Consider the following 49,983-nt stretch of genomic DNA (forward strand, 5'->3'; position numbering starts at 1 on the left):
TCTATGTATATATAGTAACTCCTCCAGTTATTTTTTTAAATTTGTGGGCGATATGGATTGCTATCAATCCTCGGAAACGACAATTACAATACACTCTATTTCGTGGGGTATTTTTACCATATAAAGTGAACGATTATGTAACTACTGAAGCATTACATATAGGTAATCATAGTCCAGAGTATATAAGAGAAGTATACAGAGTATTAAGCGAAGTTAAACGCTTTGGGGGTAATCAAGCAGATGCAGTTGCAGCTTTGCAGAATATAAGAGAAAGGTTATTGGACGGTAGTTTAAAACTAAATCAACCTAAATAATCTTAATTGTTTTACTAATTGAATTATAAAGGAGTAAAAGGTATGAAAATTTGGCAATTAAAAAGTTTATTTGATAACTATAAATCTTTTCAACTATTAAATTTGAAAGAAGACCGTAAAAAATATTTCGATGAAAAAATTGATTTGGCAATAAAGCTATCTGATTCATGGGGAGAAATTCTTGTTGAATGTGTAGAAGGAGATGACCATAGTAATTGTCCTATGTTCTGGGGGGAACTTGGCACGCCAATGGTTAGTAGAAAAGCAAAAGAGGTATTAGAACCTCTAATTTGTAATAATGTTGAGTTCCTTCCGCTAACCCATGATGTTACAGGTGAAGTTTATTACCTAATAAACGTTTTAAATACAATTGATGCAATTGACTACAATAAAGCAGTTTTTGAAAAACTAAGTACAGGATTAATAATAGGTTTCGAAAAATACGCATTTTTGCCTAATATAGTTGAAGGGCAGATAATATTTAAAACCTATTTAAATCAAAGATTACACTCCTCTACTGTTTTAGTGTCTGACGAATTTAGAAATGCAGTTTTAGAGAGTGATTTAAAAGGCTTTGAATTTGTAGAGGTATGGGATTCAAAAGCGGACATGTAAAAGAAAGTCCTAAAATAATTGATAGGAGTTAGTGACATGGATGCAAAGGTTTTAGGAATTCTAAGAATGTTAAACAATTATGAGGGAAATGAAAAAGAAATTTTTGAACTGATTCAAGCTGAAGCAATGGTGAAATTTATATGTGGAAAAATCTGATTTTAGAAATTGAAAAAATAGAGAAAAGTTTTAATGATAAACTGAATACACCAGTAACAGATAGTGAAGTTCAGAAATTAAGAGAACGCATGAAAGAGAGTTTTAATGTTGACCTACCGAGTGAATATGAGGAGTTTCTTAAAACTGTAAATGGATTAGATTTTAACGGGCTAGTACTTTATGGAGTTGACTCTTATTTGTTAGATACAGAAAGGGACGAATCAATTTGCGGGCTTATAGAAACCAATGAGATTTGGTATGAAAATGAATTTCAAAAAGAGTATCTTTTCCTTGGAGATTCCAATATATTTAAGGGTAATTTGTGAAGTGCTATGATTGAGTATTTCTTGCAACATAGCGACATCTTTTGTTTATAGAACCAATAGCCAAAGGTTTTGCGCATGGTGTGGATTCCAATAGGTTCTGTTGTAATGTTTAAAGATTGGGAACATCCATTAATGATTTATGGAAGAAAACAGATGGATTCTGAAACAAAAAGAACATGGGATTATGTATGTTGTTATTTTCCCCATGGTAATATTTCTTCGGAGTATAATTTCTTTTTGAATCATGAAGATATTTCTAGTGTTTTACATCTTGGTTTTATTAATGAAACAGAATTAGAGTTTCAAAAATTATTTAAAAAAGAAGTTGAAGAAAAACGGTGATTCTTTTAAACTGTTAGTGTTTTTGAAATAGTTAATGGATGAATGTTAATACATATATTTAAAGGAAGGGGACTCTCTATGAAATTGCTTCGTTCATTTCTCATTTTCACTCTTGTTGTATTGTTAAGCGCATGTAATACAGCAACAAAAGTCACAAAGGTTCAAAAAAATGGCGAAACGACTTTAACAATTGGTTCTTTGCAGGGGTATTATGATGTACAAACTCTTAAAGCTGAAAAAGGAAATGTGGAAATTCCTTATGAGGCAGCAGTTGAAGAAGGTACGATTTTATTGCAAGTCACAAAAAATGATAAGGTCATTTATGAAGAAGAAGTCACTTCTCAAAAAGAAGGTTTGCTTTCTTTTGAAGCGCCAAAACCCGGATCATATGATTTAATTGTACGTGTGAAGGGTGAAGAAGAGAAAGCAAAAGGAATTCAAATACATACAAAGCTATAAAAAATGGCAATTGGGCTTTACCCGTTTGCCAATTCTATTTCTAGTTGGTTTTGGTAATACATGCTTATTAATTTTAAGAAGTAAACGTAAAGTAGCTCCAAAATATACAATAAAAATTGATTTTGGAGCTACTTTCACTTTTGGTGATTCGATTCTTAATAAAACATTTAATAAATTTTATAATAATTTAATTCTAATCATTAAAAATTCTACTTTTTCTTACTTTAATAGTTTCTAAAATATAAATAAGAATACCTAAACCAAATATCTTTTCAGCATTAGAAATATTATTACCTAATTTAATAATAGGTACATTTAATCCGAATCTTTCACTCCATTCTAAAGGCATATATCCCCTCTTGCAGTTTATTAATATACGATCATCCATTGTATGAAAAGATGTTTCGAAAAAATCAAATTCCACTTCTATCTCAGAAATTTTTATCGCTTTTTCATTCATCAAAGAACCACGTACCATTCCAAATCCTTGTATCATATTTTCTTTAAACATACCTATACAATTATAATTGGAATCATAAATAGCCCAATCATAATTTTCAACTTCACTTTGAAAATATGCAAGAATTTCTCCATCACTTGCTTCCAATCCAAAAACTTCTTTATTTTTTAAAATAGGTAATGTTGAAGAAATCATCTTTGTTCCTGCTACATATCTTCCATCAGGAGTATATAAACCTAAATGTTTATTATTGCCGGGTAATTCTAACAAAACATAAGTATCAATATCCCAAAATGTTAAATCATTTTTAACTATATTTTTTTCTAGTAAATTTCCTTTTCTTAATTGCCAAAATCCAATACTAAAAAATACAAGAGAAGCTATAATAATTAAGATTACTGGTCCCCAATTAATATTACCCCAAGTATTATACATACCAATTAATCCATAAAGAAAAAGACCAGTTCCAATTAAACACTTAAACTTCCCCTTTTTTTTATAATACTCAAATAATTCCACACAAACACCTCTATCAGTTGATTTTAATACTCCAATTATTCTTTAAATATAACAAAGAAAAAATGTATAATCTAACGTTCTTTCGAAAATATAATTTAAAAAATAGTAATTCTAAATAAATTAAATTTGAAATGTATCAAGAATATTATCTTTTTCTTCTTTGTTGATACCAATGTATTTTAGTGTGATTTGTGGTGTGCTGTGATTTAATATTTCCTGTAACATAGCCACGTCTTTTGTTTGTTTATAGAACCAATAACCGAAGGTTTTTCGCATAGTGTGGGTCCCAATAGATTCTACATTGGCAAAATCTCCGGCTTTTTAAATTTTTGATAAGTCTAGATCTTATTAATGGGTTGATCTCCTTTTCGAGAAGGGAATAATATTTCACAGAAGGTGTAAAATGAGATGTTGATTTAGATGGTGAGGGTGAAGATAATAGTATTAAGGATATGGTGAAAACGGGTTCGAAAAAAGCTTGGTCAACAGTAGCGGGGTGGTTTAATTAACATGAAAAAAAACACAGATTTTAATAAAAAAGTTTTTGAATATTATATGGCTCTTTATGCTGTAAATGATATAAGATCGACTATAATTACTCTTGTGATTGGGATAGCAGATATATTTGTGCTTTTACCTGCTTTTGCGAATCCTGTTCAACCGATATATATGTACATAATAGTTCCACCAGTTGCTTTTTTAAATGTATGGGCAATATGGATTGTTATAAATCCTAGGAAGCGGCAATTACAATACACTCTATTTCGTGGGGTATTTGGCATCGTATGTTCAGTAGGATTATTAGTTATAACCCAAAAGTTTGCATATGGAATGTTAGGATTACAAACTCCCATCTATTTTATTTTTTCGGTTGGTTTGTATATTTTTGCTTTGAATTATTATTATAAAAATCATATAAAAAAACTTCAGGAACCAATCAAAAAATCAAAGTCATCGAAAAAAAACTCTGGTTTTGGAGTAGTGGCTTTTGTAGGATTGGGTCAACTCATTGCTAATATCAGTCTTGGTTTTGCAACACAAAAGATGGTAGCAATTGTATTAATGTGTGTATACTCCATGCTTTCGTTTATTTTGTTTCATTTCATTATGGAACTCCATAGGTATTATTATTTAAGGAAGCATATAGAAGATGGGGGTAGAACACAGGAAACCTTTTAAAGAGGTTTATTGAATGTTAAGTATTGTGATTTATGGAAGGAAACAAAAACTTATGGTTAAAGAACCTGGGATGTATGACTATATTGGCTGTTTTTATCCAGAAGGAGGAAAGCTGATATGCAAGCATTTAAAGTTGGAAAATTAGTCACATTCGTTGCAATTATAATACTTCTTGTAGTTGCTATTTTATCTCCTTACAACTTATTTAAAAAGATTTATTTTATTATTGGTGTTCTTATTATTGGCGCAATTTCACTTGGTGCAAATAAATTCTTTGAACTGATACACAGTAAATTTAATAAGAAATGATATTACTTATGTGATAGGGGAATTCAAAATATGAATAAATCATTAAGGATTTAGAGGGGAATTTCCACAATATGATTTTATTAGTAGAAGATTCTTCCAAATAGAAGGAAGAAACGGTGGTAAAAAAGGTGTCTTTGAGTGGATTGTTGAACCAAATGGAAATGTAAGTCATAGAAGATTTATTGAAAATGGTACTGTTACAGGGAAACCAAATCAAGTTCCAAAAAGTAAAAGGAGAATTATATGGATTTAATAGATTTTAAGAACAAAGGTCTTAAGTATGATTGGAAAACTATTTACACCGGTGTAAATAAAAAATATTTCGAACCGAATGTCATTTCTGATTATGCGGTGGAACTAATGGAAGCCGGTGATGATGAAGCTTTTGTTAATGAACTAGCTTGGGGAATAGATTCTAGTGATTTAGATAAAATTTTGTTTGAAATTAAAGATTTCCACTTTCCTAATCTAGAAGAAAATAGTGAAGAATTACAGAATGAGATAAGTAAACTCAGATTCGTTTACTTATCTAAGTTAAAAGAAAAGATTACTGATGAGGATGAACTATTAAATAGAATTGCAGAGTTTTATGATAGACATGATTATCCTGAAGATATGACAAGTTTTATTACTTATATGCCCCAAGATACCCCAACTACGAAAGAAGATTTATTAAATAGGTTTTATAAATTTTTGGATTCAGAGAAAAAATTTATTGAATAGCTACTTTGCTAGATTCTGAGGGCAAGAAATGAATTTTTTGAAGAACAAGCCTTCTTTAAGATTGAATATTTCAATGAACCATGTTATCTAGCTTGGAGTAAGTGAAGAGAAAGTTACATATGGAGAATGATCAACAAAAGAGACCTAACATTTGCGGTCTCTTTTGTTGATTTAAATTAAAAAGTATCATTTAAGTGGATGCCCTTTTGTACCTCTTACTTTACATACAAATAGGCTTCAATTGCTGATACATAGTATCTTTTACCCTTGCTGTTATGTACTTTGTATTGTGGCGCTCCATTCACAGTTACCTTTACATCAATGGTAAATCCTAATCTTACCTCTAAAGCACCAACAACATCTTTACTCTGCCAAGAAAGAGATTTATCGAGTTCAGGTAAACGAAGAACATAGAATACGTAATTTTAACTAGATTTATTATTAACTAAACTATCCCCACCACCAAGCTCCGCCTCAATCTGCGAAGTCTTCGATGACTCATCCATACGCCAATACGTAATAAAGCTGATCGCGATACATCCAGCTACGTAGAAGTAGAATAGTGATTCCATTCCGATACTCTTTAGCCATAATGCGATGAACTCAGCTGTTCCGCCGAATATCGCAACTGTTAGTGCATATGGTAAACCTACGCCAAGTGCGCGGATTTCAGTTGGGAAGAGTTCTGCTTTTACAATTGCGTTAATCGATGTGTAGCACCGATCATCATGAGTAAGAATACACCGATTGAATTTGCATAATTTGGAGTGACCCAATAAAGTGAGACAAGGATAGAACACCCAGTCTGTAGTATGTAGATGTAAACGACAAATTGAAGGTGTTTCTTTCTTTTGTAGGGAGCGTGGGTGCCGGTGTGGGATTTTTTGAAGATAATGTATCACCAATTAAAAATCATCGTGATGAAGTGTATCGTATTGATGTATGTATTGTAGAAAATCCGATGGAAAGAGGAATTTACGAAACATATATGATTAACGAATTTCAAGCGAAGTATAATGTGAATAAAGTGTTTTATAAATAACATCAACGTAAAACATGATCTTGGTACTACATCAAGATCATGTTTTTTATATGCAATAAAAACAATTGATTATTCTTAATCATTCGACAAGGTGCAACAATTTAAGAGTGTATTTTTTGCTATGATAAGTAAGGAATTTATATATCGTGTTATTGGGGGATAAAAAGAGATGTTGAAAAAATTTACTACATGTATTTTAGGTGGCGCTTTAGTATTCAATTTATCTGGTTGCGGCAATACATCCGACAAAACAATGCCTTTCCAAGTCAATTTCAATCAAAGGTAGCTTCAACGGATGTCATTGAACAAGAAATAAGAGAACAAATTCAAGAAATTAATAAATCGATTGCAAGTATAGAAATGATGAATGCCGTTACACCAATGCCTGGAATAGATGCACTTGTGGCTGTTTTAGTTGCGATGAGAAAAAAGCTTGAAGAAAAACTAGAGCATTTACATGAATTTGAATATACATCCAGTAATAACTATAGTACGGCTCTTCAACTAGCAGCGAGTATTGCTAATGGTCTTATGGAAGTTCAAAGTGGAAAAGGATTTAGTTCTGTAAGTGGTACATTTAGTACACAAGGGTTAAATATGGATTGGACGGGCGCTATTAACAAAATTACAGAGGATAAAAATCGTAAAGTTGATAATATGATTCAAGAAAGGTCAAAAGATGGGATTTTGAGTGGAAATCCAGGGAAATCAGATGATAATTATATTTCTTCTAAAATAAATAGTATGTTTAATACGAAAGTTGATTCAAATAATCATTTCATTTTTAAGGAATCTGGTGTAGTGGTTGGGGATCCAGATAAAAAAAGTAATGTTTTTGCTAAAGTGTTGAATTATGAAACTGACATACAACTACCCAAAAATGTAAATACTTTTTTGAGGGATTTAACATCCTTTGATAAAATTGGTGGAGAAGCAAAAGGTGCATTGATAGATGCTGGTTTTAAAGCAGGAGATTTTACAATTCATGAACAGTTGTTAAGGGATGAAGTTAAAGCTCAATTTGGTGGAGGTATAGGTGGAGAGGCCAAATTTGGATTGAAAAATGAATTCAGTGTTGGTCTTGGTATTGGTTTAGGAATAAAACTTGGAGTAGAAAAGTAGAGAAAAGGGTTAGGATGTTATAATTTATAAGGGGGGAAGTTTTTTGCTTTCATTGCAGGTGTTTAAAAAGCTTTTAATTATTTTCGGTCTTATTGCTGTTCCTTCTAGTTTATTAGCTCTTTGGTTTGGAGCAGATGCTACTTTTAAAGAGAAACTGATATTATCTCTAATTTTTGGAATAGTGATGCCATTAGCCTTTTTTATTTTTTATAAAATTACATCTTTATTTTTAAAATAATGATTAGTTTATTTAGGAGGAGTTTTGTATAGGAAATATACATATACCAAAATTACCAATTGGTTCTGTAGTTCTTATAGAAGAAATTAATCAACCTCTTATGATTTATGGAAGAAAGCAACAACAAGCTGATAATAAATTATGGGATTATGTTTCTTGTCCATATCCTCATGGTAATTTATCAAAAGAATATAATGTGTTTTTTAATCATAATCAAATAATTCATTTATTATTTAAGGGTTTCGAAACAGAGGATGAATTAGAATTAAGAAGTAAATTATCTGAGTTTTAGTGGAAATGGAGAAAATATAATATGGTTTTAGGAATTTCATATTCTGATATTTTTCGTATCATAATTATTGTTTTGGTTTTTTTCATTTTTTGGAGATTGAATACTTGGTATAATAAAAAATATAATGTTCCTAAGGTTTTTCAATGGTTTCCTAGAAGATGGGGAAAAAGAAAAGTTTCAGAGCATTTGTCTCAACTAGATAAAAAGTTAGAAGCTGAAGGTAAAGGTATCTGGGTTACAATCTATGCTATAGATTTGTACATTGTAACTATTCCTTGTACAGTAAAAAAATATAAATCTTAATACATATATGTTTATAAAAAAGACCTTTTATTTTAAAATAAAAGGTCTTTTTTATGATGATTGAAATAGTAATTTTAAGTAAATTAAATTTGAAATGTATCAAGAATATTATCTTTTTCTTCTTTATTAATTCCAATATATTTCAGGGTGATGTGTGGTGTGCTATGGTTAAGAATTTCTTGTAACATAGCAACATCTTTTGTTTGTTTATAGAACCAATAGCCGAAGGTTTTTCGCATGGTGTGAGTACCAATGGATTCTACATCGGCAAAATCTCCGGCTTTTTGCAATTGTCGATAATACGTGTTTTTTTCGTCATACAAAAACCTCTACATATAAGTAGAGGTTTTTAAATTATATATGAATGAATTATGCTTTCTTAGATAAAGTAAATCGAGTTCAGATAAACGAAGAACATAGAATACATAATTTTAACTAGACTTATTATTAGCTAGTTTATCTCCACCACCAAGCTCCGCCTCAATCTGCGAAGTCTTCGATGACTCATCCATACGCCAATACGTAATAAAGCTGATCGCGATACATCCAGCTACGTAGAAGTAGAAGAGTGATTCCATTCCGATACTCTTTAGCCATAATGCGATGAACTCAGCTGTTCCGCCGAATATCGCAACGGTTAGTGCATATGGTAAACCTACGCCGAGTGCGCGAATTTCAGTTGGGAAGAGTTCAGCTTTTACAATTGCGTTAATCGATGTGTAGCCAGTAACGATAATGAGACCGACCATCATGAGTAAAAATGCTACGATTGGTTCTGTCGTTTTTTCCATGAAGAAGAAGATCGGTGCTGTTAGTAACGTTCCGAGAATACCGAAAGCCATTAATAGTGGGCGGCGTCCAATTTTATCGGATAATAGCCCCGCAATCGGTTGAAGTACGACGAATATAAGTAGTGCGACAAAGTTAATCCAGCTTACAACTTCTTTCGGAAGACCGACTGTGTTTACCATGAATTTTTGTAAATATGTTGTGTACGTATAAAATGCAACAGTGCCTCCGAGTGTTAGGCCGACTACTGTTAATACTGCTTTCGGATGTTTCATAAGAGCGCTAATGGTTCCTGCGCTTTCGCGTTTTTGCGATTTTATGTTTGAGAATTGCTCTGATTCATCCATCGTGCGGCGAAGCCATAATACAGCTACTGCGCCCATCGCCCCAATAATGAATGGAATACGCCATCCCCAAGCTTTCATATCTGGTTCGCTTAGTAATTGCTGAAGAACAATTTGAACACCTAACGCAACCATTTGCCCAGCAACGAGCGTTACATATTGGAAGCTTGAATAAAAACCACGGCGACCACTACTAGCCATTTCAGATAAATACGTTGCGGAAGTTCCGTACTCTCCGCCAAGTGATAATCCTTGAAGTAAACGAGCAAGAACTAAAATAATTGGTGCCATAATACCGATACTTTCGTAACTAGGTGTACAGGCGATAATTAAAGAACCACCGGCCATAACCGTAATCGAAAGCGTTAATGCTGCCCGGCGTCCGTGCCGATCCGCATAACGTCCCATTAATAAACTTCCGATAGGGCGCATTAAAAATCCAACTGCGAAAATAGCTGCTGTGTTCAGTAATTGACTCGTTGGATCTCCTTTAGGAAAGAACTCTGCTGAAAAATAAACAGCGAAAGCAGAGTAAACGTACCAGTCGTACCATTCAATTAAATTGCCGACAGAACCTTTGAAAATATTGCCGGCGACTCGGTTAGATTTTGCTTGAGCCATAATCATTCCTCCTCGTGCTTAGTAATAAAAGTTATATATGAAAGCGTGTTCATTGTATTTGAATTGTACTGTTCTTTATTTGAAATCTCAATATTATGACAATTTTATTCTTTTTGTACTTTATGTACATGGATATTTTTAATAGTTGCTTCATTTTCAGTTTTGTCATAATAATAGAAAAAGGAGATTGATAGTTTTGAATATTTTATCAAAGGATATGAAATATGAAGAAATCACGCAAAGTATCATTGCAAACGAAAATAGTAAGCTTAATTATTACGTTAATTTTATTTGTCGTTCTCCTATTAGCAGGAATATTTGTTTACATTCAGTCCGTTGATACGAAGCGCCAAGTGGAGCAGCTAGCACTGCAAACGGCTAAATCTCTTTCTTTTATGCCAGCTATAAAAGATGCTTTTCAATATAACGAGCATAAAAGTACCATTCAATCCATTGCGGAACAAGTTCGTGAGCAAGCTGGTGCGGATTATGTAATTGTGGAAGATCGTTATGGAGTTATGTATTCGCATTCTAATTCGGAGCTAATTGGTACAAAGAGTAACAATCCATATAACTATGAAGCACTCACTTTTGGTGGTTATTATACGCTCGAAGGAAATGGTGTAAATGGCCCGGCTTTAATGGCGAAAGCACCGATTATTGTTCAGAACGGAGACTACGATCAAGTAGTAGGTGTTGTGACAGTAGAGTTTTTAATAAAAGGTATTGAATCTAACATACTGAGCAGAACGAAAGAAATTATCCTCTTTTCCGTAGCGGTATTATTAGCCGGAATTGTTGGTGGCATTCTTTTAGCGCGTAGTATTCGTAAAGATACACTCGGTTTAGAGCCGAATGAAATCGCAGCGTTATACCGGGAGCGAAGCGCGATACTACTCTCTATAAAAGAGGGGATTATCGCCATTGATCAAAACGGTTTTATTACGATGATGAATACGTCGGCAGAAGAAATGCTTCATATAAATGGCGATTATATGCAGCGGCACATTTCAAAAGTTTTACCGGAATTTCATATGGAGAGAGTACTAAAAAATGATCAAGAAATCGCATTTCAAGATAAGGTGTTTATTTTAAACATGACACCGATACTTGAAAATAACAGTACGGTAGGAGTTGTATGTAGTTTTAGAGATAAAACAGAACTGCAAAACCTTGTGAATACAATATCTGAGGTAAGAAAGTATTCAGAGGATTTGCGTGCTCAAACGCATGAATTTACAAATAAGCTTTTCGTCTTATCGGGTTTATTACAGTTAGGGCATTACAAAGAAGCGATTGAATTTATCCAACAAGAATCTAACATTCATCAAAGCCAAAACCATATTTTATTCCATCAAATTCACGATGCGAAAGTACAAGCTATTTTATTAGGAAAACTCGCAACAGCGTCTGAGAAGAAAATTGATTTTCATATTGAAGGAGATAGTGCGCTTCATCCGTTACCAGAACATATAAAAGTTTCGCACCTTATTACGATACTTGGAAACATAATCGACAATGCATTTGATGCGGTGAGTACACAAGAGGAGAAGAGAGTTTCTTTCTTTGTTACGGATATTGGGCACGATATTGTGTTTGAAGTGATAGATAGCGGGATAGGAGTACCGGCAGAAAAAATCACGACCATTTTTCAAAAAGGATTTTCAACGAAAGGAAATGATCGTGGTTACGGACTAGCAAACGTGAAAGAAATGGTAGATCTACTAGAAGGAACAATTGAAATTCAAAACGAGAAAAATGGGGGAGCTATTTTTACAATTTACCTTCCGAAAACATTGAGAGAAAGTACATAACAAACAGGGGGATGGGCATATGTTGAAAGTTGCAATTGCAGAAGATGATTTCCGCGTCGCGCAAATACAAGAGGAGTTTTTATCAAAAATAAAGGACGTAAAAGTGATCGGAAAAGCATTAAACGCAAAAGAAACGATGGAACTACTACAAAAGGAAGAAATCGATTTACTTCTATTAGATAACTATTTACCAGACGGAATCGGAACAGACTTATTGCCGAAAATTCATGCTGACTTTCCAAACGTTGATGTCATTATGGTAACAGCAGCGAATGAAAACCATATGTTAGAAAAAGCGATTCGAAATGGCGTAAGTAACTACCTTATAAAACCGGTCACATTAGAAAAATTCGTTCGCACAATTGAAGACTATAAAAGAAAGAAGCAACTATTACATAGTAACAATGAAGTGAATCAAACACTCATCGATAACTTCTTCGGTACTTCACAAACACAAGACATAAAAAATTTACCGACAGGTGTTGATCCGTTAACACTGCAAAAGGTAAAAGGAATAATAAAAGGGTTTGAAGAGGGCATTACAATAGAAGAAATGGGAGAACAAATGGGTGCTTCCAGAACAACCGCAAGGAGATATTTAGAATACTTAGTAGCGACAAATGAATGCACAGTAGAGTACACATACGGCATTATCGGACGACCAGAACGAAAATACCGAATAGGACGAGGACTATGAAAAAACGATTATTACTATGTGTATGGATCATGACAGGAGTAATAGCTGGTTGTTCCTCTGAAAAATCCCAAACGAATACAGTAAACATAGACAAAGTAGAAATCGTTGCGCCAAACGTTCAAGGAGCAGGATGGGACTTAACAGCACGAGCGATGCAAAAAACACTAACAGAAGAAAAAATCTTCACAAAACCAATCAAGGTCACAAACAAAGTAGGTGGCAGCGGTGACGTCGGATGGAAATATACGAAACAAAAAGGCGGTCACGTACTGGCGATTAACTCAAGCTTACTCATAACGAATAACCTACTAGGCCACAGTAAACTAACATATAAAGACTTCACACCGCTCGCGCTACTTGCATCGGACTGGGAAGTCGTTGTCGTCTCAAAAGACTCTAGCGTAGATAACGCAAACGAACTAATGGAACAACTAAAACAAGACAAGCAAAACTTCAAAATCGGCGTTGCCCCAGGCCTAGGAAACGACGATCACCTATCCTTCGTACAAGTAAGCAAAGCATTCGGCATAAACCCTGCCGAACTACAACTCTTCGTCTACGAAAACAAAGAAAAAATCATAAATGCCCTAACGAACAAACAAATAGACGCCGCAACCATGACCCTATCCGAAGCCGAAAAACAATACAAAGCCGACAAAATAAAAATACTAGCCGTATCCGCACCAAAACGACTAGACCGACTACCAGAAATCCCAACATGGAAAGAACAAGGAATCGACGTCATCTTCCAGCACTGGAAAGGAATCATGGGCCCGAAAGATATGACAGAGGAAGAGGTTGCTTATTGGGATGGTGTGATTAAGAAGATGGTTGAGAGTGATAGTTGGAAGGGGATTTTGAGGGAGCGGGGTTGGGAGGGTTTTTATAAGGGGAGTGGGGAGACGAGGGTGTTTTTGGAGGAGAGTAGTGGGTGGTATGGGGGGATGGTTAAATTTAGTGATTAATGAATGTTCGGTTTGAAGAGATAGTATATGTGACATAAATAATGCCACATTATGAGTTATGATTAATTTATAACGACTTATTAAAATGCTTATTAAAGAGCATTGATTCACAAATTTATAAACGGCGGGTGTGGGGAATGGATTATAATTTTGAGATTTTATCACTTTTAGATAATTCGATGGAGTTTGAGAAGTTACATAGTAAGTTTAATCGTTTTAATCCTTTTAAAATATTGAAGGTAGATAAATTTGAGATTAGGCATTCTAATATGATTGCTTGGTTACTTGATCCTACGGAGAATCATCATTTAAGTTCTATGTTTGTAAATAAAATACTTTCTAAAACGTTTGTAAAAGCAGAGAATGAGGAGTTAATCGGTCAATATAATTTTATTAAATTACATAAGCAGTCTCTTCAAGATTTGGAAGTGTTCCGCGAAGTACAGACGAAAAATAATAAACGAATTGATATTTTAGCAATATCAGAGGCGCAGAAAGTTGCAATTCTTATTGAAAATAAATATAAGTCATTAGAATCAGATGGACAATTGGAGAATTACTTAAAGTTTGTTAACAAGAAATATGAAGGGTATACTATCATTCCAATATTTTTAAGTTTAGATGGTAGTGCGCCAAGTCATGAGGCGTATCTTACTTTAGATTATGGGGATGTATTAAATATCCTGAAAGGGCAATTAGAAATTTATAGTGAGTATACTTCTAGTACGATTAAAGATTTTATTTCCTACTATATTGATATATTAGAAGGAGAACTTGTTCGTGATGAGGAAGATATTGAGCTAGCGTTAGCAGTATATAAAAACCATAAAGCTGCTGTGGATCTTTTATACCTAAATGGTGATGGGAAAGTGGCTGGAAAGTTTGTTAATAGAGAACTGCTAGATGCTGTGAATAGATTAAACGCTGAAGAAAAAGAAGATCTTCGCCAAATTTATATGACTTATGCTGAAACTCTCACTTTTATTCATGAAGCAGGAAATAGTGTAATGAGAGAGGCATTCTTACAATTTGTAGATCAAAATCAAATACCGGAAGACTGCTATCATGAACATATTCGAATCCCGTCTTTCATTTTTGAAGAATGGAAACAATTCGATGAAATTGTTGGTGTTCCAAACCATGAGTGGTGGTTAAATAATGCTCTTATAACTTGGTTTGAAAGAAAAGCAGATGGACGTATGAAACTTATCATTGAAGTTGGACCGCTGGAATACAAACAGAGATTAAAGTTATTATGCAAGTTAGAAGAGAATGGAATTAATATTAAAGCGAAATCTAAAGAATCTGGATCCATGTACACAAGAATTTATGCAGGATATGAAAAAATAAGTGATTGGGCAGATCAAGATGAAATTCTTCGTGTGATGAATGATATGTATAACAATGCTGATTTTAATCAAGTGGTGGCAGCTATAGGCGATACTATAAAAGGGCTTGTATACGGGCAAGAAGATTCTTCTGAAATTGTTGCGGTAGAGAGTAGCAAAACAGACGCGGATATTTTAGCTAATGCTTTTCAATTATTCGTCCATGAACAAAAGTTTCAAGAAGGCTTTTATAATATTCATCACCGGCTACCATCATTTATTATGCCGGAGTTCCGCCTACTTGAAGAACAATTTGGTACACCAAAATGGAATTGGTGGTTAAATAACTGTGCAATTATGTGGTTTGAGCGTTTGAAAGATAATAGATTGAAGTTGACGCTAGAAATTGGACCATTAGAATCACAAAAGAGATTAGCACTATTAACAAGACTTGAAGGTAAGGGAAAAAAAGTAAGCGCAGTAGCAAAAAGACCAGGGGCATCTTACACAAGAATTTACACAAATACAAGCAATATAAGTAATTGGTCGGATGAAGACATTGTTATACAGGCTATGAGCGAGCTATTCAATGGTATAGAATGTCAAAATATTATTCAAATGCTAATAGACATTGCTGAAGAGGGCGTTCATATTTAACAAGAAAGATGACGAAATTTTGTAACTAAGGTGCTTAGGGAGATGGAAATATGAAGGTAGAAACATATTCTTATAGATATGCAGAAGAGATATTGCAACACCCTCGTTTTGAGTCTGTATATAACGAATTAATACAGGTTTGTCTGGGTTGTCCTGTTCCAATATACAAAGGGAAATCGGAAAGTCAACCTCAACTGGAAGTTATACAACAGATAATGAATACTTATTTTCTTTTGAGATTCAAAAAGCTTGGCTGGGAAAAAGAGCCTCTAGTTACACCAAATACAGCTGAGGATGAATTACGCTCTGATTTTCGAAAATGCTATATTGATTCTGAGACAGGGGAAATTATTTTAAAAATACAAATTGAAGTTGAGTTTGGTAACGTTGCTTCAAGCTATCGTAATTATTTCAAGTTTCAACTTAGCTTTTCTTATGATTTAGCGGATATATGTGTGTTAATCGTTCCTTCTAATGAACTTTGCAAAAGAATTGATAGTGGGGTTTCAAATTATGAGAAAACAATAAGGGAAATACCGTCTGCAAAACTATCTGTTACCGTTCCAACTTTAGTTATTGGACTTTTTGATGATGGTTCCACGACATGGAATGTAAAAGATATTACAGAAGATTTAAAAGTTCTTAAAGGGGGAACAAAAGGTACTAATGCTAAGCATTGTGAGATAGTGGAAGGATACATAAATGATTTAATAAATATAAAAGGTTAGGTATAGTACTTATTCTTAGTGCTGATGTTGTTTTGGTATACAGGTCGATTGTTTATGTTATTAGAGATTTTAAATTATAAATTCCTATTTATTCTTTTTAGATGCACGATTTGTTGAAATTTAACAAATTGATAAAAGAGCAGATATCTTTAGGAGGAAAAGTGATATTTGCTCTTTTTTGATACATATAGTGAATTCTTCAAACGGAAAACTGAATCTTTTATTATTTTTTGTCAGTAATAATATCAGCTATGTAAGAATTGTTCAACCAATAACACTGCTTTGTAATTTGCTGACCATCAGGTAAAGCTACTTTATCAGCACCATTACGAGCTTTTGGTCTAATATGCGCAACACCGTTGAAATTAATTTTTGGTAGGCTATTAGCTTCGATGACTTTATCACCACGTTTTTTATATTCAATTTGAATGCCTTCATTTATTACTTTATTAACTTCTTCCCATAGTTCACGTACTTCTTTTTCTATTGTAGGGGCAGGCATGTTCCAAAGCTTTATACCTTTAAAGTAGAGTTTACGGTTTGGATTTTCTTTTTTTGTTTGGTTAAATTCAAAAATCACGAATAAAAACTTGGTTTGATAGAATCGTTCACGTATTTCGCTTTCTTCCCATGATTCATTTGCCCATTGATGAAAATCAATCGTTTCAAATGACATGCTTTGTTCTGGCTTTCCATTTGGTTCTAAACGAATTGTTTTGAACTCTATATTGGCTTTTGCAAATTCTTCAATTTTATCGAGTCGAGTTCCTTTAATACCAAGTAAAGAGCTTACTAATAACGGAACAAAGTTTTTGGTTGTAGGTTTGTAATCGATAGATAATTCTTGAGCGATTTCTTGATCAGTTAGGCCTATGTAATTCTCAAATTTTGAATAAAGGATTTCTTCTAAAGATTTTCCTTTTAGTTCATTCTTTGTTGTAAAACTTACTAGTTCTTCGTTTAGGAGATACCTGCGAACTAGTGCTGTCATATAAGATGGCTTTAATGAAAAAGCTCTTTGCATTGCTGTAATTTCAGAATGCGGTTGTGAGCGAAGTGAATTTTTATTGGAACCTTTTGTACAAGCTCCTAAATAGTTTGTATCACCTTCGGATAATTCATGTGCTTTGCCGGCACGAATTTTATTTAAGATGGTTTCCCAATCTTGTTTAATTATTTCTAAATCAGATTCTGGATAGGTGAATAGAAGACTTTTTGTAATGTGAAAATCTTTACGGTCTACGCCAGGTACCCATTCATAGAACATTAGTAGTAGCTTTTCGTTTTTCTTCCAAAAGCTTGATGTCTCAAAGTGTGTATGAACTTCTTCCATATAGTTGATAATATTTAAGACTAGCCGTTCTTTGGCCGATAATGAACCGTTTTTATTTTGTTTAAATGGAGTTACTTTTAGTTCAATACCAAGGTGTTTGAAGTCAGCTTCTGCGTTTGAATTTACTTCATATCCAAAAAAGCTTTCCTCAATTACTTGTCCTAGCCCACCTTTTGACTTTGCATTTGCGAGTCTGTCAGTTGTATCGATTTCACCAAATGTTTTTCCTTCAGCTTCATGTGCTTTTTGCATTAGTTCTTCTATTGTAGTGTAGTCCATAATAATCTCCTTTCTGTATCTATTGCTGCGTTATATCTTTATAAAACATTGCATATAAAGTTATGCTATAATTAAAAGCTGTTTCAATTTTATATAAGTAAAATTTATAAGGAGGAAAAGGCAGTTTGTTCTATTAAATAACTGTTATATTGGATCTGTTCAAGAGAAGCTGTTTCCTTTTATAATATTGATATTGCGGCGAACTGTTTTCTTAATTGCCACAAGCCAGAAAAAGGAATTGTAAAAAAGTACGGTTCTTGAAATGTTATAGTTGATCTTTTCCTCACTTTTTATTATAATGAAGCATAGATAAATAAAATACCGAAAGGATGTTCGTGTATTTATGGTGAAAGTAGTAGAACTTTTCGCGGGAGTAGGAGGTTTTAGATTAGGACTAGAAGCAAACGAAAACTTTGAAGTTCTTTGGGGCAACCAGTGGGAGCCCTCAACTAAAGCACAACATGCATTTAATTGTTATGCAACTCGCTTTGAAAATAAAGGAATACATGTAAATAGAGATATAGCTGAAGCTTGGCCGGAAATACCTGAGCATGATTTATTAGTAGGAGGCTTTCCTTGCCAAGATTATTCTGTAGCACGTACTTTATCAAATGAAAAAGGAATACAAGGGAAAAAAGGTGTTCTTTTTTGGGAGATAATGAACATAGTTAATTCTCGCAAGCCAAGATTTGTTTTGTTAGAGAATGTAGATAGATTATTGAAGTCACCAGCAAAACAAAGAGGTCGCGATTTTTCTATTATGCTGGCTAGTTTTAGAGATGCAGGTTATGTAGTGGAATGGAGAGTCATTAACGCTGCGGATTATGGGAATTCACAAAGAAGACGAAGAGTATTTATTTTTGCGTACTTAAAAGAATCTCATTTTGCATCTGTTCAAAATGGAATGAAGTCGTTAGAAATACTATGTGAAAATGGATTCTTTGCTCCAATTTTCAATGTGCATGAAGCACCTAAGGAAAACAAAAAAAGAGGGCAATTTGAGTTGCCGGTCGATATTATTGAGGTTTCTGATACATTTAAAGCTGAATACTATAATTCAGGTGTGATGATAGATGGACAAGTATATACAGAAGAATTAGTTCCAGTAACTGAAAACCCAGAGACTTTAGGTGAGGTTGTTCAGAGAGTGTATGCTGAATTTGGTCCTGCGGATGAATCATATTATTTGAAAATGGATAAGGTTAACAAAAAGGGAAGAACGGAATTTGAGGAACTGAAGTATCTTAAAGGTCCTAAAAAAGAAGAAAGAGTATCAAAGGCAACAGGACATAAATATTTCTACTCTGAGGGAGGAATGGCATTCCCTGATGATTTAGATAAGCCTGGACGTACAATGTTAACAAGTGAAGGAACATGTAATAGGAGTTCACATGTAATCGAAGATCCTTATACAAAAAGACTAAGATATTTAACACCAGTTGAATGTGAATTGTTAAATGGCTTCCCGATGGACTGGACGAATACAGGAATGCCACAAAGAAACAGATACTTTTGTATGGGAAATGCTTTAGTGGTTGATTTGGTGAAGCAAATGGGTCAAAGGATTTTAGAGATTAACGAAGAAGAAGAGAAGATGGATAGTATTGTGCAGTTGAGTTTGTTTTAGGGGATAAACAGATGCATGCTCATTAAAGATTTGAAATAATAAAGAGTTGGGGTAATCTGGGTTATATAGCTAGCTATATAACCCAGATTATTTTTTTGCAAATTTTTAATTGAGAATGGATAATCCACTAATTCCCTTTTTTCTTAATGCCAACAATTCCTCTATAGATATTGTATAATATGGAATATATTCGAAACGTATTTTTATATTAAGAGGTGTTACATCATTGGAGAAATATACATTTGATTTTCTACAAGAGATATTCCCTGAGTTAGCGGAAATGGGGAGGGATATTGAAAATGTTTTTTACCAAGACCCCCAATCGGTTTTAATTAAAGGAAGAATATTTTCAGAGTTATTATCAAAACGCATTGCTGAAAAAGATAAATTATATAATATTCAATATTTAAAGCAAGTAGATCGTATTCAAGAATTGGAAAAAGAAGGTGTTTTGTCGAAAGAAATTGCACGTGCATTTGATACAGTTCGCTATTTAGGAAATAAAGCGGCACATGAACATATTGAAAGTGGGGTAGAGAGTGCTTTTAAAATGCATAAAAATCTATTCCAAATTGCAGTGTGGTTTATGGAGGTATACGGGAGTTATGAGTTTGTTGCCCCGAAATACAAACATCCACAGCCGAAGAGTAGTGTACATATTGTGGAGAAATTAGAAGAAAAGATATCTGCTAGTTTAGAAGAAAAGTTAAAAATGCTAATTGAGATTGCAAGTAAACAAAATACATCAAATCAAACTGAGGAATTAACAGAAATAAATAACGCTGAGATTGCGGTAGGGTTAGAAATCGAAGATAAACAGTCTGTGGATAATGAAGAAGAAGCAGATAACAATTTTGTGTATGATGATTTTATTTTAGGAGAAGGAGAGAGTTATTTACTAGCAGAACTCTCGAAGCTGAAAGAATCATCTCAAGAGGCTATCGAAAATCCTAATGAATTTAGTTCGTTTAAGGATTATTTACATGTAGAAAGAACGATACAGAACGATATGATGTCTGCTCTAACAGCGGCAGCTGGGAAAAATACAAGTCAATTAATTTTCTTGTGTGGTAGCGTTGGAGATGGGAAATCACATTTATTATCGTATGTGAAAAATAAATATCCTGAATTGATGGAAGAATTTTCGGTTCATAATGATGCTACGGAAAGTTTTGATCCACAAAAGAGTTCTCTTGATACATTAGCGGAAGTATTAAGGCCATATAGTGATAGTGAGATTGACGGTTCTAGATGTAAGTTGATTTTAGCTATTAACCTAGGAGTTCTGCATAACTTTATTGAATCAGAGTATGCAAAAGAGCACTATCAAACTTTGACAAAATTTATTGAGGAATCAGGAATATTCGAGGCAAATGAAGTTGCTACTAATCAACAAAGCGGTAGTTTCCACTTGATTAGCTTTAGTGATTATCAACCTTTTGAATTAACTAGTGAAGGGCCAAAATCAGATTACTTTTCATCTATTTTAGAGCGAATTGTGGTTGAGTCGGAAAGAAATCCATTCTATCAAGCTTATTTGAAGGATAAGCAACGTGGTATAAATGGATTCTTTATGGTGAATTATGAGTTATTGCAACAGCAACCGATACGAGATGGTGTTTTAAGCATATTAATTGAAGCAATAGTTAAGCATAAGATGATTATTTCGACACGCTCCATGCTTAATTTTATTTATGATATTTTAGTACCTTCTCATGGGAATGAAGATTTCCTTGGGGCAGGTATGATGGAAAAAACAGAAGCTTTATTGCCGAATTTATTATTTGATGGTCAAGAAAAATCAAATTTACTAGCAGTCATTTCTAAAATGGATCCTATTCATCTTCGTTCAAATAGTGTAGACCAAATGCTAATTGAGCTAAACAACTCAGTAAATATGAAAAATACTTTCCAAAAACATTTAGATTTACATGGACTTGATGGATGGATAGAAGGGCTAGAAGAGATGGGGCCTTTCTTTGAGTTAAGTGATTCATCTAGACAGGTATTCAATAAAACATTAATACGTATGTCATTCTTTTTATCTCCAGTTTTAAATGAAATGTTCGCGGATGAAAATTATAAAAAATATATGGAATATTTATATGCTTTTAATAAAGGAGATCGATCTGATTTAAAAGATATGTATAATTTAGCGAGAAAATCAATTTTCTTATGGAACGGAAGTCCGAAATCAGATTATGTATTTATGGACTATTCAAATGATACTACTCAGGTGGCACAGTCTCTTAAAATCAAGCCATTTGTAGGACATTTGAAAGGGGTAGAACCAGAGATTTTAAATCGATTTAAATTAAATGTATTACTTGCTTTTTCTAATGAAGATAAAGTAGCTCCTGTATATTTAGAAATTGATTATCCGTTATATGAAATGATGGTTAAACTTTCAAAAGGTTATCGTCCGAATAAAAAGGATAAAGAAGATTGTATTCAGTTCGTTGAATTTGTGGATAAGATAATGAAATTAGGAAATAGAGAAAAAGAATTATTGTTTGTTCAATCTAATGAAAATGGAATGTTTAAACTAACATACGACGAAGATTTTGAAGAATTTACGTTTAGAAGGGATTAAAAAATGATTGTAAGAGAGAATTTAGAGGATTTAAAAAGCTCGCTGAGTATTAAACCAGAAAAATTAGGATTAAAACATACAATAAATAAAAAAGTTCCTCTGTTACCTTTCTCTACCCGAGGAACAGAGCGGGCAAAATTCGCAAAAGGGTTTCAGGGAGTATTAGGAGAGTTTACGCGTCTAGTCAGCGGAAATAAGTTGAAAATGGAAGTTAACCTAGAAGAACTTATTGGAGAGATTAGTAAATCTGTTGATGTATCAAAGCAAGATAAGTCGCAATTTGAACAAATACTACGTACCTTTCTGCAGGATAGTGATAATACAATTAAAATTTTTCATTTGCATTTGTTTCAATATTTACCATTAAGTGATAAGGCTGATAAAAAAGGAGAACAAGATATTGCTAGATTCCTTTTAGACGTCTTATTAGGTGAAAAAGAAACAGTAGAAGAGATTTTTGGAAAAAGCGATTCAACAGATTTAATGTCACGTCTTGTGTTAAAACAATTAAATCATTTGGAGAGCGCCGAAAAAGAACGCCGTCCTTATATTAATCAAATTCCATTTATCTCGAAGCTATTCAAAGAAGATTTTCAATTTTTAGCGGAACATAAAGATTATTTTAGAACTCATTATCACTTGTTTCTTAGTTATTATTACTTTTTATATATTACTCAATTGACTTTAAAGCTTTCACAAGTTGGGAAAGCGAACTTTAGTGAGAACAATGAAGTTTATTTTACACTTGACTGGGAGTCTACGAGTAAGAATAGAAAAGGTTATACTCATGGTTATCAAATGATTAAAGATACAGGTAGACATTTACTACTACATATTAATTGCTTAGAACATTTAAATTTCCTAATGGGAGTAGAAAAAGCAGGTGGCTATCCTGAATTAAAGGAAACATATCAGCAATTATCAGATGAGGATAAAAAATTATTTTTAGAGATGCTTTGTGATTGGGTTATGGAATATAGAGGACATTTAGGTCTTGGGGCTTATGAAGGAAATTTAGAATTAGAATATGATACGCTTGTACAATCCTTATTCCGTAGTATAGAAGAAGCCTATGAAAAAAATACGATGCAAGGACCTCGACATAGATACTCTTTATCAATAGAAGAGGTTGGAAAAAAATATTTCTTAAAAACTCGAGGTTCACTTGGTTATATGCTTAATATTAGTCAAGATATGTTGTTGCTACTAACAGCACTGAGTTTAAAAAAGGAAAGAAAACCTTTGAAGCAAGTATTCATGGATTTAGAGGCTAGAGGCTTATTCTTTGATCGGTACTCAAAAGAAGAAATTGTACAGTTATTTGATAAGCTAAATTTAATAGACAAAAAAAGTGATAGCGGTGATGCACAGTATGTTAAACCAATTTTATAATTATCTTTCAGATAAACTAATAAATTATTTAGAAGCGGAAAATCTTAGAGGTGGAGAGCGATTTTACCTTCAATTTGATAATCATGAACAAGTGCAAGCATTTTATGACACATTAAAAGAACAAGATTTATCGCAGGCGTTTTATTACCAGCATAAGCAAGGAACTCCATACGAAACGATTGCTATTAAGGTTTCAGAGGAAATGAAAGTAGTTGTTGCGACTACCTCGGCAAATGTTACTCCTGACTTTTTAGTAACACTTCGTAATGAAGTCGGTGAACAAAAGGATGTTTGGGAGAAAACAGCTTTACTTAGTATATGTCATGAGACACTGGACAGTATTAAGGGTGGTAGCAGTGATTTGCAAAAAGAAGGTATGCCATTTAATGTGAAATCAATTTTAAAAACATTAAAAGAAGAGATTGAAACTTCTTCTCTAAATAAAGAGGAGAAGGAAGTACTTTCATTTTATTTACGTAAAAAATTAGATGATACAATTGTGCGACCATCTCTTTGGGATTATGAAGAAATTCTTGGATTTTTATCAAAACAAGAGATTGCGAGAGAAGATTATTCTAATCTAGGTATTTTTTATGATGAAAATTTAAATCAATTTACTTCAGCTCAAATGAAAAAAAGGCTAGAAGAAAATGCTTCATTTTTTGAGAAAGTACAACATATGCACGAGTATGAGCATTTAGAGAGTCAATTAGAAAAATTATTCGATGAAAAAGGTGTGTCTCGTCTAAAGAAGGAAGATTGGCAGCAAGCGGATTATGTTCTTATTAAAGATTCTTACGACAAAATGACTGAAATAGATCGCCCTTTAGAATATATTGAATCAGCAAAGAAATATTCAAAAGAAGGTTTGCTATATTGGGAAAAAGCACAAGCTGAGACAAAGGCTGGGAGACGTAAACGTCATATTATTGTTTTTAATCCTACACAGATAGAAAATATCAACCTAAACTTTGAATTTGAAGAAAAGTTAAAGAAGGAATACATTCATAAAAATTCACAGGGTTTTTGTGGAGTATCTGGGAAAAAGCTAACTGTTAGTTTAGCGCATAAGCAAAATGTGACTTCATTCCATAAAGTTGTATATACGCATAAAATGCAATCTAAGTCGAAATATGAGTTTCATATTGCTGTTGTAGAATGTGAAGTCGCGGTTTTACAATCACTTCAAACAATTTATGAAGTGAATGTGAATAAGAAAAATGTAGTTATAAATAAAGCTGAAGAATGTATTATTTTTGGAGATATTTCTAATGACCCAGAAGAAGTATTTATTGAGGAAGATGCGCAGATTATAAATTGGCAAGGTGGAAGTTTTGAAGTCTCTGAATCTTCCCCTGCATGGAATGATGATAGTTTATCGTTTTCTGTTCAAATTGAAACATCTTTAATTCCTATTCTTATTAGAGAGCAAGTTGCAAAGACTGTTCCAGTATCAGGAGAAAGGATATGGAAATTAAAAAGAGAACATCAAGAAAGCTTTGAATATAACCTTGATACAAATAAATTAAAACAAGGTGCGAGGGAATTTTCAGCACGAGAAGGATTCCGAAATTATTTACAAGACGAGAGAGTATGGATTGAAAATGAAATCGCTTTTGCAGTTAGAGGTGTATCAGGCCTAAATAAGGTTGAATTATCAATGAACCCATCATTGAGAGATGCGTATCAAGAATTATTAAATTACTATAAGTTTAATAATACGGTTCCTAGTCTTTGCTTTGTGGATGATCAATTAAGAGAGCTATCTATAAGATACTTGAAAGCTTTTAACGAAAGCGTTGCTCATATACAAGAAAATGTAATGTTAAAAGAAGAAGAAAAGAATCTGTTTAAATTGGGAGTTATTGAAGAGGAACAAAGGGTTATACTAACACCGTTGCATCCTCTTAATGTTGCCTATCAGTTAAGTATTAATGATGAAATTAAAAATGAAGTAGTTGAAATGCATATTTTAAATCGTTTGCATCCTAACAATCTATTACCATACATATATGGGAAGAATGATGAATTGTATCGACCAGTTTCTCAAAATGAAGCGCCTGAATGGACTGTTTATGAACCACTTCATAAGGTTGCAATTGGAGAATCTAATGCATTTTTAGCTAATGTAGTTGAAGAAAAGCTTCAACAATTTGTGGAACATTTCCAATACTTATTTTTACAAGAATCTAAGTCTCCGATACGAATCAATGTGATTAATATAAATAATGATAAAGAAGTTGTAAGAGGTTTAGTACAGTTTATTAAGAAGCAGATAGATAAAAAAGGGCCATCAAAAATTATACCAGTAGAGGTTGCTTTATATCATGAGAGTAATATACTAAGCGCCTTTGAAAAATTTTCTATATATGATGATGTTCAAAAATTCGAGGAGTTCTTTGAATTATCGTTAACATCAAAGAATCTTGATGCTGTAGACGTATTAAGGCTGATTCGAGAGAATGTTTTCTATTATAAACTTATTGGTACGAAAGAATATGGTTACGCTCATATTTCATTCTATAAAATGATTTCAAATGAGAAGCATGCGAAAAGTACAATGGAAGATATTGAAACAGGATTATCTTTAAATGGAATGTTATCATCTCTATCATCTATTAGTACAGAAGTAGATTATCGTACAGGGTTTGGATTGAAAAATGTATTAAATAATGAACATTTGTTAATTCGAACTGCTATAGGAATGAATGAATTAGGAAGTAATTTAAATAACGATGGTACAAACCCTTACCGTAAGAATGAAACAATTGTTACGAGAACATCTACTTATGATGAGCAAGTTCTAGAACATTTATATGAATCTTCTTATTGGGTAACATTTATTGAACCTAATGTAGGTTTAGATTTCTTCCAAGATTCATCACGTAATTTATTGGTCATTCACTATAGTGATCAATATTCTTCATCAAGCCAGTATGATGCAATTACAGTGACGGATAAAGCAAGACAATACCGAGCGGTTATTGAACAGTATTTAGCGGAAAAAGAAATTGTATCGACACCTGACAAAATTAATACAGCTATTAGAGCTTTCAACAGTCTAAATGGTGAGTGGTTGCTAAGAATTATAGGAAGTAAGGGACAATTCTCAAGAGAAAAGTTAAGTATTATTTCAGCTGTGAAGTATATATTAAGTGCTTTAGATCATGAGAATATTTTATGGGTTCCTATCTCATTGGAAGAAATATTGCGTGTTGCTGGAGCGGTAAAATTAACGAAAAGTGAAGGGGTATTCTCTGCAAAAAATCTAGGCGGAAAAGGTGCACATAGTGACGATTTACTGTTAATCGGAGTAGAAATGCAAGATGATAAATTATCAGTGCATTACTATCCAGTGGAAGTGAAAATCGGCTTAAATCAAGACAGTGCTATTGCAAAAGCAAAAGAGCAGATTAATGCTACTAAGCAACTATTTGATACGCAACTTTCTAAAACAAGTGAAGATGGTTTACATGTATTTAAACATAAGTTTTTCCGAAACTTCTTTGTACAGTTACTGCTAGCGAATGCAGAGAAATTTATTGCAAATAATATTTGGCCAGAAAAATCTTATGAGAAAATTGAAGAACTAAAGAAAAGATTATTAAATGATGAGTATGAAATGAGCGGGCATTTGGATGATAAAATCGGAAAAGGAGCAATTTTATCATTCAAAAAGGAACAAGCATGGAGATCTGTTAAAATTGAAGAAGATATTTTATTAGTGGAATTAACCGAAGAGGATGGATATGAAGGAGTAGTCGAAGAAATTGAAGCGCTCAAAACGAAAATCCATTCTGGTGGAACTGATATTAATCCAAAAAGATTATTGAATCAGAATCATGAATCCAATCAAGAGTTAAAAGACTCTAGCAATGAAGTAGTTCCAACTGTACCTCATTCTCAAAAATTAATAGAAGAAAAAGAAACAAAAGAATTAAAGGACATCCGCGTTTTGTTAGGAACAGTAGAGGGATCGACTCAAGAAATATATTGGGAATTCGGAAACCCAGAGTTAGCAAATAGACATATTTTAATCTCGGGTAAATCAGGGCAAGGTAAGAGTTATTTCATTCAATGTCTGCTTCTTGAACTAGCGCAAAATGGAATTTCTAGTATGATATTTGACTATACAGATGGATTTAAGAATTCTAAGTTAGAACCGGAATTTAAAGAGAAACTGCAAGATAATGTTGAACAATTCCTAGTAGCAAAAGATAAATTCCCAATAAATCCATTTAGAAGAAATCAAAAAGAATTGGATGAAGGAATTTATATCGATGAAGATAATACAGATGTTGCTGAAAGAATTAAAAGTGTATTTTCTGCTGTATATAAAGATCTAGGTATCCAGCAACAAAACGCTATATATGAAGCGGTAATGCGTGGTTTAGATAAATATGGCGAGGATATGAATTTAAATTATTTATTAGCAGAGTTAGAAGAAGATACTTCAGGACCGGCTAAAACTGCAAGGTCACAAATTAAGCCGTTTATTGATAAGAATCCATTTAATCATAATGCTGTATATGATTGGGGAGATATACTGAACCAAAAAGGTAAAGTGTTTATTGTACAATTAACAGGATTTAATAGAGATGTACAACTCATGATCACAGAGTTTATTTTGTGGGATATTTGGAACTATCAATTACATCATGGAGATAAAAATAAACCATTCCCGGTTATATTAGATGAAGCGCAAAATCTGGATCATAGAGAGAAATCACCAAGTGCCAAAATTCTAACTGAAGGAAGGAAATTTGGCTGGTCAGGTTGGTATGCAACACAATCATTAAAAGGCCAATTTACAACAGATGAAATTTCACGACTACAGAATTCAAGTCAAAAAGTGTATTTCATGCCACCAGAAAATGAAATTAGTGCTATTGCATCAAACCTTGCTCAAGATTCAGCTGTACGAAAAGAGTGGGAAAAACGACTTGCAACATTGAAGAAAGGTCAATGTATCACTTCGGGACCAATGTTACAGAAAGATGGTACGTTGAAGTCGGGTAGTCCTGTAATTATTAATATTAGTGCGTTGCAGGATAGATTGAAGTAATAATTTAATAGTAATATGAAAGTTTTAGAAAACCACCTTGGACGGTATGTTTGTTTGAGGTGGTTTTTGTATTACTGAGTGTGTTGAGCCTTTGAAATAGTAGGGGACCTCCCTTGTCAAGTTCTTTTAATTTTTAAGTGATTTTCATAGAGATTAATATGAGGAAATTCGTGACTAGATAAACTCTTAGTATTTAAAGAGGAGACATACAGTTGATCTTTTAATTTAGTGGAGATATAATAGGTGAATCATAAAAATGAAAGGAGGAAGAAGGATGAGTTTTATGATTCCTTTGACTGGTATTTCAATTTTGTTTCTCTTCTATTGGTGTGTTGTGAATCAATATATTGTAGTTAAATGGAATGCTGTTTTTAAGAAAGTTAATGAAAATATAGTGTTTGGGATATTTATCACATGTATGTTATTTTGGTTGGAGTATTTATTTCAAATGTTTTTTGATAGATAATCAATTTTTAATAAGATAAATAGACGTAATGGAGTATGTGGGATGTTCCATTATGTCTATTTTTTATAACAAATTATAGTTTATTCTTGCACCTCCCCCAACGTCACCCCCTAACCTAAAGAAGACAAATCAAAAGGGGGGATCAAACCACTAATGAAAACCACCACAAAAGAAAAAAGAAACACCATCATCATGCTACTACTCTCAGCCGCAATAGGAATCTTTTCGCCACTACTCATGTACATCACACTGGCACGGAAAAATGAAGTGTACAAATACCATTGCCGAAAGGCGTTCAATTTTCATTTGTTGATCTTTCTTCTATTTAATATTAGTTCGCGTATTAGTGATGTTTTGTTTTGGATCGTGTTTGCCTTTGAGGTCGTTCAAGTGATCATTGTTGCGTGGAACGTAATACGCGATGAGCCGTATCGTTATTTCATTCGAATTTCGTTATTTAAAGAAGATAAGTATGCATTGGAAGGAGAATAGGTGATGAAACAAGAAGTGGAGATAAAGGGAAAGCGATTTTTCGTTATGATTGCAGTGTTGTTTAGTGCGGTTTATATTGTGTTACGAAAAAGAAAGTATGAGTACTTTTATGATGGTATTAGTGAGTATGAAAATCGTTATAGAGGGAATGTTCCTTTTTTATTGCTTGTTGTAGGTTTGTTTCAATATTGTCGGCAGAATGAGATGAGTTTTTCTCATATGCTTCAGTATGTGAAAGAGAAGTTAGCGGAGTAGGTGATGGTATGGCGTGGATGATTAGTGAGTTTGCAAGTGTTGGGGATGTTACGGTGCGGACGCTTCGTTATTATGACAAGATTAATTTATTAAAGCCAAGTGATTATACTGAGGGAGGTCATCGGTTATATACAAAAGATGATTTGTATGTGCTGCAGCAAATTCAATCGTTTAAGCACCTTGGTTTTTCGCTTGGGGAGATTCAGAATATTATATTACAGCGTGATATAGAGACGGAAGAATTTTTAAGACAAATACATTTTCAAAGAGAATTACTTTTGGCAGAGCAAGAAAGAATTGCGAAGGTGCTTTCGCATATGGATGAGATGACGAAGAAGTTTCAAAAGGAAGAACGCGTGGATATCGCTTTGTTTTCTTCGTTCCTGCAAACTTTCATATGGGAGAAAGAAAATAAGGAATGGTTAGAGGAACATTTTTCAAAAGAGAGTGTTCAAACGTTTTATAATAATAAGGAACTAAAAGAAAAGTTTGATAGGCGCTTTATGGATGTAATAGGGAAGTTAAAAAAGTGTAAGGAAGAAGAGAAGGGTCCGAGTCATCATGACGTTCAAGTTACCTTGAAGGAATTTTTCAATGTAATAGAAGAAGTAACGAGCTATCTTGATACACCTCAAAGTGATATAGAGGATATAATCCAAAAATCAAACCTTCCACTATCCGAATTCCCAACCCTCTTCACAACCGAAGAAGAAAACTATATAAAAGAAGCAATGAAGCAGTTTAACACCTAGTTAAACTGCTTTTCCATTATAATAGAAGAAAAACCAAACGGAGGAAAATCCCATGCCAACCTACAACAAACTAATCAGAAACAAAATCCCACAAATAATAAAAACCAACGGAAAAACACCTACAACAAGAATCCTACCCGAAGACGAATACATAAAAGAAATCTGCAAAAAAACACAAGAGGAACTAACAGAATACATCGAAGCAAAAACAAAACCCGATAAACTAGAAGAACTATCCGACCTACTAGAACTAATCAACGCCCTAGCCGAACACGAAGGCACAACACTAGAAGAAATCAATAACATCCGCAAAAAGAAATCAGAAGAACGAGGCGGCTTCTCAGATCGAATCTTCCTAATCGAAGTAACCGATAACTAGCCCCTCCTAAGCCACTTACAAGCCCCTACCAAGTAATAAATCACTAAGAAAAAACACAACAAAACAAAAACAACTACAAACACCGTAGTAGTAGTCAAAAAAATTTTGAAATAACACGCCCAAAACCCGAACCTCCCGCCTATATATATTACAAAGGGGCTTTTACATTTTGAATGGGGACGGGAGGAATTTGGATGGCGGTGTATCGTAATGTGCAGGTGAATTTTTGGCAGGATGATTTTGTTTTGGATTTGACGCCGGAGGAGCGGTATTTTTATGTGTACTTATTGACTTGTTCGAAGACGACGCAGTGCGGGATTTTTCCTTTTCCGAAGCGGTTAGCTGAGATGGAGACTGGTTATAATCGGGAGACTGTTGATAAGCTTGTGCAGCGTTTTGTTGATTATGGGAAGGTTCTTTATGATGCGGATACTCGGGAGTTGTTTGTTTTAAATTGGCTTCGTTATAATCCGGTGACGAATACGAATGTGGAGAAGTGTGTGCTTCGTGAGCTTAAGGGTGTGAAGAATAAGGAGTTTGTACATATGTTTCTTCAGAAGTGCGTAGAGGAGGAGATGAATGTTCCGATGCTTTTAGCACATTTCGGTATGCCTGGTGATTTGGCTATGGATGATGTTGATCCGGTTTGTGAGGAGACTGAAGAGGAAGAAGAGGTTGTTCAGGAAGAGGCGGGAAGTAAGGTGTTCACGTTTTATGAGCAACATTTTGGTAGTTTGTCTCCTTTTACGGTGGAGGAATTGAATGCATGGATGAATGATTTGTCAGAGGAGCTGGTGCTGAAGGCTCTTCAAATTTCGTATGAGAATAAGAATCGGAAGATGGCTTATGTGAAGGGGATTTTGCGTGGTTGGCACGGGAAAGGGTTTACGAAAGTGTCTGAGGTTGAGGCGGATGCTGCGAATTTCCGGAAGAAGGGTTCGTCTGTTAGTACGGGGGAGACGGAGCATTTTTTGGCGAAGTGTGAGGAGTGGGAGAAGAGTGTGCCGTCAGAGGAAGAGTTGCAGCGCTTTTTAGCGGAGCGCGGGTGGCGGCCATGAGTATTCAAAATGTGGAGGCGGAGAAGACGGTGTTAGGTTCTCTATTAATTGATGGAGAGCTTATTAAGGAGTGCCGTTTGACGGAGCAGTATTTTTCTATGCCGGTGCATAAGTCTATATTTCAGTTAATGCGAAAGATGGAAGATGAGGGGCAACCGATTGATCTTGTGACGTTCACTTCTAGAGTGGACCCGAAGTTTTTGAAGGAGATCGGGGGACTGGCGTATTTTATAGGGTTAATAGATGGTGTGCCTACTACTAGCAACTTCTCGTATTATGAGGGGCTTGTTCGAGGTGCCTGGAAAATGTATCAGGCGGGTGTTCTCGGGCACAAGATGGGAGAGCGTCTTATTGCGGAGAAGAATGAGAAAATTATTGGTGAGACGATTACGGCACTTTGTGAGTTAGAGGAAAAGGACTGTGTATGTGAGTTTGATTTGAAGGATGCGTTAGTTGGTTTGTATGAAGAGCTGCATCAAGATGTGAAAGAGATTACGGGGATTGAGACTGGTTATACATCGTTAAATAAAATGACGTGCGGATTGCAGGAAGGTGATTTTGTCGTTCTTGGTGCGCGTCCTTCTATGGGGAAGACTGCGTTTGCGCTGAATGTTGGCATGCATGCGGCGAAGTCTGGAGCGGCGGTTGGGTTGTTTTCGTTAGAGATGAGTAGTAAGCAATTGTTAAAACGGATGGCGTCTTGTGTAGGGGAAGTGTCAGGAGGTAGGCTGAAAAATCCGAAGCACCGTTTTGCGATGGAAGATTGGGAAAAGGTGAGTAAGGCGTTTGCGGAGATTGGTGAACTGCCGCTTGAGATTTACGACAATGCAGGTGTTACGGTGCAAGATATTTGGATGCAAACGCGTAAGTTAAAGAGGAAGCATGGGGATAAGAAGCTTTTAGTCATTGTAGATTATTTGCAGCTTATTACAGGTGATCAAAAGCATAAGGGCAATCGATTTCAGGAGATTAGTGAGATTTCTCGTAAGCTTAAGTTATTGGCGCGTGATTTGAATGTTTGTGTAGTGGCGTTGTCGCAATTGTCTCGTTCAGTAGAGTCGCGTCAAGATAAGCGCCCTCTTTTATCTGATTTAAGAGAGACGGGACAAATTGAGCAAGATGCGGATGTCATTATGCTTATGTATCGTGAGGATTATTACGATAAGGAAACGATGCAGAAAGAGATGACGGAGATTCATGTGGCGAAGCATCGGAATGGGCCTGTGGGGAGTTTTAAACTGCGATTTTTGACGGAGTTTGGGCGATTTGTGGAGAAGGGGAATTAGTTGGAGGGGAAGTTTGTGTCTAGAAAAAAGTTATGGATTATTATACTACTCGTTTTCATTATTGCGTTAGGCGTGATTGGTTATAGATTGCTAGGTCCTTTTATAGAAGGAAGAAGTTATTATTATAGCCATACTGCTTTTACAGATCTTTCAAATGAATCGATTGGAAAGATGAGGCTTCATGACAATATTGATAAAGAAGCATTTAGAAAAGAATATGGTGAGCCTATTAAGAAGATAGATAATGTTTATTACGATTATTATGATTGGAAGAACGGAGTAGAAACAGCTTCAATTATAAAAGGAAAAGAGAGAGGGAAGATTGTCCGTTTAATGATTGGAGAAAATAGAGAGCTTAAGACGGTAAAAGGGATAGGACTTGGTAGTACGAAGCAGGATGTTATCGATTCTTATGGTTCGAATTATTATGAACGGACAGAGCAGGGTACTACGATTATTGGCTATGTTGATCATAAACGCTATGTAACACTTGAGTTTTGGTTAGGAGAAGGGAAGGTAGCGCATATTCGTTTGGATGATGCGGATGTGGAATAGCATATGTAAAAGTTGTAATTAAAATAAAGAAGGGTAGTTGTGTAAGGTGCTTACATAACTACCCTTCTTTTGTGTATGTTTAAAAACAATATTTGTTATTTATTGTAATTTATTGGTATGATATTAATGTATCAAAAAATGGAAGAAGGAGAATAGGGATGCTTAGTCATGTGAAATTCAAATTGATTGCTGTAGTCTTTTTTTTCTTTGCACTTGTATTTTTACTTGATGGTTACATAGCAATTGCTTTTTTGTTGGTTCTAATTGGTATCGGAATGTGGGCTTGGGGAAATGTTAGACTTAAAGCAGCTAGAGAAGAAGGCGAGATTAAAAAAGATGCTAGAAGACAAGCAAAATACGATAAAGTCTTTAATAAAGAGTATTACAAAGAAAGACGTAAATAATAGCGAAAATTAAAAAGACTAGTTTCCTAGTCTTTTTGATTTAAAAGGTCTCTAATATATATGTTTGTTAAAGGAGTATCTTTCGCCTTTTGTTCAAGGAAATCATATTCATAGACATAACCATTTTTATCTAGTACATAACGGCTCATTACGACTACAGCTCCAGCGTGATTATCTTGTCTTAAAGCAAGTAGTGTATTACCATCATCAGTTGTACCTTCTACATCTACTTGATAGTCCCCAGGGTTGCTTTTATTAGAAATCAAATAATCTTCCACTGCAGCCATAACTTCCTTGGCTTTGTATCCGGATTCTTCTGGTGAAGGAGCAACAAATGTCTTATCAGTCAACTGCTTCTTCAATGTCTCCTTATCAACCTTTGAAGATGATTTTTTAGCTTCTTCTTTCTTATTTTCTTTACTATCATTAGCGTTCTGATCTGGATATTCATTCATTACTTTTTCAGTATTCAAATCAATGACTTTAAGGTTACTTATCGTTGGTGCATCTAAACCGCCAACTTCGAACATAATCGCGTAATTTGAAAGGATTTGTATGACTTGCCCGCCGCCGCGATTTGAGCTAATTGTACCTTTTGTATTGGAGTTTTTCTTAAATTCCCAACCAGTATCTTCAAGGCTATTATCCCAAGGAGAGCCTGTGTAAATGCTGTAGATTTTTTGTGCTAATTTTTTATCTAATTCATACGTCTTTTGTTCTTTATCTGTTTTAGCTTCTAAATCAGCAATCTTTTTCGTTAGTTCTTTATTTGTTTTTTCTAGGGATTCATTTTCTTTTTTCATAGTTTGCACTTCAGTGTTAGAATTCGTAGTTTCATTGGCTTTACTCGGAGTGTTATTGCAGCCTTGCAAAAGTAGTAGTGATGTGGCGAGTGTGAATATGACTTTTATTTTTTTCATAAATACCCCTCTTTTTCTCTTTTATTTCCTTTTATACCATATAACGTATATTTATATTCGTCAAATTACCTTATATAAATTATAAAAATAAAAGGGTGTATTGATTTTGGATAATTTTAACATAAAAACATTAAGATAATTAGTGTATTGGAGAAAAATGAGGTTCATGTTTATGAAAGACAATATTGTATTTTTACATGGGATAACAGGGGATAGAAATGCATTCAAAACAGAGTATGAATACTTGAAATCTGCATATGATTGTTGGTGGTATGATTTCCCTGGGTATGGCTTTGATACTTTAGGGAAGGATGTGCCTTTTTCCTTAGAGATTTTAGTTGAGCAATTAAATAGTGAATATACAAATCAAAGTTGGTTAAAGCAATATGCAATTCTTCAAAATCCAAATAGAAAAGAAATACCTGAAGACTCGCAATCTATTTTCTATAAGTATGGACAATTATTATATCCGAATGTATTCGAAAAAGCAGTTTGTCTCGTTCTGTAGAGTCGCGTCAAGATAAGCGCCCTCTTTTATCTGATTTAAGAGAGACGGGACAAATTGAGCAAGATGCGGATGTTATTATGCTTATGTACCGCGAAGATTATTACGATAAGGAAACGATGCAGAAAGAGATGACGGAGATTCATGTGGCGAAGCATCGGAATGGACCTGTGGGCAGTTTTAAACTACGATTTTTGAAGGAGTTTGGGCGGTTTGTGGAGAAGGGGAATTAGCTGGAGGGGAAGTTTGTGCTTTGAAGAACGGAGTAGAAGCAGCTTCAATTATTAAAGGAAAAGAGAAAGGGAAGATTGTTTGTTTAATAATTGTAGAAAATACAGATTTTAAGACGAAAAAAGGATTGGACTTGATGGTACGAAACAAGATTTTATCAATATTCTATAAAAGTAGTATTAACTTTATTAAAATATCTCTTTTTGTATGTTATTTTCATTTTCTTTGGCGCTTCTGGTGCAAAAATAAAGCATTTCACTCATTTGTATAAACTATAATGTTGCTAATGCCTATCCTTGTTCCGGTCCTGTTTAAATATCGCTAAACAAATGGATTAGGTTGTTACAAGGCAAAGGGAGTCCATTCTACTGGACTCCCTTTATTCTTTCTTTTTTTTATATCAACATTAATGTTTAACAAATCTATTACTTAAAAATCTTTCGCAAAATTTTAATTTTGTTCCTATACGGTGGAAATACAAGCCCTAAATCTATCCTTGAGCTTCTCTTTAAAATGCTTTTACGATGTGAAAAAGCATCAAAACCATGTTTGCCATGATAGGCGCCGAATCCTGCATTTCCTACCCCGCCAAAAGGTAAGTGGAGATTAGCCATATGTGACATTGTATCGTTGACGCATCCTCCTCCAAAAGAAATTCGGTCTAATATCTGCTTTTCAACATTTTTATTTTCGGTAAATACATACAAAGCTAACGGTTTAGGATGGGTGTTAACCATATGAATGACTTCATCTAAATCATTGTAATCCATAATTGGTAAAATCGGTCCGAAAATTTCTTCTTTCATAGCTGCATTATCCCATGATTTTACTTCAAGAAGTGTTGGTTCAATATATAAATGGCTTCTAGATGAACTCCCACCAAATACTATATGATTTTTGTCTTGCTCTAATATAGAAATAAGTCTATCGAATTGTCTCTCATTAATAATTCGGCCGTAATCATCGCTTTTTAATACATCTGATCCATAAAAGTTTGTAATGATTTCTTTCATTTTCGAAATTAGTTTTACTTTGACAGATTTATGTGCAATAACATAATCAGGTGCAATACAGGATTGACCAGCATTTATGAATTTTCCCCAGATAATGCGCTTAGCTGCTATATCGAGGTTGGCAGTTTCATCGACAATGGCTGGTCCTTTTCCGCCAAGTTCCAATGTTACCGGTACAAGGTTTTTTGCTGCAGCTTCCATGACAATCTTTCCAACTTGAATGCTACCAGTAAAAAAGATATGGTCAAATGGTTCATGAATCAATAAAGAAGTAATTTCTCGGCCTCCTTCAATTACACGAATGTATTGTTTATCAAATGTTTCACTTATCATTTTGTTAATAACAGCTGAAACATTTGGTGCATTTTCTGAAGGCTTGAGAACTACACAATTTCCTGCCGCAATTGCCCCAATGAGAGGTTCAATTATTGATTGGAATGGATAATTAAAAGGTCCAATAATTAGCACGGTACCATATGGCTCTTTTATTATGTAGCTTTTGGATGGTGCAAAATGAATAGGTGTTTTTACTTTTTGAGGTTTCATCCACTGTTTTAGGTATTTCATTATAAAATTGATACTGTTAAATGCGAAACCAACTTCTGCAGCGTATGCTTCAAACTCGCTTTTGTGTAAATCTTGATATAATGCGCTCAGCACTTGACTTTCATATTTTCGAATGGAGTATTTTAGCTTTTCTAATTGTTTAATCCGAAATTGAAGACTTCTAGTATGATCATGATGGAAAAATTGTCTATGTTCTTGAAGAAGTTGTTGTATATCATCAACCATTAGGAAATCCCTCCAATAGCAAACAAATATTTACATACCATGTTCATCAATGAGAGTTTTGATTAAACTTTTTTCAAAATAGCTTCTTAAATAAGGGGTTGTAAAACATTTCTGATTGAGCTTTATTTTAAACTAACATCAGCAACAGGAAATAAAGTTCCTGTCGCTGAATAAAAGGTATAGTACGATATGCTGCAGTCACCTGAATATTCTTATGAGGGAAAGGCATCCACGTTGAGAATAATACAAGCGAATTCTCTCAACATGGATGTGTGATTATTTATTTTGGTGAAAAACTTACTCTACATTCTTCTTATAACCAACCCGCAGCACTCCCTTAAAATCCACCTCAGCAATTAACACACTGACTAATATAAGTGTCGCCCCTAAGTATCCTTTTCCTGTAAGTGTTTCACCTGTGAAAACGAAAGCGAATCCTGCGGAAAAGACAGGTTCTAATGAAAAAATAAGTCCTGTATGTGTAGGCGTAGTGTATTGCTGGGCGATAACTTGCACGATGAATGCGACCGCGGTGCAAAATATGCTTAAGGCCAAGATGATAAGCCATGAGTCGATCGTGCTAGGAAGTTTTGGTGTTTCTATCATGAATGAAAAAATAAGACTAAATAGGCCGACGAAACCGAGCTGCACTACCCCTAGTGCAATGGAATTCACATGTTTCGTTACGCTTCCGGTAATGATGACGTGAATCGCATAAAATAGGGCAGACAGTATGCAAAATATATCGCCGTTACCGATCTTGAATTCACTCGTTAATGTTAATAAGCCGATTCCGATTATCGTTAACACAATTCCTACTATCACTTTCTTTTCAGGAATGTGTTTTAAAAAGATAGCTGATAATATCGGAATGAAAATGACTGTGAGACATAGTAAAAACCCTGCATTAGATACGCTTGTATACTTTGTACCAAACGTCGCGAAAATGTAAACGATAAATAAAACAGAAGCTAGTACGAATGCATATTTTACGGTTTTAAAATCGATCTTGAATAAATGTTTGTAAAATATTAAACCTGATAAAAGAAAGGCAATAATAAATCGTAATGCGATTAAATTGTATTCTTCTATGCCTTCAAGTCCAACCTTTGTAAGTAAGATGGATGCGCCCCAAAAGAATGTAACTAGTAGTAGTCCTAAATCTGCTTTTAATTGTAGTTTCATTTCTATTCCCTCGTTATGTATAAATTTTATAATTCCATACCCCTATCCCCATTGTTTATTTTAATATTAATTCCGAATATTTGTAACTTAAATTTATCGACGTTTTATTCCATAAGAAAGAGGCTGTTTATAAAACAGCCTATATGTATTTGAAAATCCCAATCTCTCATAGAAGCTTGGCTAATAATGAGTATGCATATTCACCAATCCATGTCACATTAGAGTTGTAATGTGGTATTTTGATATCGTAAAAGTAGGGTCCCTTATGAGTAAAAAACTTTGAGTCGTACTACACCGATGATAAGTAATCAAAGGTGTAGTAGAATCTCCAAACCTTTTCTTGTTAGATTAATTCCTGCTCTCCCTCTTTTTATTTGTAGATACCCTTTCATTTTCAGGAAGTTCAATCGGTGTCTAACCTGTGCCTCAGATAAATTCATTTCGACTTCTTGGCTCTTTTCAGAAATAATTCTTCTTCCGATTGTTTTTCCTTTTTCTTCATAATTCATGATGAGGGTAAGGATGAAAAGTGATTCTTTATCAAGAGCGTTTGAACTTGAAGAAAAGGATGTTATACTCTCGACCTGGTCGCTATCTGTTTTCTTATGTGGAGGTTTTTGAAAATAATGTTGATTAGGCAAATCATTTTTTGTTATTTGGTTTCCGGTACGGACAGCAAGCATATAATCTATCGTATTTTTAAGTTCTCTTACATTTCCGTACCATGGATATCCTTGAAGTTCTTCAATTAATTCTTGTTCAATTTTGACTTTAGGATCCGATAGCGCAACAAAATGTTTAACCAATAATTCAATGTCATTTCGACGGGCTCTTAATTCAGGAAGGTGTATAAAGAGTACTTTAAGCCTATGGTATAAGTCCTCTCTAAACACATTTTCTTGAATCATTTTCAGTAGATCCTTATTGGTTGCTGCAATAATCCGAACGTCTATAGGGATAATTTGGCTTCCGCCAACACGCATAATCTCTTTTTCCTGCAATACTCGAAGTAGCCGTGCTTGAAGTTTAAGGCTAATATCTCCAATCTCATCTAAAAAAATAGTGCCACCATTTGCTTGTTCAAATAATCCCATTTTCCCGCCCTTTTTTGCTCCGGTAAACGCTCCGTCCTCATAACCAAATAATTCACTCTCAACTAAATCATCCGATAAAGCACTAAAGTTAACGGCAAGAAAAGGGCCGCTATTTCGAAGGGAGGCATTATGAATAGCACTTGCAAACAACTCTTTTCCGGTACCACTTTCACCCTCAATTAATACAGTTAAATCAGTCTTAGCTAACCTTTTGGCAATTTGTTTCGTGCCTTGAATAGTAGAGCTAATCCCAACGATATTATGAAAATTGTATTTTGCTACATATCCTTTTTTGACAAATTCTTTTCTCAATTTACGTTCAAACCCGATGGTCTTAAGGGCATTTCTAAAAGTAACAATAATTGATTGATCATTTATATGTAGGCGTTCCACTATTACATCCAAGTCGTTTACAACAAATATCCCGCTTTCTTGTTGCTTATTCGAAAGGATGAAGTTCACTAAATCAATATTATCAATAATGGCATCAATGGGATGACCAATAGCATTTTTGCTTTTTATTTTCAGCATGCTTTCCAGGAATTCATTAAAGACAACAATTCTTCCTTCATAATCAATAGCTAGTATGCCATCACCAACACCATCAATAACTTGATGAAGTTGTCGATGAGCTTTAGCTAAATTCTTTGTTAAATCTACTATTTTTCGATAGTATCTCTCAGAAACGTGGTTACCTGATTCCTCCATTAAATGAAATCGATCTAGAATGGACATGATTGTAGTAATATCTATTAATCTATGACCAATATTAATTACTTTTTCTACGAAGTCAGGGATAATTTCAAGTTCGCCAGGTGTGATTGCGAGCTTGATCATTTGTATATTCGTTTTTCCAGGATAGTATGGGAAATATTCAATGTGGTTCAGCCCCAATTGACGCATAGTTTCAATTGATTCGTATACTGTTTCATGATTATCATTCACATATAGAGCTTGTGTTCCTTCTGGTAAAAATAAAAGCTGGTCCACGTTTTCATAATTTAATGTTCGTTTTGCTATTATTACTTCGCAATTTTCCCCAATAAATTCTTTCACCGTTTCTATAGTAAATGTATTAGGTAACACAATTAATGTAGAATGAAAGACTTTTGGAATACTTTCTTCTACAGAAAAACTTTCGATATCTATGAGGTCACCTACCATCTCCGTTAGTTGTTGATGTAGGGCTTTTCGTGTTTCTTTTAAAACGGTGATCAATACAATGTGGTTGTTTTCAAATTTGTTCATAGAACACCTCTTTAGTTGAATGTAATTGGTCTAAAGTTGGTTATTAATTAGTTATTATGTAACCAATTAATAACCAATTATAATACATTTCAACATAGTAAACACCGACGAAACGACAAAATATTTAAAAATATGTAAATAATCACTTTAATTTTAATGTTGGCATGATATTTGCTTATATCAATGGTGTGTAAAGAAAGAATGAAATGAGTAGAGTAGTAATTTACATATTTAATTCTTTACCACTTGCTAGAAAAGGGAGGTTAAGAGTATACAATTTCAAAAGAGAAAGACAACGAAACCATTTAAATTATGAGGTGAGAGGAAATGAAACCACTAATTGGTGTTACTGGGTATTATATTGATCATAGTGAAATAGGGAAGGAGGGCTTAAGAGGGCTACCAGGACAAGATATGGCTATCTTTTCTTATGACTACATTCGTTCACTTCAACGAGCAGGTGCAACGGTTGTTCTACTTCCAATTGAGGAAGCTAATCAAATTGAGTCCACACTTAATCAATTAGATGGGTTGTTATTGGCTGGTGGTGCGGACATCAATCCAATTTATTACGGTGATATTCCAAAATCGTATATAGGTACTGTAGAGGAAGAACGAGATAATTTTGAATTAAATCTGGCAAAGCAAGCTTTAGAAAAAGATATTCCTATTCTAGGAATTTGCCGAGGATTACAGGTGTTAAATGTTGCAGCTGGTGGGTCTCTTTATCAAGACTTAGAGCACGAGAGGGGACCAGAATATTTCCATGTTCGGGAGCAGTTCCGTAAATGGCAAGGCTCTCATTCCGTAGATCTTCTGGAAGAGGGAAAAATTTATGAGGCTATTGGCCAAAAATCTTTAATGGTTAATTCTTTTCACCATCAAGCAGTGAAAACATTGGGGAAAGATTTTGAGGTGAGCGCATGGTCCTTTGATGGTGTGATAGAGGCTATTGAATCCAAAGCTCATCGTTATGTAGCAGCGGTCCAATGGCATCCAGAAATGATGTCGGAAAGGGATGCTCTACAGCAGCGTTTATTTAACCAATTTGTAAATGAAATTAGTAAAAAGGTAGTTAAATCCTAGAACGCTATAAGTAAAAGAATTGATGGATAGCTTGGTACGTCATGGTAGTAGGGAAACCAGACTGCCGGCTACCAATTGTTGTGGGCTAATAATCATTGGGGGATGAACAAAACCTCCAATGATTAAAGTTTCATTTTATCCCGCATTAACGGGCAGTAAGACCCCCACCTCAAAATTCAGCGGAAGCAAAGAAGTTAGGTGAGGGATCAACTGCCCGTAAAAGCCCGATTGGTTCAACTAATAATCATTGGGGGAAGAACAAAACCCCCAATGATTAAAGTTTCACTTTATTGCAAAGGGGATTGGTATATGAGTCAAGTGTCAGAAAAAGCAGTTTCATTCGAGCCAGAAGAAAAACAGGAAAAAAAAGAATGGAAAATAAACGTATTTGCGATGTTACTTGTCTTGTTAGTTATTGCGGCTATTATTACACATATATTGCCAGCAGGAAAATATGCACAGATTGAAAAAAATGGGTATACAACAGTAGATCCAAATTCATTCAAATGGATTGCATCAGCGCCACTTGGATTTTTTGATACGGTAAAATCTATTCCGACAGGGATGGTAGAAGCTGCTAATATTATCTTTTTTATTCTTATTATCGGAGGTTTTTTTGGTGTATTAAAGGCATCAGGTACAGTTGAGGCTCTTGTTTCAACAATGGCAAAAAAACTCGCTAACCGTGAAAAGTTAATGATTCCTATTATAATGCTGTTCTTTGCACTTGGCGGGTCATTAATGGGGATGGCTGAGGAAGCTTTAGTGTATGTACCTTTATTTATTCCGCTAGCTCTTGCAGTTGGATTTGATACGATAACAGGAACTGCGATGGTACTAGTGGGAGCGTCCGTCGGATTTACAACTGCAATTATGAATCCGTTTACAGTTGGGCTTGCGCAAGGGATAGCGGGTCTTCCTATGTATTCGGGGATGGGATTCCGCCTAGTTTTATTCGTAGTCATATATGTAATTGCTGTTACATTTGTCTATCGTCATGCTATGAAAGTAAAGAGGGATCCTTCAATCGGAATTTATGGAAAATTCGATACAAATAAGCCAGACAGTCTATTAACAGCGAAAGTAGAGTTAACAAAAAGACATAAATGGATATTAACGGCCTTTTTAATCAATTATATTATTCTTGTATTCGGTGTTATTAAGTACGAGTGGTATATAACAGAAATTGCAGCCTTATTTATTATTTTAACTATAATAATTGCAATCCTTGGCAAGATATCTCTTGATGATACTGTAGAATCTTTTACACAAGGATCGGCATCTTTAATCGGCGGTGCTTTAATCATTGGTGTATCACGCGCTATTTTAGTCGTATTGAATCAAGGGCATATTATAGACCCACTACTTTATCAAGTATCAGAAGAAATGAAACATGTCTCTCCTTTTTTAAGTGTTGTTGGAATGTACAACTTCCAAGTAGCTATTCATTTTATTTTAGCATCAGGTAGTGGCCATGCGATGTTGACAATGCCTATAATGGCGCCACTTGCAGATTTATTGGACATTACACGCCAAACAGCAGTATTATCCTTTTCATTCGCGGATGGTATTGGAAATATTATTTTTCCGACAGGTGGTACGCTAATGGCTGGATTAGCAATTGCAGGGATTTCATGGACAAGGTGGGCAAGGTGGATTCTCCCTTTAATCCTAATTGAATACTCGATCGGTTTAATAGCAGTTATAATTGCTCATCTTATTGGGTATGGTCCATCTTAATAAAAGGTGGATATGCTTTCAATTATTGAAAGTTAGACTTTGAAGAAGATTGGTATGTAGTATGTACAAAAAACGCCTATTTCATATAGGCGTTTTTTATATGGTGAAGTTATTCCTCTTCAAACTGAAAAATATCTCGGTTAATAAGTTGGTGGAGATACCTATCCATTTCAGCAGCAGAAACTTTTCTTTCATTTTTAAACCACCATGCGCTTAATGAGGTGATTGCCCCTGAATAAAATTCAATGATTAAATCATTTGGCATCGTATGATTTTTACAAAGTTGATTTAAAGCTTCTATTTCTTGTTTTCTCGTTTCGTGACTTAAATACTGTGTCCGGTTAATAAATTGTTCATCAGACATTTGCGTCTCTAATATTTTACCGATTTCTTCATGGTGTAGAAATTGTTCCATTACTTGAAATGGTTTACTTAATCGATCTGAAACCGGTATTTCAACAATCATCTTGCCGTATCGTTTAAATCCAAATGCTAATAAAGCATTTTTATCTTCAAAGTGTTTATAAAAAGTTGTTCGGTGTACCATCGCGCGATCACATATTTGGTTAATCGTGATAGTACTATATTTCTGTTTTGATTGCGTCATTAATTCAAATAAGGAATCCCATAGTAATTTATGTGTACGTCTAATACGTAAATCAAGTTGTTTTTCATTATCATTCATCTACAATTCTCCTTTTTTGTAGATTAAATATACAGTGGCTGAAAATTGATTCTCCCTTTTTAATCTACATATGTATATTATATTACATGTGTTCAGGTATATTTAAAGTTTTTTAAGTAAGAAACAGGAGGAGAATTTGCAAATGAATATAACAACTAAGAGCCCTGCAAATGGCAAAGTTGATACTTCTAATATGAAACATACCCCCATTTTAATTGCGTTACTTTTAGGGGCAATGGTTGCATTATTAAACGAAACATTACTTGGCAATGCATTAACGGTATTAATGAAAGAATTTAACGTAACAGCGTCAACGATCCAATGGCTTTCTACATCCTACATGTTAGTGGTTGGTGTTTTAGTACCGATTACAGCACTGCTTCAACAATGGATTACAACGAGACAAATGTTTTTGATTGCGATGGTAACGTTTTTAGTTGGTACATTAATTGCGGGATTCGCACCGACATTTTCCATTTTATTAATCGGCCGTATCGTCCAAGCGGTAGCGACAGGATTGATTTCACCGTTATTAATGAATACGATTTTAATTATTTGTCCGCCTGAAAAACGTGGTGCCACAATGGGATTAATTGCACTTGTGATGATGGCAGCTCCAGCAATTGGTCCTACATTATCTGGAGTAATCGTTGACTCATTAAATTGGCGCTGGTTATTCTATATCGTTATTCCTATCGTGATCATTTCAATTATGATTGGGATGAAGTACATTCAAAATGTTTCAGAGTTAACAAGACCAAAAGTAGATTATCCATCTATCCTTTTATCGACATTAGGATTTGGCGGGCTTGTATATAGCTTTAGTGCATCAGGTGACTTAGGGTGGTCTGATCCGAAAGTGTATGGCACTTTAATTGTTGGGCTTATCTCATTATGTATTTTTATCGTGCGACAATTAAAAATTGAGAATCCAATTTTAGAATTACGCGCATTTAAAGTTCCGATGTTTACATTATCAGTTGGATTAATCGTCATTGTGATGATGTCGTTATTTTCAACGATGACTTTATTACCGATGTTTCTGCAAACCGTTTTACTCGTTACAGCCTTTAAATCAGGATTAATAATGCTTCCAGGAAGTATTATTAGTGCCGTAATGGGACCAATCGCAGGTAAGCTATTTGATAAATTTAGTCCAAAAGTTATTATCGTTCCCGGTATTGTGTTAGTAGGTATTGCAATGTTCTTATTTAAAGGCATTACGCCTGACACATCAATGTTGCAAATTATTATTATGCACAGCGTATTAATGGTTGGACTCATGTTTGTCATGACAGCACAAACATACGGTTTAAATCAATTAACACCAGATTTATATCCGCACGGAACAGCGCTGTTTAATACTCTGCAGCAAGTAGCTGGCGCAATCGGTACGGCTATCTTTATTTCAAAAATGTCTTCAGGAACAACTCAGTATATGGAAAGCTCCGCAAATCCAATGGATCCAGTAGAGAAGTTAAACGGTTTAACATCAGGATTCCAAGGTGCATTTGCACTTGGATTAATCTTTATTGTTGTTGCTTTTATCGTATCGCTATTCTTAAAAGAAGAGAAAAAGGGAGTAGAAGTAGCCGGGGTTTTACAGAACGAAAATTAAGGTTTATATAAAAAGACATCTTTCCAAAGGAAGGATGTCTTTTTACATTTCCTCCGTAACATCATACCGTAGCAACTGCCCCTGATCATAAAACTTCTCAAAAATAATCCCCATTACATAGAAGAATACTAAACCGAAACAAATATGAATGAGTGTAAAGGTAGCTCCAAATGAAGAAAACTCGTATACGATAATCGGCAATTTCGCAGTGGTCCAAACGCCTAAGAAGAATACGATGTACCGAATGCTGGCGCCTTTTTTTAATAGTAGTGCGGCGATTGGAAAGGCGACGTAAAGGGGACCAGCTGCAATTCCTCCTAATAATAAAGAGAATAAGATACCATATATGCCCGATTTTTCGCCCATATATTTGATTAACGTTTCTTTCTTCACCCACTGATCAAGTAGTCCTACAAATACGAGGACAGGAGGGAGGAGAAACAGCATATCTAAAATACTATTGCCTGTTAGTTGTAATGCAGTCCATCCTAAAGATTGATTTATAAAAGTTAATACAAAGAGCCCCAGTAGTAAGATGAAAAAGAAACGATATCTTTTTAGTTCTTTCATACCATCACCACCCAAATGATATAGGAGAATAGGAGAGACATGAGTAAGGCAGATGCATTACGTGCGTAAGCAAAGCTTCGCCCGAATATTTTTTGTTCCATTGGCAAAGTTGTAAGTCCTACTGACATGAGTGTAGACATAAGTGCCGCAACTTGCGGGAGGCCTGCACCGTGTTGGACTAACGTATTTCCAAGAGGAAACACGACAAAGCTTGGAATAAGTGCAACAGAGCCGAGGATTGCCGAATAAATAATACCTAACAATCCGGACTGTTCCCCAATGATAGAAGAGATAAAGGACGGCGTTAATATAGAAAGCGATAAGCCAACGAAAAGCATGATGGAGAGCATCGCAGGGAGAAGGTTGCGAAACATTTTCCACGACTTCATTAGAGCATCTTTCGTTTTCGTACGGTCCTTCATAAAAGAAATCCCAGTAAGAAGAATGGCTAACGTGTAAAGAATCACGCCGTTAATCATGATTGGATTCCTTTAAATCTTTATATTTGCCCAGGAAAAAGGATAAGTTCTTCATTTTTTCTTCGATATCCATTTGAAAATCTGCTAATTGTTCCTTTCCAGCAGACGTAATTTTGTACATCTTTCTCGGCTTGTCTTGATGATCTGTACTTACGTAAGATTCAATTGCACCTTCGTTTTCTAATTTCTTTAGCGTACGATATAAAATGGCACTATCAATTGGATTGACGGGAAGTTCTTCTTCGCATTTTTGCAATAATTGCCCGCCGTAGTTATCACCTTCTGCTAAAAATAACAAAAGAAATGCGCCTGTATGTCTTCCAGTATGTTTCATGGATATACCTCCTAGAATGAATTATGTTACTGTTAATGACAGTATACTGTTGTTAACAGTATAAGGTGCATGAAGTGCTATGTCAATTTTAAAAATTGTAATTTTCGAGAGAGAAACTCACAATAATGCTTTTTCAAATATTCGAGTGAAATCTTGTATTTTGGTATATTCAAATAGAACTTCCCTTGATTCATATTTTATGAAGCCACTGGAAGTTGCTCCGTTGATATCTCTATTAAGCCTAAGATTTCAAACAGAGTTGTTTTTTCCATTCTTGCTAACTTTTCTTTCATTTTTAAAGAATCACGCGCTTAATGCGGTGATTACTTCTAAACAAAATTCCATTATTCAATCGTTTGGCATCGAATGAAGCAGAGATTAAAGGTTCAAATGCACAACTTCACATCACTAAAAGTTCTACTGAAGAAGTTATTTCAGCTATGCATAGCATGACTCATCAAAAGGTAAAAGCGAGTGACGGACGGGGCGCAACTCCTATGTCTAAAAAGAATGCAGAGAAAGTAAGAATCATTTTAAATGAAAATGATTTTAAGAATAAAGAAAAACTATTAGCAATCACTGAAAGATGGATAAATAGGGATTTTAGTAAAATCGTAGAAGAACATAACTATTTCTGGGAACTTCAAGACGGCAAGATAGGTGAAGCTACAAAAACGGATTCGTTAGACGAGCAAACATTCTCTCTAAATAATTTCGGTGATGAAGTAACAGCCGCATTAATTAAATCCGGAGATCTTCAGCATGTTGGAGAATAATAAACATCTATAGATTATAGTTAGAAGCTTACCTTTTTGTATTTACCTTTTCTAAATTTCTTCAATACAATAGATGTGATTCTCAAGTAAGAGGAAGGCACCTTAGGGTGTCTTTTCTTTATGGGGTACTGACGCATGCCCATCAACCTAACAGAACAGGTTGCCCCCAAAAACGAAAATTTCATCTTTTCATAGGTGTCCATGGGAATTTAGTTCATTTTTTTCGTTTTGGGAACAATTAATTTCTTAAGTTGATGGATGTGGGGTAGCACCACATTGCTATCAAGCTAATATTTTGAAGCATCCCCAAAACAAAAAAATTGTACATTTTCATCTGGAGATGTCAATTTTCTCGTTTTGGGGTATTTGCTTTTCTTAGGTTGATGGGAATGGGGTACCGCCAGCATTTTGGGAAAAAATCACGCTAAGCAAAAAAATAAGCCATCCATTTGGACAGCTCCTTTACATAATTATCGTTGTAGGAAGTAAAAGCAAACTCTTTATAAAGAAAGGGCAAGTTCACACAGTAAGAGTTTGGTTTTTTTGTATATTTAGAATATAATGAGATTTTGTTATAATGTAATAGATAAATATACGGTAAGGTTTAAAACACCTAATAGAAAGTATATTTGATTAAATAAGAAAGGAGGTGTAGTTATGTTGAAACAAGGATGGAGAAAGTTTATACGTAAGTGTAAATCCCCTAAAGACTTTTTACGAAAAGCTTTAGACTTTATTTTTAGCGAAGTCATATGGGATTCTATTTTCAAAGTTTTCCTTAAACTGTTATGGGCGTTTAAAGGTATGGGAAAAGGTTTGAAACGCCTAATAGATAGCATACTTACATAATTTTCGTTCTCGGAAGTAAATTACTTTTAGAACTTTACTTCTGAGAACGATAACTATGTAAATCAACGTGGTTATCAAATCGGAGGAAGGCACCTTAGGGTGTCTTTTCTTTATGAAATAAGAATTATGTAAAAGTATAAATCTATCCTTTGTAATTCATCTATTATAATCATGGCTAAGTCAAAGAAAGGCGATCCGGGGGATTTAAATAAAAAAATCACTTTAAAATCCTCCTAAGTTAATAATTATTTTAAATTAACTAAAATGTACATCAATAAAAGATTTAGCTCTAGTCCCTATTGGTTTGCTATAAATAAGTGATGTTATATAAGAAAGTTGGTACAAGTTAATAGATGGCAATAGATAAGATGACTTTAACAGGTAACTCAAGGGTTAATCTTATCTATTATCATCTATATTCGAATGTAAATTATTAGAAATTAAGGTTATGGATAACTGGTATATCTATTCTAGGGAAACCACCCATACCTGGAAACCGCCCATACCCATTCCAGGGAAACCACCCATACCTGTTCCAGGGAAACCACCCATACCTGTTCCAGGGAAACCACCCATACCC

The 49,983-nt window shown here is 34.4% G+C and carries 44 protein-coding genes and 11 pseudogenes (1 of these 55 cut by a window edge); 39 read left to right on the top strand and 16 right to left on the bottom strand.

Going from position 1 to position 49,983, the window contains the following annotated elements; translation table 11 throughout:
• The 3 genes and pseudogenes from DN410_RS28745 to DN410_RS10430 form a co-directional block, all read left to right on the top strand.
• A protein-coding gene (locus tag DN410_RS28745) for an AHH domain-containing protein (RefSeq protein ID WP_149176437.1) crosses the window boundary here: on the top strand, positions 1-314 show its 3' portion. It extends 154 nt beyond the left edge of the window; the window shows 314 of its 468 coding nt (coding positions 155-468); the start codon falls outside the window, past its left edge; it ends in the stop codon at positions 312-314.
• A 42-nt stretch (positions 315-356) separates the two neighbouring features.
• The gene (locus DN410_RS10425) at positions 357-929 is read left to right on the top strand and encodes an imm11 family protein (protein WP_149176438.1); all 573 of its coding nucleotides are present in this window, start codon (positions 357-359) and stop codon (positions 927-929) included.
• Positions 930-1,069: 140 nt separating this feature from the next.
• A pseudogene (locus DN410_RS10430) lies at positions 1,070-1,393 on the top strand (YrhA family protein); the annotation flags it as partial.
• On the opposite strand, the pseudogene DN410_RS10435 reads toward DN410_RS10430, so the two are convergent.
• Positions 1,307-1,509 (bottom strand): annotated as a pseudogene (locus DN410_RS10435) (hypothetical protein); the annotation flags it as partial. The pseudogenes DN410_RS10430 and DN410_RS10435 sit on opposite strands and share 87 nt — an antisense overlap.
• Here DN410_RS10435 and DN410_RS10440 point away from each other — a divergent pair.
• Positions 1,487-1,753 carry a DUF4176 domain-containing protein gene (locus DN410_RS10440; RefSeq protein ID WP_098584644.1) on the top strand — a complete coding sequence of 89 codons (267 nt, stop codon included), beginning with the start codon at positions 1,487-1,489 and terminating at the stop codon, positions 1,751-1,753. The pseudogene DN410_RS10435 and the gene DN410_RS10440 overlap by 23 nt on opposite strands.
• A gap of 78 nt (positions 1,754-1,831) precedes the next feature.
• Positions 1,832-2,212 carry a BA_1872 family lipoprotein gene (locus DN410_RS10445; RefSeq protein ID WP_149176439.1) on the top strand — a complete coding sequence of 127 codons (381 nt, stop codon included), beginning with the start codon at positions 1,832-1,834 and terminating at the stop codon, positions 2,210-2,212.
• 193 nt (positions 2,213-2,405) lie between these two features.
• On the opposite strand, the gene DN410_RS10450 is transcribed toward DN410_RS10445, so the two are convergent.
• Both DN410_RS10450 and DN410_RS10455 read right to left on the bottom strand, forming a co-directional pair.
• On the bottom strand, positions 2,406-3,191 hold the full coding sequence (locus DN410_RS10450) for an ABC transporter ATP-binding protein (protein ID WP_149176440.1): 786 nt from the start codon (positions 3,189-3,191) through the stop codon (positions 2,406-2,408).
• Between the two features lie 120 nt (positions 3,192-3,311).
• A pseudogene (locus tag DN410_RS10455) lies at positions 3,312-3,574 on the bottom strand (tyrosine-type recombinase/integrase); the annotation flags it as partial.
• 127 nt (positions 3,575-3,701) lie between these two features.
• On the opposite strand from DN410_RS10455, the gene DN410_RS10460 reads away from it, so the two are divergent.
• From DN410_RS10460 to DN410_RS10475, 4 genes and pseudogenes are all read left to right on the top strand, one after another.
• Complete coding sequence (locus tag DN410_RS10460; protein ID WP_149176441.1) at positions 3,702-4,370, top strand: hypothetical protein; 669 nt, start codon at positions 3,702-3,704, stop codon at positions 4,368-4,370.
• A gap of 22 nt (positions 4,371-4,392) precedes the next feature.
• Positions 4,393-4,476, top strand: a pseudogene (locus DN410_RS10465) (DUF4176 domain-containing protein); the annotation flags it as partial.
• Positions 4,477-4,487: 11 nt separating this feature from the next.
• Positions 4,488-4,679: a hypothetical protein gene (locus tag DN410_RS10470; protein WP_001147552.1), complete on the top strand. Its 192-nt coding sequence runs from the start codon at positions 4,488-4,490 to the stop codon at positions 4,677-4,679.
• A gap of 243 nt (positions 4,680-4,922) precedes the next feature.
• Positions 4,923-5,402, top strand: coding sequence for a DUF2247 family protein (locus tag DN410_RS10475; RefSeq protein ID WP_000364132.1), 480 nt, complete (start codon positions 4,923-4,925; stop codon positions 5,400-5,402).
• Between the two features lie 215 nt (positions 5,403-5,617).
• Here DN410_RS10475 and DN410_RS28405 read toward each other — a convergent pair.
• Together DN410_RS28405 and DN410_RS10485 are read right to left on the bottom strand one after the other, a co-directional pair.
• Positions 5,618-5,779: pseudogene (locus tag DN410_RS28405) on the bottom strand (N-acetylmuramoyl-L-alanine amidase); the annotation flags it as partial.
• A gap of 48 nt (positions 5,780-5,827) precedes the next feature.
• Positions 5,828-6,118 (bottom strand): annotated as a pseudogene (locus DN410_RS10485) (alpha-ketoglutarate transporter); the annotation flags it as partial.
• 167 nt (positions 6,119-6,285) lie between these two features.
• Between DN410_RS10485 and DN410_RS10490 the strand changes: the two are divergent.
• The 5 genes and pseudogenes from DN410_RS10490 to DN410_RS10510 all read left to right on the top strand — a co-directional run.
• A pseudogene (locus DN410_RS10490) lies at positions 6,286-6,444 on the top strand (GIY-YIG nuclease family protein); the annotation flags it as partial.
• A 234-nt stretch (positions 6,445-6,678) separates the two neighbouring features.
• Positions 6,679-7,134: pseudogene (locus tag DN410_RS10495) on the top strand (hypothetical protein); the annotation flags it as partial.
• A gap of 475 nt (positions 7,135-7,609) precedes the next feature.
• A complete protein-coding gene (locus DN410_RS10500; protein ID WP_149176443.1) occupies positions 7,610-7,804 on the top strand; it encodes a hypothetical protein in 195 nt (64 codons plus the stop codon).
• Between the two features lie 28 nt (positions 7,805-7,832).
• The gene (locus tag DN410_RS10505; protein WP_098412890.1) at positions 7,833-8,096 is read left to right on the top strand and encodes a DUF4176 domain-containing protein; all 264 of its coding nucleotides are present in this window, start codon (positions 7,833-7,835) and stop codon (positions 8,094-8,096) included.
• A 21-nt stretch (positions 8,097-8,117) separates the two neighbouring features.
• Entirely contained in the window at positions 8,118-8,399 is a 282-nt protein-coding gene (locus DN410_RS10510) for a hypothetical protein (protein ID WP_000242739.1), read from the top strand.
• A gap of 83 nt (positions 8,400-8,482) precedes the next feature.
• On the opposite strand, the pseudogene DN410_RS10515 reads toward DN410_RS10510, so the two are convergent.
• Together DN410_RS10515 and DN410_RS10520 are read right to left on the bottom strand one after the other, a co-directional pair.
• Positions 8,483-8,698: pseudogene (locus tag DN410_RS10515) on the bottom strand (tyrosine-type recombinase/integrase); the annotation flags it as partial.
• Positions 8,699-8,830: 132 nt separating this feature from the next.
• A complete protein-coding gene (locus DN410_RS10520; protein ID WP_000035832.1) occupies positions 8,831-10,153 on the bottom strand; it encodes an MFS transporter in 1,323 nt (440 codons plus the stop codon).
• 224 nt (positions 10,154-10,377) lie between these two features.
• On the opposite strand from DN410_RS10520, the gene DN410_RS10525 reads away from it, so the two are divergent.
• The 5 genes from DN410_RS10525 to DN410_RS10545 all read left to right on the top strand — a co-directional run bounded on the left by DN410_RS10525 (position 10,378) and on the right by DN410_RS10545 (position 16,342).
• Positions 10,378-11,967: an ATP-binding protein gene (locus DN410_RS10525; RefSeq protein WP_149176445.1), complete on the top strand. Its 1,590-nt coding sequence runs from the start codon at positions 10,378-10,380 to the stop codon at positions 11,965-11,967.
• A 19-nt stretch (positions 11,968-11,986) separates the two neighbouring features.
• Positions 11,987-12,664 (top strand): response regulator, encoded by a 678-nt coding sequence (locus tag DN410_RS10530; protein ID WP_061687431.1) that lies wholly within the window; start codon positions 11,987-11,989, stop codon positions 12,662-12,664.
• Positions 12,661-13,629 carry a tripartite tricarboxylate transporter substrate binding protein gene (locus DN410_RS10535; protein ID WP_149176561.1) on the top strand — a complete coding sequence of 323 codons (969 nt, stop codon included), beginning with the start codon at positions 12,661-12,663 and terminating at the stop codon, positions 13,627-13,629. Before DN410_RS10530 ends, DN410_RS10535 begins: the two co-directional genes overlap by 4 nt.
• 137 nt (positions 13,630-13,766) lie before the next feature.
• Positions 13,767-15,614: a PDDEXK-like family protein gene (locus tag DN410_RS10540; protein WP_149176446.1), complete on the top strand. Its 1,848-nt coding sequence runs from the start codon at positions 13,767-13,769 to the stop codon at positions 15,612-15,614.
• A 50-nt stretch (positions 15,615-15,664) separates the two neighbouring features.
• Positions 15,665-16,342 carry a BglII/BstYI family type II restriction endonuclease gene (locus tag DN410_RS10545; protein WP_149176447.1) on the top strand — a complete coding sequence of 226 codons (678 nt, stop codon included), beginning with the start codon at positions 15,665-15,667 and terminating at the stop codon, positions 16,340-16,342.
• A 223-nt stretch (positions 16,343-16,565) separates the two neighbouring features.
• On the opposite strand, the gene DN410_RS10550 is transcribed toward DN410_RS10545, so the two are convergent.
• Entirely contained in the window at positions 16,566-17,954 is a 1,389-nt protein-coding gene (locus tag DN410_RS10550) for a Sau3AI family type II restriction endonuclease (protein WP_149176448.1), read from the bottom strand.
• 343 nt (positions 17,955-18,297) lie between these two features.
• Here DN410_RS10550 and dcm point away from each other — a divergent pair, with 343 nt between their 5' ends.
• The 12 genes from dcm (at position 18,298) to DN410_RS10615 (ending at position 34,278) form a co-directional block, all read left to right on the top strand.
• A complete protein-coding gene (gene dcm / locus DN410_RS10555; RefSeq protein ID WP_149176449.1) occupies positions 18,298-19,581 on the top strand; it encodes a DNA (cytosine-5-)-methyltransferase in 1,284 nt (427 codons plus the stop codon).
• A 226-nt stretch (positions 19,582-19,807) separates the two neighbouring features.
• A complete protein-coding gene (gene dptF / locus DN410_RS10560) occupies positions 19,808-22,174 on the top strand; it encodes a DNA phosphorothioation-dependent restriction protein DptF (protein ID WP_149176450.1) in 2,367 nt (788 codons plus the stop codon).
• 3 nt (positions 22,175-22,177) lie between these two features.
• A complete protein-coding gene (dptG, locus tag DN410_RS10565; RefSeq protein WP_149176451.1) occupies positions 22,178-23,566 on the top strand; it encodes a DNA phosphorothioation-dependent restriction protein DptG in 1,389 nt (462 codons plus the stop codon).
• On the top strand, positions 23,547-28,631 hold the full coding sequence (gene dptH, locus DN410_RS10570) for a DNA phosphorothioation-dependent restriction protein DptH (RefSeq protein ID WP_149176452.1): 5,085 nt from the start codon (positions 23,547-23,549) through the stop codon (positions 28,629-28,631). The genes dptG and dptH overlap by 20 nt, the downstream gene beginning before the upstream one ends.
• A 619-nt stretch (positions 28,632-29,250) precedes the next feature.
• On the top strand, positions 29,251-29,589 hold the full coding sequence (locus DN410_RS10580; protein WP_149176454.1) for a magnetosome magnetite crystal formation protein family: 339 nt from the start codon (positions 29,251-29,253) through the stop codon (positions 29,587-29,589).
• 3 nt (positions 29,590-29,592) lie between these two features.
• Complete coding sequence (locus tag DN410_RS10585) at positions 29,593-29,844, top strand: hypothetical protein (protein ID WP_149176455.1); 252 nt, start codon at positions 29,593-29,595, stop codon at positions 29,842-29,844.
• A gap of 8 nt (positions 29,845-29,852) precedes the next feature.
• Positions 29,853-30,596, top strand: coding sequence for a MerR family transcriptional regulator (locus DN410_RS10590; RefSeq protein WP_149176456.1), 744 nt, complete (start codon positions 29,853-29,855; stop codon positions 30,594-30,596).
• 52 nt (positions 30,597-30,648) lie between these two features.
• Positions 30,649-30,975: a nucleoside triphosphate pyrophosphohydrolase gene (locus tag DN410_RS10595; protein WP_149176457.1), complete on the top strand. Its 327-nt coding sequence runs from the start codon at positions 30,649-30,651 to the stop codon at positions 30,973-30,975.
• Positions 30,976-31,169: 194 nt separating this feature from the next.
• Positions 31,170-32,033, top strand: coding sequence for a DnaD domain-containing protein (locus tag DN410_RS10600; protein WP_149176458.1), 864 nt, complete (start codon positions 31,170-31,172; stop codon positions 32,031-32,033).
• Positions 32,030-33,319, top strand: coding sequence for a replicative DNA helicase (dnaB, locus tag DN410_RS10605; protein WP_149176459.1), 1,290 nt, complete (start codon positions 32,030-32,032; stop codon positions 33,317-33,319). Before DN410_RS10600 ends, dnaB begins: the two co-directional genes overlap by 4 nt.
• A 15-nt stretch (positions 33,320-33,334) precedes the next feature.
• Positions 33,335-33,874: a hypothetical protein gene (locus DN410_RS10610; RefSeq protein WP_149176460.1), complete on the top strand. Its 540-nt coding sequence runs from the start codon at positions 33,335-33,337 to the stop codon at positions 33,872-33,874.
• Between the two features lie 158 nt (positions 33,875-34,032).
• Positions 34,033-34,278 (top strand): hypothetical protein, encoded by a 246-nt coding sequence (locus DN410_RS10615; protein WP_149176461.1) that lies wholly within the window; start codon positions 34,033-34,035, stop codon positions 34,276-34,278.
• A 26-nt stretch (positions 34,279-34,304) separates the two neighbouring features.
• Here the strand turns inward: DN410_RS10615 and DN410_RS10620 are convergent, their stop codons facing one another.
• Positions 34,305-35,198: a hypothetical protein gene (locus DN410_RS10620; RefSeq protein WP_149176462.1), complete on the bottom strand. Its 894-nt coding sequence runs from the start codon at positions 35,196-35,198 to the stop codon at positions 34,305-34,307.
• A gap of 172 nt (positions 35,199-35,370) precedes the next feature.
• Here DN410_RS10620 and DN410_RS10625 point away from each other — a divergent pair, with 172 nt between their 5' ends.
• From DN410_RS10625 to DN410_RS10635, 3 genes and pseudogenes are all read left to right on the top strand, one after another.
• The gene (locus DN410_RS10625; protein ID WP_255446724.1) at positions 35,371-35,706 is read left to right on the top strand and encodes an alpha/beta fold hydrolase; all 336 of its coding nucleotides are present in this window, start codon (positions 35,371-35,373) and stop codon (positions 35,704-35,706) included.
• Positions 35,685-35,936 (top strand): annotated as a pseudogene (locus DN410_RS10630) (DnaB-like helicase C-terminal domain-containing protein); the annotation flags it as partial. The gene DN410_RS10625 and the pseudogene DN410_RS10630, both read left to right, overlap by 22 nt.
• Positions 35,937-35,956: 20 nt before the next feature.
• Positions 35,957-36,205, top strand: a complete 249-nt coding sequence (locus DN410_RS10635) for a hypothetical protein (protein ID WP_149176464.1) — start codon at positions 35,957-35,959, stop codon at positions 36,203-36,205.
• Positions 36,206-36,359: 154 nt separating this feature from the next.
• On the opposite strand, the gene DN410_RS10640 is transcribed toward DN410_RS10635, so the two are convergent.
• From DN410_RS10640 to DN410_RS10650, 3 genes are all read right to left on the bottom strand, one after another.
• Positions 36,360-37,739, bottom strand: coding sequence for an aldehyde dehydrogenase (locus DN410_RS10640; protein WP_149176465.1), 1,380 nt, complete (start codon positions 37,737-37,739; stop codon positions 36,360-36,362).
• Between the two features lie 297 nt (positions 37,740-38,036).
• On the bottom strand, positions 38,037-38,924 hold the full coding sequence (locus tag DN410_RS10645) for a DMT family transporter (RefSeq protein ID WP_149176466.1): 888 nt from the start codon (positions 38,922-38,924) through the stop codon (positions 38,037-38,039).
• Positions 38,925-39,232: 308 nt separating this feature from the next.
• Positions 39,233-41,266, bottom strand: coding sequence for a sigma 54-interacting transcriptional regulator (locus DN410_RS10650; protein ID WP_149176467.1), 2,034 nt, complete (start codon positions 41,264-41,266; stop codon positions 39,233-39,235).
• A gap of 327 nt (positions 41,267-41,593) precedes the next feature.
• Between DN410_RS10650 and DN410_RS10655 the strand changes: the two genes are divergently transcribed.
• Both DN410_RS10655 and DN410_RS10660 read left to right on the top strand, forming a co-directional pair.
• On the top strand, positions 41,594-42,352 hold the full coding sequence (locus DN410_RS10655) for a gamma-glutamyl-gamma-aminobutyrate hydrolase family protein (RefSeq protein WP_149176468.1): 759 nt from the start codon (positions 41,594-41,596) through the stop codon (positions 42,350-42,352).
• A 309-nt stretch (positions 42,353-42,661) separates the two neighbouring features.
• The gene (locus DN410_RS10660; protein ID WP_149176469.1) at positions 42,662-44,092 is read left to right on the top strand and encodes a YfcC family protein; all 1,431 of its coding nucleotides are present in this window, start codon (positions 42,662-42,664) and stop codon (positions 44,090-44,092) included.
• Between the two features lie 109 nt (positions 44,093-44,201).
• Here DN410_RS10660 and DN410_RS10665 read toward each other — a convergent pair whose 3' ends face one another.
• Positions 44,202-44,777, bottom strand: a complete 576-nt coding sequence (locus DN410_RS10665) for a TetR/AcrR family transcriptional regulator (RefSeq protein WP_149176470.1) — start codon at positions 44,775-44,777, stop codon at positions 44,202-44,204.
• 142 nt (positions 44,778-44,919) lie between these two features.
• On the opposite strand from DN410_RS10665, the gene DN410_RS10670 reads away from it, so the two are divergent.
• Positions 44,920-46,395, top strand: coding sequence for an MDR family MFS transporter (locus tag DN410_RS10670; protein WP_149176471.1), 1,476 nt, complete (start codon positions 44,920-44,922; stop codon positions 46,393-46,395).
• A 42-nt stretch (positions 46,396-46,437) separates the two neighbouring features.
• On the opposite strand, the gene DN410_RS10675 is transcribed toward DN410_RS10670, so the two are convergent.
• From DN410_RS10675 to DN410_RS10685, 3 genes are read right to left on the bottom strand one after another with little or no spacing between them, the layout of a single operon-like run.
• The gene (locus DN410_RS10675) at positions 46,438-46,965 is read right to left on the bottom strand and encodes a permease (RefSeq protein ID WP_149176472.1); all 528 of its coding nucleotides are present in this window, start codon (positions 46,963-46,965) and stop codon (positions 46,438-46,440) included.
• A complete protein-coding gene (locus tag DN410_RS10680) occupies positions 46,962-47,444 on the bottom strand; it encodes a hypothetical protein (protein WP_149176473.1) in 483 nt (160 codons plus the stop codon). Before DN410_RS10680 ends, DN410_RS10675 begins: the two co-directional genes overlap by 4 nt.
• Positions 47,437-47,778, bottom strand: coding sequence for a PadR family transcriptional regulator (locus tag DN410_RS10685; RefSeq protein WP_149176474.1), 342 nt, complete (start codon positions 47,776-47,778; stop codon positions 47,437-47,439). The genes DN410_RS10680 and DN410_RS10685 overlap by 8 nt, the downstream gene beginning before the upstream one ends.
• A gap of 356 nt (positions 47,779-48,134) precedes the next feature.
• Between DN410_RS10685 and DN410_RS10690 the strand changes: the two are divergent.
• A pseudogene (locus DN410_RS10690) lies at positions 48,135-48,554 on the top strand (DUF6241 domain-containing protein); the annotation flags it as partial.
• Between the two features lie 657 nt (positions 48,555-49,211).
• On the top strand, positions 49,212-49,403 hold the full coding sequence (locus tag DN410_RS10695; protein ID WP_149176475.1) for a hypothetical protein: 192 nt from the start codon (positions 49,212-49,214) through the stop codon (positions 49,401-49,403).
• The last annotated feature ends 580 nt before the right edge of the window (positions 49,404-49,983 follow it).

Source organism: Bacillus sp. SH5-2, from assembly GCF_008368905.1.
Lineage (GTDB): Bacteria > Bacillota > Bacilli > Bacillales > Bacillaceae_G > Bacillus_A > Bacillus_A luti.

Excerpts from the sequence above, each read along its gene's own strand:
- DN410_RS10425 (WP_149176438.1), top strand. The coding sequence starts at position 357 with ATGAAAATTTGGCAATTAAAAAGTTTATTTGATAACTATAAATCTTTT.
- DN410_RS10440 (WP_098584644.1), top strand. The coding sequence starts at position 1,487 with ATGGTGTGGATTCCAATAGGTTCTGTTGTAATGTTTAAAGATTGGGAA.
- DN410_RS10445 (WP_149176439.1), top strand. The coding sequence starts at position 1,832 with ATGAAATTGCTTCGTTCATTTCTCATTTTCACTCTTGTTGTATTGTTA.
- DN410_RS10460 (WP_149176441.1), top strand. The coding sequence starts at position 3,702 with ATGAAAAAAAACACAGATTTTAATAAAAAAGTTTTTGAATATTATATG.
- DN410_RS10470 (WP_001147552.1), top strand. The coding sequence starts at position 4,488 with ATGCAAGCATTTAAAGTTGGAAAATTAGTCACATTCGTTGCAATTATA.
- DN410_RS10475 (WP_000364132.1), top strand. The coding sequence starts at position 4,923 with ATGGATTTAATAGATTTTAAGAACAAAGGTCTTAAGTATGATTGGAAA.
- DN410_RS10510 (WP_000242739.1), top strand. The coding sequence starts at position 8,118 with ATGGTTTTAGGAATTTCATATTCTGATATTTTTCGTATCATAATTATT.
- DN410_RS10520 (WP_000035832.1), bottom strand. The coding sequence starts at position 10,153 with ATGGCTCAAGCAAAATCTAACCGAGTCGCCGGCAATATTTTCAAAGGT.
- DN410_RS10525 (WP_149176445.1), top strand. The coding sequence starts at position 10,378 with ATGAAGAAATCACGCAAAGTATCATTGCAAACGAAAATAGTAAGCTTA.
- DN410_RS10530 (WP_061687431.1), top strand. The coding sequence starts at position 11,987 with ATGTTGAAAGTTGCAATTGCAGAAGATGATTTCCGCGTCGCGCAAATA.
- DN410_RS10535 (WP_149176561.1), top strand. The coding sequence starts at position 12,661 with ATGAAAAAACGATTATTACTATGTGTATGGATCATGACAGGAGTAATA.
- DN410_RS10540 (WP_149176446.1), top strand. The coding sequence starts at position 13,767 with ATGGATTATAATTTTGAGATTTTATCACTTTTAGATAATTCGATGGAG.
- DN410_RS10545 (WP_149176447.1), top strand. The coding sequence starts at position 15,665 with ATGAAGGTAGAAACATATTCTTATAGATATGCAGAAGAGATATTGCAA.
- DN410_RS10550 (WP_149176448.1), bottom strand. The coding sequence starts at position 17,954 with ATGGACTACACTACAATAGAAGAACTAATGCAAAAAGCACATGAAGCT.
- dcm (WP_149176449.1), top strand. The coding sequence starts at position 18,298 with ATGGTGAAAGTAGTAGAACTTTTCGCGGGAGTAGGAGGTTTTAGATTA.
- dptG (WP_149176451.1), top strand. The coding sequence starts at position 22,178 with ATGATTGTAAGAGAGAATTTAGAGGATTTAAAAAGCTCGCTGAGTATT.
- dptH (WP_149176452.1), top strand. The coding sequence starts at position 23,547 with ATGTTAAACCAATTTTATAATTATCTTTCAGATAAACTAATAAATTAT.
- DN410_RS10580 (WP_149176454.1), top strand. The coding sequence starts at position 29,251 with ATGAAAACCACCACAAAAGAAAAAAGAAACACCATCATCATGCTACTA.
- DN410_RS10585 (WP_149176455.1), top strand. The coding sequence starts at position 29,593 with ATGAAACAAGAAGTGGAGATAAAGGGAAAGCGATTTTTCGTTATGATT.
- DN410_RS10590 (WP_149176456.1), top strand. The coding sequence starts at position 29,853 with ATGGCGTGGATGATTAGTGAGTTTGCAAGTGTTGGGGATGTTACGGTG.
- DN410_RS10595 (WP_149176457.1), top strand. The coding sequence starts at position 30,649 with ATGCCAACCTACAACAAACTAATCAGAAACAAAATCCCACAAATAATA.
- DN410_RS10600 (WP_149176458.1), top strand. The coding sequence starts at position 31,170 with ATGGCGGTGTATCGTAATGTGCAGGTGAATTTTTGGCAGGATGATTTT.
- dnaB (WP_149176459.1), top strand. The coding sequence starts at position 32,030 with ATGAGTATTCAAAATGTGGAGGCGGAGAAGACGGTGTTAGGTTCTCTA.
- DN410_RS10615 (WP_149176461.1), top strand. The coding sequence starts at position 34,033 with ATGCTTAGTCATGTGAAATTCAAATTGATTGCTGTAGTCTTTTTTTTC.
- DN410_RS10620 (WP_149176462.1), bottom strand. The coding sequence starts at position 35,198 with ATGAAAAAAATAAAAGTCATATTCACACTCGCCACATCACTACTACTT.
- DN410_RS10625 (WP_255446724.1), top strand. The coding sequence starts at position 35,371 with ATGAAAGACAATATTGTATTTTTACATGGGATAACAGGGGATAGAAAT.
- DN410_RS10640 (WP_149176465.1), bottom strand. The coding sequence starts at position 37,739 with ATGGTTGATGATATACAACAACTTCTTCAAGAACATAGACAATTTTTC.
- DN410_RS10645 (WP_149176466.1), bottom strand. The coding sequence starts at position 38,924 with ATGAAACTACAATTAAAAGCAGATTTAGGACTACTACTAGTTACATTC.
- DN410_RS10650 (WP_149176467.1), bottom strand. The coding sequence starts at position 41,266 with ATGAACAAATTTGAAAACAACCACATTGTATTGATCACCGTTTTAAAA.
- DN410_RS10655 (WP_149176468.1), top strand. The coding sequence starts at position 41,594 with ATGAAACCACTAATTGGTGTTACTGGGTATTATATTGATCATAGTGAA.
- DN410_RS10660 (WP_149176469.1), top strand. The coding sequence starts at position 42,662 with ATGAGTCAAGTGTCAGAAAAAGCAGTTTCATTCGAGCCAGAAGAAAAA.
- DN410_RS10665 (WP_149176470.1), bottom strand. The coding sequence starts at position 44,777 with ATGAATGATAATGAAAAACAACTTGATTTACGTATTAGACGTACACAT.
- DN410_RS10670 (WP_149176471.1), top strand. The coding sequence starts at position 44,920 with ATGAATATAACAACTAAGAGCCCTGCAAATGGCAAAGTTGATACTTCT.
- DN410_RS10675 (WP_149176472.1), bottom strand. The coding sequence starts at position 46,965 with ATGAAAGAACTAAAAAGATATCGTTTCTTTTTCATCTTACTACTGGGG.
- DN410_RS10680 (WP_149176473.1), bottom strand. The coding sequence starts at position 47,444 with ATGATTAACGGCGTGATTCTTTACACGTTAGCCATTCTTCTTACTGGG.
- DN410_RS10685 (WP_149176474.1), bottom strand. The coding sequence starts at position 47,778 with ATGAAACATACTGGAAGACATACAGGCGCATTTCTTTTGTTATTTTTA.
- DN410_RS10695 (WP_149176475.1), top strand. The coding sequence starts at position 49,212 with ATGTTGAAACAAGGATGGAGAAAGTTTATACGTAAGTGTAAATCCCCT.